Source organism: Methylomonas lenta (assembly GCF_001644015.1).
GTDB classification, from domain to species: Bacteria; Pseudomonadota; Gammaproteobacteria; order Methylococcales; family Methylomonadaceae; genus Methylomonas; species Methylomonas lenta.
In genome coordinates, this window is sequence record NZ_LUUI01000098.1 from 57,672 (window position 1) to 104,661 (window position 46,990).

Sequence of the window (46,990 nt, forward strand, 5' to 3'; positions counted from 1 at the left end):
CAGGGCAAAGAAATCCCCGCAGAAGATTTGTAGCCGGTCGATCTCGCTAACCACAAAATCACCTTGGCGTCGCACGCTTGGCTGTAAGCCGTTATCAGAAAAAAATGATTCGACTGCAAGTGGGCTTAATTCAACGCCGACTACTTGAAAGCCCATTGCTAACAACCACAACATATCATTACTTTTTCCGCACAAGGGCACAAACACCCGACAACCCGATCTGAGCGGCAGTTTTGGCCAGTAACGTTGTAGGTAGGGATTGGTTTCCGGAGAGTGAAAGCCGATCTGGTTTTGCTGCCAGCGCTGATGCCAAAATTCATGATGCATGGCTTGTTCCGCAAATGAAATTGTAATTCGCAGCTATTTCTGGCTGGATTTCCTGAATAATTAGTCGCAATTTAAAAATTACGCTGGATAAATTCAGCGTTTTACTATGATGAATGACGGTTGTAGCCAGTATAGCCTGACCACAACCGTAGCATTAGGTTTTAATCTTCAGACGCCGTTGGGGCTGGATTAGCTGCAGGGCTTTCTGTTGTTCTAGTCGATTGTGCCTCGCTGCCTTCAGCACGTTGCTTGCGTTCTGCAAACTCTGAGTTGTAACTGCGTGGTTGATCGTCATTGGTTACGTTAGTCGGAGAGGGTGTCGCACGCTCTTGGTTTTCGCCCTCTACGTTGTTATTTTCCGGTCTTTTATCCCCGGTATTGCGCGGGCTGCGGCGGCGATTACGATTACGACGCGCAGGACGTTCGCTGGTTGATGCAGGATTGTTTTGAGCGTTGTCGGCAGTAGTTGTTGCGTCGACAGTATCCTGTTTGTTTTCGTCAATACTGCTGATATCAGTTGTTTGTGTTGGGTTTTCGCCACGTCTATTGTTATTGTTTCGACGTGGGTTACGGCCGCCTGTGGGGCGATCTCGACGATTATTATTACGAGCAGATCTGGTTTTAGTTTCGCCGGTTTTAGTGGTGGATTCTGCTGTATCTTGAGTTTTAGATTGTCCGACTAAACGGTGCCAGAAGCGTTGAATGAGACTGGTAGAGGTCTTTTTGTTTTGTACCGGGGCAGGAGCATCCGGTAAAAACTCCTTGACTGCTGCTCTTTCGGCTTTGGCTGTAGCTTGCTTGGCAAACTCGGGTACCGTAATGTCATCTTCTTTGATTTGTAGATGGCTAGGTTTATCTTCCATGCCTTCAAGAGATTTGATGCGCTCAATGTCGTAGGCTGGTGTTTCCAGATGCTTGCTGGGTAATACCACAATGCTGACTTGCAATCTGGCTTCCAGTTCTTGCAGGGTGGCGCGTTTTTCGTTGAGCAAAAAAGTGGCGCAATCAATGGGTAAATGCGCGATAACGCGTTCAGTACCTTTTTTCATTGCGTCTTCTTCGATCAAACGCAAAACTGCCAGGGTGACCGATTCGACATTACGTATAGTGCCCTGACCTTTGCAACGAGGGCAGGTAAGCTGGGTAGAGTCGCCGAGCGATGGGCGCAAGCGCTGTCTTGACATTTCCATCAAGCCGAAACGCGAAATGCGGCCGGTTTGAATACGGGCGCGATCTATTTTTAAGGCGTCGCGTAAACGATTTTCTACTTCGCGCTGATTTTTATTCGACATCATGTCGATAAAGTCGATGACAAACAAGCCACCTAAGTCGCGCAGACGTAATTGACGGGCAATTTCATCGGATGCTTCCAGGTTGGTGTTGAACGCGGTGTCCTCAATGTCACTACCTTTGGTGGCGCGGGCCGAGTTGATATCAATCGATGTTAAGGCTTCGGTATGATCGATGACGATAGAGCCGCCGGAGGGTAATGACACTTCGCGCTTGTAAGCCATCTCTATCTGGGTTTCAATCTGATAGCGACTGAAGAGCGGCACGCTATCCTCATACAGCTTGGCTTTTTGCAGGTTGTGCGGCATAACTTGTTTCAGGAAGTTATGCGCTAATTTAAAAGCAGCTTCCTGGTCGATCAAAATTTCGTCGATATCGCCCCGTAAATGATCGCGTAGGGCGCGGATGATGACGTTGCTTTCCTGAAAAACCAGGAACGGTGCAGATTGTTCGCGGCTGGAGCGATCAATGGCTTCCCATAACTGCATCAGGTAGTTTAAATCCCACTGTAATTCTTCAGCGCTTTTGTCTGAGCCGGCCGTGCGAATGATCAAGCCCATGCTTTCAGGAATTTCCAGCGCAGCCATGGTTTCGCGCAGTTCGCTACGATTGTCGCCTTCAATGCGCCTGGAAATGCCGCCAGCTTTGGGGTTGTTCGGCATCAGTACCAAGTAGGTGCCAGCCAAACTGACATAAGTTGTTAAGGCTGCGCCTTTGTTTCCGCGTTCTTCTTTTTCAATTTGGACAACAATTTCTTGGCCTTCGCGGATATTAGCTTTGGTTGATTTGTTGTCGCTGCCATCACCTGAACGGTATTCCGGCGCAATTTCCTTAAAGGGTAGAAAGCCGTGTTTTTCGGAGCCATAATTAACGAAAGCAGCTTCCAGACTGGGTTCTACCCGGGTGATGATGCCTTTGTAAATATTGGATTTTTTTTGTTCTTTTGAAGGAACTTCGATGTCAAAATCATATAGTTTTTGACCATCTACCAATGCCACTCGCAGCTCTTCAGGCTGTGTGGCGTTGATAAGCATTCTTTTCATTCAATTATCCTTGTTGTGATTTGTATCCTACCGAAGAGTGTTAAACAGATTTTTGTCGCGGACAAAGGGGGTAATCCCGCTTTGACATTTTTGTCAATGTGCGGCCGGGCTGGCTAAAAACGACAATGCGTTCTGTTAGGGACAGCGGAATATCGGACTTGCCGAGGGCGGCGCTTGGAATGTGGCGAACTGTTTTTTGTGCTCTTTCAACTGGATGCAGCCGCTCATCATGGGTTGAGCGATAAAACCCGAAAATTCTTTAATATTGGAAATGACAGTAGTCAGTCACAGCCAATGAGTATTTTTTATTAAGTTTATCCACAGATAAACTGTCTTAATATAGCAATGTTTAGCTATGCCAGCAATTTTAAACATGGCTGGTTGATAAATTGTTATTATTTGCAGCATGAATGTCGCATCCGAAACCATCAAGCCACAAGTACAATATCTGGAAATCAGCGAGGCCAATGCCGAGCAGCGCCTGGATAATTTTCTTATTAGTTTTTTAAAAGGTGTCCCAAAAACTCGCATTTATCGAATGGTCAGGAAGGGCGAGGTGAGAGTCAATAAAGGCCGTGCCGTTGTCAGTTATAAACTGGTTTTGGGTGATATCGTCCGAATTCCGCCAGTTAGGGTGGCTGAAAGGAACGATGAAATTATTGTGCAGCCAACATTGAAATATAGTCTGGAGAACCAGATTCTATTTGAAGACGATGGGTTTATCGTTCTGAATAAACCTGCCGGCTTTGCTGTACACGGAGGCACAGGTATTAACTCCGGGGTGATCGAGGCGCTCAGGCAAATCCGGCCGCAACAAAAATTTCTGGAATTGGTGCATAGATTAGACAAAGACACTTCCGGTTGTTTGCTGATTGCGAAGAAACGCTCGGTTTTAAAAGTATTGCACGAATTATTTCGTGGTGATGGCATACAGAAGACTTATTTGGCTTTACTGGCTGGGCAGTTTGAGCGGAAAAAGCAGATAGTTGATGTGCCGTTACTGAAAAACGTTAATCAGGGCGGTGAGCGTATGGTGACAGTCAGTCAGGCCGGAAAATCGGCAGAGACTTTATTCACCCGGATTAGCAAATTCGAGGCGGCAACCCTGGTGCATGCCGCACCTAAAACCGGTCGTACCCATCAAATTAGAGTGCACGCAGCCTGGTTGGGTCATCCTATCGTGAGTGATGACCGCTACGGTAACGATGATGTTAACAAAGCTTTCAAAAAACGTGGCTATAAGCGACTATTTTTGCATGCAGAGCAATTGCAATTTGCGCACCCGGTAACAGGCAAGAATCTACATTTCATGGCACCACTGCCGGATGATTTACAAGCTTTATTGAATAATGAAAAACCGCTTTGATTTAATTATTTTTGATTGGGATGGCACGCTGGTCGACTCTATCGATTGGATAGTGCAATGTATCCAACACGCGGCGGTACAGCATGGTTGTCCGGCGCCGGAGCAGCAGGCGGCTAAGAATGTGATTGGATTGAGTCTCGAAAATGCGATTGCAGCGTTGTTTCCGCTTGTCGATACCGATACTCGTCTTAAAATTGCTGAGCATTACGGCCAGCAATTTTACTTGAGACAAATCAGTCAAGACGACTTGTTTCCTGGTGTGTATGACATGCTGCAGCAATTTAAGCAGGCTGGTTTTCGATTGGCTGTAGCGACAGGTAAAAAATCTACCGGTTTAACGCGGGCAATCGAAGCCACCGGTTTGACTGGTTTGTTTTGTACAACGCGTTGTTCCGATCAAACAGCATCAAAGCCCAATCCTTTGATGATCGATGAAATCGTTGCTGAGTTGGGTGTCAGTAAACAGCGCACCTTAATGGTGGGGGATTCAGTGCATGATTTGCAAATGGCGCTAAATGCCCAAGTTGCCTCGGTTGCTGTAACTTGCGGTACGCATTCAGAAATGACATTGAAACAATATCAGCCTTTACGTTGTCTATCTTATCCGACTGAGTTACTAGGCATTATTTAAATGCTCTTGAATGCAGTTAAGTGCATACTTTGTAATGATATCAATTAGTTAATGCTCTTCCTGATTCGAAGAGCGAATAAAACCTCTTTAAGCGACTTGAATTTTTAAATATGGAACATCAAAAACCGAATACTGAAGAACAAACAGCCGGCTGGGAAAGAGCTGTGCTGGAAAAGCTGGCTTTTGCTGCTATTGATGAGCAGAAAAAAGCCAGGCGTTGGGGGGTGTTTTTTAAATCTATCACATTTGCTTATTTAGCGATTGTACTTACGATGGTGATCTATCCGAATTTCGAGGCGGAAATCGGCGTTCAATCACAGCACACAGCAGTCATCGATGTGCTGGGCATGATAGCCGAAGGTGAGCCAGCCAATGCTGATAGCATCATAGAAGGCTTGCGAGATGCCCTAAAAGATAAAAATACCAAAGGTGTTATTTTAAATATCAATTCGCCGGGTGGTAGTGCAGTGCAATCGGCTTATGTGTTTGAAGAAATACGCCGGCAAAAAGTTAAACATCCGGATATGCCGATCTATTCTGTGGTTGGTGATATGTGTGCGTCCGGCGGCTATTATATTGCTTCTGCCAGCGACAAAATTTATGTCAGTCAGGCCAGTGTTATCGGCTCCATTGGTGTAATTATGAATGGTTTTGGATTTACCAATGTCATGGAAAAACTGGGCGTAGAGCGGCGTTTGCTAACTGCCGGCGCACATAAAGCGATGCTGGACCCTTTCTCGCCGGAAAATCAGCAAGAAAGCAAACATATGCAAACCTTGCTGGATCAGGTTCATCAACAATTTATTACAGCAGTCAAGCTAGGGCGGGGCGATCGTTTAAAAGAAACCCCGGAAATGTTTTCTGGTCTGGTCTGGACGGGTGAGCAAGGGGTTAATCTTGGTTTGGCAGATGGCTTTGGTAGTGTCGACTCCGTTGCGCGGGATATTATCGGTACAGATGAGACAGTAAACTTTACTCAGAATGAACGATTGATCGATCGATTGGCCGGTAAATTTGGTGCTTCTTTTGCGCATGCCATTAGCACGGCGATTAAATCGATAGATTTGCAATAACGGACTTGCCAAACAAGCTAATTTTAAGGATAATGCCCGTTCTTTAGCGAACAGCTAAAAAATTATGGTTACTGTGTCGGTCCTCTCGCAACGATACGCTGTAAACCCCGCCAGGCCCGGAAGGGAGCAACGGTAGCAGCAGATTCGTGTGCCGGGATGTGGCTGGCATGGTAACCGCCCAATCTTTTCCCTCTCGAAGCTCATGGCTTATCAGGTTCTTGCCAGAAAATGGCGTCCCAGCAACTTCACACAACTTGTCGGTCAGGAACACGTCAGTCAGTCACTGATTCATGCCTTGCAGCATGATAGATTGCATCATGCCTATCTATTCACCGGTACCCGTGGCGTAGGTAAAACCACTGTAGCCCGCATCTTAGCCAAAGCCATCAATTGCGAGAATCTGCAGGATAGCAATCCTTGTGGCGTCTGCCCGGTTTGTCTGGATTTTGAGCAAGGCCGCTTCATGGATTTGATCGAGGTCGATGCGGCTTCGCGCACCAAAGTCGAAGATACCCGGGAATTGTTGGATAACGCCCAATACGCTCCCAGTCAAGGACGTTATAAAGTCTATCTGATTGACGAAGTGCACATGCTATCCGGGCACAGCTTTAATGCGCTGTTAAAAACCCTGGAAGAACCGCCGCCGCACGTCAAATTTCTACTGGCTACCACTGATCCGCACAAAATACCGGTTACCGTGTTGTCACGTTGCCTACAGTTTAATTTAAAGCGATTATTGCCGGATCAGATAGACAAGCAAATGTGCTTTATCCTGGGGCAAGAAAACATCAATTTTGAGCCAGCCGCAATCAAGTTATTGGCTAGGGCGGCCGATGGCAGTATGCGTGATGGCTTAAGTCTTTTGGATCAGGCGATTGTTTATGGCAGTGGCAGCGTCACTCTGAGCGATGTTGCCGCTATGCTGGGCACTGTCGCTCAGCAACCCATAGACGACATTCTACAAGCGCTGGCCGCACAAGATGCCAATCGCGTGTTGGCTAAAATTGCCGAAGTAGCTGAATTGACGCCGGATTTTGCCGATATTTTGCAGCAAATGTTACGGGTTTTGCATCGGGTAGCTTTATTGCAGCAACTACCCGACTTTGTTGATCATGAGTTTGATCAAGCTTTATTGGCCGATTTAGCCCAAAGCTTGGTGCCGGAAGATGTGCAATTGTTTTATCAAATTGGTTTAATTGGACAGCGCGATCTGGATTTGGCGCCTGATCCACGTAGCGGATTTGAAATGGTGGTACTCAGAATGCTGACATTTCGTCCGCAAACTGCCGAGCCATTAGCCAGTCGAGAACCACAGCCAGCTATTGCTGTTAAAGCCAAGCCAAATCCAGTTGCGGCGTTACCGGCTAAAATACAGTCGCAACCCGTTACAACGGCGCCTGCTGCTGTTATAGAGCATGAAGAAACTATCCCAGAAGCGGCAGTCATAGAACAGGGCGGTAAACCAGATAACTGGAATGCTATCATCGCTGCACTGAAAATTGGTGGGCGTACCCGTGAGTTAGCCAACAACTGTGTGCTGGATACTATAGACGATAAGGTTTGCCATTTATTGATCGACCCCAGCTTTCAGCGTGTGGGTAATATAGCGGAAGAAAGATTACGTGATGCGCTACAAAAATATTACGGTAAGCCTTTAAAGCTACAAATTACGCCACAAACATCAAATGAGATGACGCCGGCGCTGGAAATACAAAAAGCCCGCGAAGATAAACAGCAGGCCGCAGTGGACGCCATTAACACTGATCCTAACATTGAAGCTTTAAAAGAAAATTTTGACGCCAGGATAATGCCTGGCAGTATAGAACCGATTAACTAAATGGGAGATACCATGAAAAATCCACTCGCTGAAATTATGCAGCAAGCCCAGAAAATGCAAGACAATTTCAAAAAAGCTCAGGAAGAACTGGGCGCTATCGAAGTGCAAGGTGAGTCAGGTGGCGGACTGGTAACGATTTTAATGACCGGTAAACGTGAAGTCCGTAAAGTCAATATCGATCCGTCTTTGTTGGGTGATGACAAGGATATGCTGGAAGACTTGGTGGCGGCGGCCATCAATGATGCTGTGCACAAAGTCAATAAAATGAAGAAAGAAAAAATGGCTGACGTGACCGCCGGTATGCCGTTGCCACCTGGATTCCAAATGCCGTTTTAACCATGCAAAACGCAGGTTTGCTGAAAGAACTGATTCAAAGTCTGTGTTGCTTGCCAGGCGTGGGGCCAAAATCTGCCCAACGGATGGCGTTTCATTTATTGCAACGCAATCGCGAGGGTGGCAGGCAATTAAGTCGGATACTTTTGCAAGCTCTGGATAACATCGGCTATTGCCGCGACTGTCGCACACTGACTGAAACCGAGCTTTGTGAAGTGTGTGCCAATCAGTTGCGTGAATCGGATGTCTTGTGTGTGGTGGAAAGTGCAGCGGATGTCTGGATAATCGATCAGGCGACCAGTTTCAAAGGTAAATACTTTGTATTGCATGGACGCTTATCGCCACTGGATGGTATCGGCCCGGATCAGTTAGGTATCGATGTCCTGGAGCAGCGTTTGGCGAGTGGTTCGATCAAGGAAATTATCCTGGCCACCAATTCCACCATTGAAGGACAGGCCACTGCGCATTTTATCGGCGAAATTGCCGGCAAATTCAATATCCGCGCTACCCGCATCGCTCATGGCGTGCCGATGGGCGGTGAACTGGAATTTATCGATAGCGGTACCCTGGTTCACGCCTTTAACGGACGTCACGAGTTTTAATCAAATCCCAACTGATTAGTTTTGTTCAAGTTGTCAGTATCTATTTTCCGGTTAGCCAGTAAAACTGATAAGGATGCAATACTATCCTATGGTCAAATTGGGTGGGTTTGCTGCCGGTATACAGATCGACAAATTGGCCGTATATATTGATACCGCGGCTTCCGATTGTTTCCAGATCAATATATTGCGGATTGCTGTCGAAATTGGCGATCACCAACACCCGTTCGGACGGACGCAAATGATCGAAACGCACGAAGCACAATATATGTTCGTTATCCACATCCAGAATTTCCCGGTTGTTGAAATCAGCAAATGCTGAAGTTTCTTTGCGGATAGCGATCATCTTTTTCATGGCATTAAACAGGGTAAATTCCACTGTTCCCTGTTTCTTGCGTAATTCAGCCCGTTCCCAATTGATTTTTGGTCGATGTATCCAGCGACTGTCATTGCTCTTGCTGTCATCGTCACGGTAACTGTAGTCATTAAGCACGCCGATAGCATCACCATTGTAGAGTAAGGGGATGCCGCCAAAAGACAAAATCAGACTGTGCAGCAACAAAATTCTGTCGATAGCAGCGTTGATCAAATCCTGATCGTGGGCTTCCAAGCCTGCTTCCAAACCAACCAGTGAAGCGAGTGAACCACATATGCGAGCATCACCGGTGATTTCATCGCGCATGAAAACTTCACCACGCGCTTGTGAATCTTCGAATTGGCCGCTGAAATAATTGATCAGAAACTGGCGATGCGCATGTGGTTCATAATCTGCCGCGCGTACGTCATTGTCGTCGAAACCGAAACCAATGTCGTCATGACAGCGCACATAATTCAGCCAGGTGGCGCGCTCCAGTTTGTCGGGTAGATTTTTTAGGCCCTGATATAACAGTTTGGCGTTTTTGGTGGCAATGCCGTCCCACAGTAGGGCCATCAGGGTGGCGTTGTAGGCAATTTCGCATTCCTTGGCAGCGATGGCGTCTTCACCAAAATATTTGATGACTTCTACGGGGGCGACAATGGCTTCGGCGATGAATAACACGCCGGGTGCAGTGACCTGACAGCAATCTTTCATCAATTGTAAAATCAAATGCGCGTAGCGTTCGTTTTGGCTGCTGGTGCCGATTTTCTTCCAAAGAAAAGCCACTGCATCCAGCCGCAACACATCCACGCCCTGATTGGCCCAAAACAGAATGATGTCCAGCATTTCTATGAAGACTGCTGGGTTGCTGTAATTCAAGTCCCATTGGTAATCATGGAAAACCGTCATCACCCATTTTTGCATCTTCTCATTCCAGGTGAAGTTGCCAGGAGCAATTTCCGGAAAGATTTGCGGCATGGTTTGTTCGAACATGTCCGGGATTTCCCGGTTGTCGAAAGTAAAGTAATACTCCTGATACTTTGGGTCGCCTTTAATGGCTTTTTGTGCCCAAGCATGCTCGTCGGAGGTGTGATTCAAAACGATGTCCAGCACCAGCAAGATATCGCGTTTTCGAAACTCTTTTGCCACCAACCTGAGGTCATCCAGAGTACCGATCCGGTCATCGACCTGGCGAAAATCGCTGATCGCATAACCGCCATCGCTTTTGCCGGCCGGGCACATCAGGATGGGCATGATATGCACCATGTTGATGCCCAGTTCCATAAAATACGGGGTTTTATTGACCAGGTCAGCCAGATTGTCGGCAAAACCGTTGGAATAGAGCGCCATGCCGACCCATTTTTGTGACAAAAACCAGTTATGATCTTGTTCGCGTTCGATATCGACTTTTTCTAGTTCGGCGGAGCGATTGATATAGCCTTTGGCCATGGTTTCCACCAGTCGCAGCATTTGGGGTTTGAAGTCTTCCCGATGCCCATACAAAGTGTGAAACAGCGAATGAATGGCGTAAAAATTTGCTCCCAAACGAGTATAAAAATGTCTTAAATCCTGGCGGATGATTTCCGGCTTTAGGTCATCCAGAATGGCATTTAAAAGAGAATGGGATTCTTGTTCGTACATAAAGAGTATCCTTAAGAATTAAATTTCAGGCAATGGCACATTAGTTCGCCATATCTGAAATCAGTTAACCCAGCGGTAATATGGATTGCTTGAATCGATCAAAACCATTCAGTTATGAAGGTTTGATAAAACAGCATGTCATGGACTGTTGCGCCACGATTGCCAACTATCGTACCGGCAAAAGCTTGTGCGCGTTGCAGCGTAGTGGCTAAAGGCCAGCTTTCGTGCAAGCCTAATAACAAAATAGCAGCGAATGCGTCGCCCGCGCCCACGGTATCAACTACCTGTACTTGAGTGGATGGTTTGACGGTAATTAAATCCCCGTCTCTGGTATAAGCAACAGCACCTTGATCACCCAGCGTCACGAATAACGCTTCCAGATTGAACTGTTCGGATACCGCTTGCATGGCGGATTCCAGGTTAGGTTTTCCAGGGCATAGCTGAGTTAACTCGGCCTCATTCAATTTGATCCAGTCTGCATCACACAATAAGGGTGAGATGGTTGCTGCTGTACACCAGGGTGGACGCAAATTGATATCAACAAAAATTTTACCCAGATGGTGTGATTTGATAGCTTTCAATGCCGCCGAAGATACTGGGTTACGCAAGGCGAGCGAACCGTGATAGAGAATGCCTTGTGTGCTTGCTGTATCGGAAACTGGCGACTGAATAAAATCATAGGCGCAATCGGCCACGATGTCGTAATGTGGTTCGCCGTCATGAATATTGACTGTAACGCTACCGGTTGCATGTTCGTGATCGATTTGCAGTCTATCCCGGCTCATGCCCCAGCCTTGCATTAAGGCGGCAATTTCGTGACCGGATGGGTCTAGACCTATTCGACTAATGAAGTCCGGCGCAGCGCCAAACGCTTGCAAGTGCCAGGCGACGTTGAACGGTGCGCCGCCCAGTACCCGGGTACCGTCGGGAAAATGATCAAATAATACTTCGCCGAAAACATGGATAGCAGATTTATTGTGCATGGTTTATCTCCAGCCATGATTGAATTTCAGGAAAATAATGCGCCACACCTTCCAGGATGCCGGCACTGTAATTGCCGTTCATGCCAAGAAAACCGCCTTTAGCCAAATAAAAAGCCGCTTCAGTTTGCTGTTCCCGTACCAAGGTTTTGGCCTGTTCTATCACTTGATGATCGGCATTGGCGACTAAAACAGAAGGAATTTGGCTGGCGATGACTGGTAAATCATTGCCACTATCGCCGGCGAACAGTGTGTTGTTCAGATCAAATCCCAAGTGATTCATCATAAACTCCACTGCATGTAATTTGGTCGCACAAGCGGGCAACACATCAAGCAGGCCGATCTCAGCGGCTTCGTCTATGCTATAGATCAGGCTGGCTGGCAGCTTGCGTTCATTCAATCGCCGGGTCATTTCCGCCTGCACTGCTGCGACATCGGTTTGCATCGGCAGGTAATAGCTTAGCTTGAAGCGGTTTTGCTTGGCTTCTTCTTGTAATTGCAGTGCGGGTATATCGTTAAATAGCGTCCGCAAGTCGGTGGCCGTCAAGCCATTCCAGCCGGCAGCAATATCGCGTTCCCACTCCAGCCAGTGCTGCCATGAATTGTCGCGCACTTGATATATCGTGGTGCCGACATCGCCAACCACCCAATCGGGTAGCGGTAATTTATATTCGCGGATAGCGTCTTCCACCAATTGCCGGTGCCGGCCACTGACGTAAGCCAGCACCACTTCAGGTCTGGCTACCAGTTGCGAAAAGGCTTCAAGCGCGCCTTCGGATAGTGGTTGGCTGCCATTAGGCAATAAGGTGCGATCAAGGTCGGTGCAAATCAGCAGGCGATCCGGCAGCATGTTACCCTCCGTTAAAGATTGAAAAAATCGTAATGATCGATGGCTTCCAATATACCCCAGGCATGCGAGCGTTCGGCGAAATACACATGTTCATTATCCATCAGTGCCGACAATTCTTCCTGATGGCGATTGGCTACCACGACGCCTCGTGTATTGCCGCTTATCATATCGGCATCGCCACCCGAGCCACCGGTGGTGAGGATGTTCTCCAGCGGAATGTTCCACTGCCTGGCTACATAGCGCAAAGCCTGGCCTTTGGAGGCGCGGGCCGGCACAATATCCAGATATTGTCCGAAGGATAGCGTGGCATTCACCGATAATTCCTGCTGCCGTAGCAGGGTTAAAATCTCCTCCATCGGCGGAGCCAGATTGGCATCGTAATAGTAGGAAATCTTGAACCGGCTTTGCTCGCTCTTGGGTTGAGAGGTAAGGCCAGGCAGCTCTCCAAGTACACGCCGGAGTACTTTAGGTGTCCATAGGTGATCAATGTGGTAAGTCCAGGCAATGTCGGCAATCAATTGTGGCGCAAAATAGATTTCAGTTCCCAGGCTGGTAATCAGAATATCCGGCATCGGTATGCTATTTTGCTTAAATATGCTTAACGCCGAATCCAGACGTCGGCCAGTAGCAATGCCGAACAGTAGCTTTTTGTGTTTTGCGCGTACAAGTTTGACAAACGGCACTAAGCCTTCAGCATCGCCAAGCAATGTATTGTCCAGTGCGGTGAAAATTGCATGGGTTTTCAGCTTATTGGTTTTAGTCAACGATAGCTGTTTGATAATTGGCAATTCTTGTTGTAACAAGGGGCGGATTTTTTGCAAATAAGCTTGTGCGTGAGCATCCCAAGAATAATAACGCGCGACATTTTCTATGCCACTGGTCGATAGCTTTAGCCAAAGTGCCGGGTCTTCAAGGATGGTCAGCATAGCCTCAGCAAGAGCTGCTCTATTCAGTGGGTCAACCAACATGCCGTTTTTACAATTGCCGATGATATCGACCGGACCGCCATTTTCAGTCGCCACCAGCGGCAAACCGCTGGCAGCCGCTTCCAGTAAGGTTAAGCCAAATGGTTCAGTGAGCGCCGGATTGATAAATAAGCCGCGGGATGCGGCTGCCAGACGATAGATACCTGGTACATCTGCGGATGAATGATGCTTAGGCAGCGCAAATCGGCCGTACAGTTCGTAGCAATCAGCCACCAGTAATAGTTCGGTTAATACGCCTTGTGCGCCTTCGTTTAGTTCCCGGATATCCTCGCGGTTACCTGCGACTATCACCAGGTTTGCCAGTTCTTGTAAGCGAGGCGATTCGCCGTAAGCCTCCATCAGCGCCACGATATTCTTGCGTTCGTCGGGGCGTGACAAGGCTAATATCATCGGCTTATCAGGCTGTTGCAGAAATTGCCCCAGGCACTGCAAAAAGTCGCTGTCGCTGTCGGAAGGCGTGGGCGGATGGAATAGTACAAGATCGGTGCCCGGCGGTATCACCGCCATCTTTTCCGGTGTATAGCAATCGTAAAGTTCGTATTGGTCTTCGATTTCGTTGCGGGTGCTGGTAATCACCAGATCTGCATTCGTTAAGGTATCCTCTTCAGCATCAATACGCTGCAACATATGATAGCGCTGATTGATCAGATCTATCGGCAAGCCGGAGGCAATCAGGCGGCGCAGTTTATCGCGTCCCAAAGAATGGCCGGTATGTACCAGCGGTAAGCCGGTCAGATGCGCAACTCTCAATCCCACATAACCGGCGTCGGCATAATGCGTATGCAGCAGATCGGGTAAATCGGTTTGACTGTGCAGCCAGCTCAGCAAATTATCGGCAAAATTATCCAGATGATCCCAAAGTTCCTCTTTTGGAATGTAGGCTTCAGGACCGGCATCAATACGAATAATTTGGGCGTTTTTAGATAGCCTTTCTATCGGCTCGGCATAATCGGCCGTAATGTCGCTATCGATTATCCGGCGGGTGATCAGATCGACCCGTTTGACATGGGGTTGCATGGCCAGCGCCTTTGCCAGTTCAACCACGTATTTAGTTTGTCCACCGGTATCGGCATCACGCCCTAGCTCTAGGTTCTGGCCTCGAATCAAGCCGTGTATGCTAATCAATACGATGTGTAGAGGCTTATTTTGATTAAGTTCAGGCATATTTTCTCTCTATGGCCAATAGGGCTTGTAGATGTGGATACGCTGATCCCCGTTGAATCGGCGCCAAATTTGACCGAAATTGTATATCGAATAGGCCAAAGTTGTTTCGGATGATTTTTAGCCCAAAGGACTCATGAGAATAGCAAAACTGCTGGCTGAACATCAGGAAAAAATGACAGCATGCTTTTTTAGTTTAAAGGGCTTAAGACTAGGCAATATCTGTTTACCGCTGTCTATCTTGATAATGAATGCAAGTTCATTTTTACCTTACCTGATTTTTTGCGTCCTTGCATCCCCAGTTTTTAATGATTTGGAAAACCTTGTGCTCGAATTTTCGGCTATCAATGGTTTGTCGTGTCCATTGCAGGGGGAGCCTCAGTGCCTGAATAGAAGTTATCAAAAATTGGGGAAACACCTTCCGCCTTATAGCTGACAATATGCACATAAGCTATCAAGCCACTTCGACCGCGAGCATAGTCGCCATCATCTAGCGCGTAAATACGATCTGTATGGTTTTTGCCATCCCACATCATGATGGCTTTACCGGTACTCTTGTCGATCATCTGGCCCCACAGATAACCATCCGCTGACCAGAACTTAAGCCGGTAATCACCACTTGGATCAGGCGCAGGATTCATTAATCGTCCTTTAGCCAGAAAGATGGGGAAATGGATGCCACCCTCGCTTTTAACAATCATCAATTTGCGTGACAGAGCCTGTCCGTCTCTGTCGTTTCTAAACAGCAAGGCATAACCTTCAGGCAGAAAATACGAGGGGATAGGTTCCTGCATACGTGCCAATAAGCCAACGTCTTCGCCCCAGTTGTAAGTCCAATTCAATAAATCAGCTTCAATGTGAAACTTCGCATGCGGCGGTTCCTGCATATTAATACTGCCAATACGACCAGGGTTTAAAATATTGCCCCAGACAGACTCCATTTTATAAGCTGTGCTACCAGACTCTATGGGGAACGAGTACTTGCCGGGTATGGGGTCGTAGTGTAACCAACCGTCGTCATTTCCATCGTTAAAATCGTCGAAGGTGTCAGCATAAGGCGTGCCAATAAAGCCAAGGACGAGCAGGCTAGCGATGAGGAATTCAAAGTTTAGCTTAACCATCTTTTACACTCCCAATATTGATGTCTCTAAATACTATATCAATTGTGTTTTAGAGCAATTTCCGGTCTCAAAATCCTGCCAGTTTATAGTGCCGCTCTTGATATAAGTTGCTTTAATGCCCAGTCAGCATGTTCACGCACCAATTCGGCTTCGTGATGCAGTTTTTCCTGTAATGCGATTTTACTGGCTGCACTTGGGTTTCCATTGCCTAAGGCCACGGCGATATTGCGTAACCAGCGCTGATGGCCGATACGCCGAATCGCCGAGCCTTCGGTTTTGCTTAAAAACTCGCTTTCTGTCCATTTAAACAGTGTAATCAGTGTGCTGTTGTCTAATTTGTGCCGGGGTTGAAAATCGGCTTCTGCACTGAGTTTGGCAAACCGATTCCACGGGCAGATCAACTGACAATCGTCACAGCCATAAATTCGATTACCCAATAAAGGCCGTAATTCTTCCGGAATACTGCCATGCAGTTCAATGGTTAAATACGACACGCAGCGGCGGGCATCGACTTGATAGGGGGCGACTATGGCCTGGGTTGGGCAAATATCCAGGCAGGCTAGGCATTGGCCGCAGTGGTTAATGGTTGCGGTATCGACCGGCAGGGCAAGATCAGTATAGATTTCGCCTAAAAAAAACCAGGATCCGGCGCGGCGATTGATTAGATTGCTATGTTTGCCTATCCAGCCCAGACCGGCTTTTTCAGCAATCGCTTTTTCAAGTATCGGTGCGCTGTCAACGAAGGCACGGTAACCGTAGGGGCCTATTTCCGCTGCAATTTTATCGGCCAGTTTTTGTAAGCGGTTGCGCAGTAGTTTGTGATAATCGCGGCCCAAGGCATAACGGGAGACAAAGGCAGCCGTTGGGTCATCGAGTACTGTGTGGCTAGTGACGGGATTTTCCGGTAAATAATCCATGCGGGCGCTGATGATGCTGCGGGTGCCAGGTTGTAACAGGGCAGGGCGGCTGCGTTTTAAACCGTGTGCCGACATGTATTGCATTTCACCCTGTCTGTCTTGTGCCAGCCATAGTTGTAAGTGGTGTTCTGCATCGTTTAAATCGGTATCACTGATGCCAATTTGCTGAAAGCCCAGTGCCATACCCCAGGTTTTAATCTGATCGGCAAGTTGTTGAAAATCCGGTTGCTGGGTTGGGTACATGGCCAGGCTGCAATATAATGGTTTAAATTTAAATCATTTTACACAACAACAGCATGCAATCATCATCACAGTCGTTGTATCGAGTAGCCGAAATTCGTCAAGCAGAGCGAATAGCTATTGAGGATTTGCACATGCCCGGTTTGCAATTGATGCGTAGTGCCGGGCAAGCGGCATTTACTATCCTGCGGCAACGCTGGCCTGATGCGCATAGCCTGAGGGTGTTTTGTGGTGCCGGTAACAATGCCGGTGACGGTTATGTGGTGGCAAGATTGGCTTTGCAAGCCGGTTATGCGGTTGAGGTTTATTCGGCTGCGGCCGTGGAAAATTTAACCGGCGATGCATTGATTTCGTATCAGGATTTTATTGATGAAGGTGGCAAGATTGCTAGCTTCAATACAGAAATAAAACTGAACGCTGTCATTGTCGATGCCTTGCTAGGAACTGGTTTGAATCGGCAAGTGAGTGAGGAATATGCAGCGCTGATTGAGTTTATCAATCGGGCAAAATGTCCAGTGTTAGCCATTGACGTGCCCTCGGGTCTACATGCAGATACAGGCAATGTGATGGGGTGTGCGGTTAAAGCCGATGTCACCGTGAGCTTTATAGGTTTGAAATGCGGCTTGTTTACCGGCGAGGCCGCCGAGTATTGTGGCGACATCCTGTGTTCAAACCTACAGGTGCCGGAATCGGTCTTTTTAAAACTGGCTGTGGCGGCGAACTTGTTTAGTAAAGCTGCTTTGGCAGCGAGACCACGCAACGCACACAAAGGAAATTTTGGTCATGTGTTGTTAGTCGGTGGGAATCTGGGGTTCTCCGGAGCGATTCGTTTGGCCGGCGAAGCTGCCTTGCGCAGTGGTGCAGGTTTAGTCAGTATTGCCAGTCGAGTTGAGCATGTCGGTTTTTTGAATATGGGTCGTCCGGAGTTGATGTGTCACGGTGTAGAGAGCGTGGCGCAGTTAACTGCATTGCTGCATAAAGCCAGCGTGATCGTAATTGGGCCGGGATTAGGCCAGGATGCCTGGGGGCAAATGTTATGGTCGGCGGTGCTGGCGAGTGATAAAACCTGCGTAGTCGATGCCGATGCACTGAATCTGCTAGCCAAGCAGCCGGTTTTTCGTGAAAACTGGATTTTAACCCCGCATCCAGGCGAAGCTGCGCGACTATTGGGGGCTAGCAGCCGAGAGATTGCCGCTGATCGTTTTGCAGCCGTCAAAAACTTACAAATGCAGTACGGTGGTGTTTCATTATTAAAAGGCGCCGGTAGTCTTATCGCCGATCAGCAGGCTGTTTTTGTTAGTGCCACCGGCAATCCTGGTATGGCTAGCGGCGGTATGGGCGATGTGTTGGCAGGCATGATAGGCGGATTGGTCGCGCAAGGTTTGTCATTGATAGAAGCGACAAAACTTGCTGTCTACGTCCACGGAGAAGCGGCGGATTGTGCGGCGGCTGAAAATGGCGAACGTGGGCTATTGGCGAGTGATTTATTACCCAAAATTAGAGAGCTGTTGAATTAATGAAACTTGAATTAAATACCAGCGATGAAACCGAGTCGTTAGGGGCGGCGTTATGGCAGGCCTTGCCAAAAAAGTGTGTATTGTTTTTATACGGTGAGCTTGGAGCAGGTAAAACTACTTTGGTGCGTGGGTTGTTACGTGCTGCCGGCTATGCTGGTACAGTAAAAAGCCCAACTTATAGTTTGGTGGAAGAATATAGCTTGTCCGAACAGGCCGTATTTCATTTTGATTTGTATCGCTTAAAAGATCCGGAAGAGCTGGAATGGATAGGTATGCATGATTATTTGCATCAGGATGCTTTGTGCTGCATCGAATGGCCGGAAATGGGAACAGGCTATTTACCGCCGGCTGATATAGAGTTGCGACTGAGTCATCAAGCCGAAGGCAGGCAGCTTGAAATTAATCTGCTGAATGATGGCTTGAAAAATTCCTTGCTAATTAACTGGAAAAACAAAGACCTGCTGCTATAATCTCTAAAACATTTTAAATACTATCTTCGGTTGGCGGCTATGCAACAGATTACAAGATTATTTTGGCTATTGGGTTTGTCTGTGCAAGTGATGTTGGCTCACGCAGCACCCACTCAGGTTGAAGGACTAAAGTTTTCTAGCGACAACAGTGGACGTTTAGTCTTTAATCTAAACGCAGTGCCGCATTATCGATATTTCATGCTCAACAACCCCAGTCGCTTGGTGGTGGATTTTGACGATACCGCATTGGCGCATGGCATGGAGCAACCGCCGGCCAATCATGTTCTGGCGGTGGGTGTCAGGTCTGCCGTGCGTAAAAAAACCAATTTGCGGGTAGTGGTGGAATTAAACGCAGAAGCCGAAATAAAAGTGGCTGCTATCAATAAGGGCAAAGGTTTGCAGCTGCAATTTGATCTCAAGGCTACTTCATCGCCTAAAGCAGCCAAGGTCGCAAAAAAGTCTAATACTAAACAGGCTGACAATAAAACAGTAGTAAAAAGCCCGGTTCAAGCGAAAAAAGTCGCTCAAAAATCTACCAGCAAAGCCGCTAAGGCAAAAGGCCGCGACATAATTATTGCCATTGATGCAGGGCATGGAGGCAAAGATAAAGGTGCTCAAGGCGGCAATGGTACCTATGAAAAAGATGTGGTGCTCGCCATTGCCAAGCGTCTGCAAAGTGCTGTGAACAGACAAGTCGGCATGAAAGCCGTGATGGTTCGTGACGGTGATTATTTTGTTAAATTGAACAAACGAGTCAATATTGCTCGCGAAGCTAATGCCGACTTATTTGTATCCATTCATGCGGATGCGTTTGAAGATGCGAGTGCTCACGGCGCCTCTGTTTACACCTTGGCGAATAAAGGCGCATCCAGCCAGTTAGCACAGTATTTGGCTGATAGCGAAAATGCTGCAGATGGAGCTGCGGGTGTAGGTGATGAAACCTTAGCCTCTGTACTGATGGATTTGTCACAAAATGCCTCCAAAGAAGCTAGTCAGCATATCGGCAACAAAGTGTTGAAAAGTGTCGATACCGTAAGCCATTTACATCGTAAGAGTGTACAGAAAGCCGGTTTTGTGGTGCTGAAATCGCCCGTCCCCTCTATTTTGGTGGAAACGGCTTTTATTTCTAACCCGCAAGAAGAGCAACGCTTAAAAACCCGGTCTTATCAAGACCAAATGGCTAATGCAGTCTTCAACGGCATCGTTGCTCATTTTAAGCAATATGCGCCAGCCAATACCAAGTTTGCCCAATTGCAAAAATCCGGCAAGACGGCTACCAAAGTGGCTTCAAGCAGCAAAACCTCCAAGCAAAAGCTGGCTAAAGCGGATGTAGATACAGCTGACAAAGTGGTTTCAACCCGTGCTGCGCAAACCAAGCATGTCATTAGTAGCGGTGAAACCTTATCGGGTATTGCTCAACAATACGGTGTCTCTATGCGGGAAATCCGCAGCGTCAATGATATGGATGACGGCAACGTCAAAGCCGGTCAAGTTCTGCAAATTCCGCGTAGTAGCTAACAATCATTTCCCGAAAGGGGCAAATCAATTCGCCCCTGCGCAGGGTGATCCGCTAAAATACGCGCTTTTTTCTGAGCGCAGCCCATGCGAATTCGAGCCTTACCGACTCAACTGGTTAATCAAATCGCCGCTGGCGAAGTGGTTGAACGCCCAGCTTCCGTGGTTAAGGAGTTGGTGGAAAACTGTTTCGATGCCGGCGCTACGCAAATCACCATCGATATTGAACAAGGCGGAGTGCGGCAAATCAAGATTCGCGACAATGGCTGCGGCATAGTCAAAGACGATCTGGCGCTGGCTTTGTCGCGCCATGCCACCAGCAAAATTGCCTCGCTGGATGATCTGGAACATGTGATCAGCATGGGGTTTCGCGGCGAAGCCTTGCCCAGTATCAGTTCGGTGGCGCGTTTGACCTTGATTTCCCGTACGGCCGATGCCGAATGCGCCTGGCAAGTCAGCGCAGACGGTACCGAGCAAAACTTCGATCCACAGCCCGATCCGCACCCGCCTGGCACCACCGTTGATGTGCGGGACTTGTTTTACAACACCCCGGCTCGACGCAAGTTTTTAAAAGCCGAAAAAACCGAATTCGGCCATATCGAAAGTCTGATTCAAAAGCTGGCGCTGAGTCGGGTGGATGTGGGTTTTATATTGCAGCATAACCAGCGCGAGGTACTGAATCTAAGGCCGGCAGCGACGCTAGCAGAACAGGAAAAACGCATCGCCGCAATTTGCGGTCCGGCCTTTGTCGATAACGCGGTCAAGATCGATTATGCCGCCTCCGGTTTGCATCTGCATGGCTGGGTTGGTTTGCCGACTTTTTCCCGCAGCCAGCAGGATATGCAGTTTTTTTATGTCAACGGCCGTTTGATCAAAGACAGATTGGTGGCGCACGCCGTCAAGCAGGCGTATCAGGATGTGCTGTATCACGGCCGGCATCCGGTGTTTGTGCTGTATCTTGAGCTGGACCCGGCGCTGGTGGATGTGAATGCCCATCCGACCAAACTGGAAGTGCGGTTTAGGGAAGGGCGCATGGTGCATGATTTTCTGTTTCAAGCCTTGCACCGCAGCTTGGCGGAACAAAGGCCCGGACAGGCACCGACGCATCAGATAGACATACAAACCCAGCCGCCTATCGAGCCGCCAGCCACTGAAGTACGGCCGACAATCAGTCAGCAAATAGCCTTGCCCTTGAGTTTGGCGGATGATCAGCCCTTAACAGCTAGTCGATCTTCAACCGAAATGCCTCAAAGGCCAGCGCCATCTGGCTATACAAATGAGAAATCCGGGCGCGGTTTGCCTTATTCGGCCTACAGCAAACCCCCTATTAACGTGGCCGACCAGATTCAGGCCTACGGCAAACTTTATCCCTCCGCCGAGGCCAAGACTAGCGAACAAGCCATGCCGCCGTTGGGATTTGCCCTGGCGCATATTCACAGTATTTACATCCTGGCCGAAACCGCTAACGGTATCATTTTGGTCGATGCGCATGCCGCGCATGAACGCGTCACTTACGAACGTTTAAAGCAAAATTATCATAATCGCGCCATCGTCTCTCAGCCCTTGCTGCTGCCGATCAAGATTCCGGTCACTGCGGCCGAAGCCGATCTGGCCGAGCAGGAACATGAGTTTTTTCATAGTCTGGGATTTGAAATAAACCGTTCCGGCCCGGAAACCGTGGTGTTGCGTGCCACACCGGCCTTGTTAAGCAAAACCGATGTCGATCAATTGGTGCGCGACATACTGGCGGATATGTTAACCCACGGCGTCAGTCGTAAAGCCGAGGAAGCCAGTAATGCTATTTTGGCCACTATGGCTTGCCATAGCTCGGTACGGGCCAAACGTAAACTCAGCATAGAAGAAATGAATGCTTTGTTACGTGACATGGAGCAAACCGAGCGTATCGGTCAGTGCAATCACGGACGACCTACCTGGGTGGCGCTGAGTCATCAGGATTTGGATCGATTTTTCATGCGTGGCCAATAATGACCATCTCCAAACCCCAAGCCATCTTATTAATGGGGCCGACGGCCTCAGGCAAAACCGCATTATCGGTGGCGATGGCGCAAGCTCTGAATGCCGAAATTATCAGCGTCGATTCGGCGCTAGTCTATAAAGGCATGGACATCGGTACCGCCAAACCCACTCTGACCGAGCGCGGCGGCATTCCACATCATTTAATCGATATCCTCGATCCAAGCGAGTCATTTTCCACTGGTCAGTTCCGTGCTCAGGCGCTGGCGCTGATGCAAGATATTACCCAACGCGGCAAAATGCCGTTACTGGTCGGCGGCACCATGCTGTATTTCAGCGCCTTGACCCAAGGCTTGGCCAAATTACCCGAGGCCAATCCTGACATCAGGCAACGGCTGGATAGGGAATTGCTCGAATTGGGTAAGGAAGCCTTGCACGCACGCTTGGCGCAAATCGATCCTGTTGCAGCGGCGAGGATTCATGTCAACGACCCGCAGCGCATCCAGCGGGCGCTGGAAGTGTATGAAATCAGCGGTCGTTCGCTATCGAGTTTTTTTCAGACCGATCAGCAAGCCGATCAGCCGTATGACTTTATTAAGTTAATCGTTGCGCCACAGCAGCGTCAGACCTTACACGCCAAAATTGCCGAACGCTTTAAACAGATGCTGGCGCAAGGTTTTCTGGATGAAGTCAAAGCCTTGCAAGCACGCGGCGATCTGGATGAAAGCATGCCGTCGATACGTTGCGTCGGTTACAGGCAGGCCTGGTCGTATTTAAACGGCGAATATGATTACGAGAGCATGCAGGAAAAAGCCATCATCGCTACCCGGCAACTGGCCAAGCGCCAATTTACCTGGCTACGCAAGGAAGAAAACGCAAAGCATCTGATTAGCGAAGCGGCGGATTTATTGGAAACTGCCTTGGATTATTGCCGACAACATGGATAAACAGCAGCAACGCCAAATCGCCTACGCGGCGCGAAATGCGCAAACGAACAAGGATGCGATAAGTGCCGACATTTTCCTACACGTGATGTCCCAAGCCGGCTATCAACAGGCCAAAACCGTACTTTGGTATGTACATTGCCGCTCGGAAGTGCGCAGTTTGCCGGCCTTGCAACAACAATTAAACACGGATAAACGCATCGTAGTGCCGTATTGCACGCTCGATGCAGCCGGCGAAAAATGCTTAGGCTTATGGCGTTTGCTGTCATGGGATGAATTACAGCCGGGCATGTGGAATATTTTTGAGCCGCCGCCCGAACGCTGGCAGGAAGCGGACAGACAAATCAATCCGCAAGAATTGGATCTGGTCATCGTGCCGGGCGTTGCCTTTGATACACAAGGCGGCCGTTTGGGCAATGGTGCCGGTTATTACGATCGCTTGCTGCAACAAGTCCGGCCGGATACGCTGCTGGTTGGGGTTTGTTATGAATCTCAGTTATTACCCGACATCAGCATGCAAAGCCACGATGTGACTATGGATGTAGTGATTACAGAGTGGGCAGTTTATCCGGGGCAGCGTCAGGCGCAGCGATGAATCCGGAGCAATTGAAACAGCAGGTTCAGTACAGCCCTGCATTCGTGCTGGATTTGGAGCAAGTCGAGTCCAATCTGCAACCCTTGCAGCAGATTAAACAAGCCAGCGGCTGCAAAGTATTGTATTCGATGAAGGCCTTGCCGCTAGGCGGCTTGCTTTACCAGCTTAAACAGCTGCTGGATGGTATTTCCGTCAGTTCCTTATTCGAAGCCAAGCTGGCCAGAGAAGTGGTCGGTGAACAGGCCAGTCAGCATTTGACCTCGCCGGGTTTACGCTCTGATGAATTTGCCGAGCTTGGCGGCATGTGTACTCACGTCAGTTTTAATTCGTTATCGCAGTATCAAAACTTGCATGGCTTGGCGGCGGGCTATTCCAAAGGCCTGCGCATTAACCCCAAATTGTCGTTCGCTGCCGATTTGCGTTACGACCCTTGTCGGCTTCATTCCAAGCTGGGTGTGGATATTAATCTGCTGCAACAGCATTGGCCGGCTGGTATCGAAGGCCTGCATTTTCATACCGTGTTCGGACAGACGGATTTTCAGCCTTTACAAGCCACCCTGGCTAAGTTGCAGCCAATATTACAAAGGCAGCCCAGATTAAAATGGCTGAATTTGGGCGGCGGGTATTTGTATCACAGCATAGACGATCACAAGCCCATCATCGAATTGATCCGGCATTTAAAAACCCAATACACCGATGATGTTTATCTGGAGCCGGGCAAGGCTTTGGTCGGCAATGCCGGCTACTTGCTGACTACGGTGCTGGATAGTTTTGAAAGCGACGGCAAAACCGTACTGGTGCTGGATACCTCGGTTAATCATCATCCGGAAGTGTTCGAATATCAGCGCAAACCATTGTTATTGGAAGAAGATCTACAAAGCGAGAATACCGCCATTTTAGCGGGCTCAAGCTGCCTGGCCGGGGATATATTCGGCGAATACCATTTCAACAAAATCCCCGCTGTGGGCGACAAATTGATATTTGCCGATGTCGGAGCCTACAGCCTGATCAAAGCCCATCGTTTTAACGGTTACGCCTTGCCAGCCGTATATTTGTGGCGAAATGAGCTGGCGGAATTGCTTAAAGCCGATGACTATGCCGATTATCGGCGGCAATGGTTGGTTTAAAAACGTGTTTGCTCGGAGCTGAGTATTTGCATTTATTTGTGTTTTCTAAATTGCAAGACACGATATTGTTGTCATCTTGACATTGAGTAATTAGAGGCTATAGTGAGGCGAACAATTATATAGGCAAATTTGCCCGAATTTATGGCTAATATCAGGTTATCAAGGCACATTTGCCCGGTTTGGGTGCTATCAGGGCAAAAGTGCCTGAAAAGGCCGGTAATATCAACTTATCAGGCAGATTTGCTTGATAATCAATAGTTAGGTTGCACTATGACTTTTCTCGAGTTTCTGGCGAGCATCATTGATTCGTTGGCTTGGCCTGCGGCGATTGTCTTTCTGGTTGTCGTGCTCAGAAAGCCGCTGGCCGAGCTGGTCCCTCTATTGAGGAAGCTGAAATACAAAGAACTTGAGCTTGAGTTTGCGGAGGGTTTGAAGGAACTTAGCCCACCAGCTGAGCCATCGAAAATTGAGGGGCCGAAAGGCTTTGGAAATGACCTTGAAAGGCTAGCGGAGGTTTCGCCTCGCGCCGCCATCATTGAAGCATGGCTCCAGATAGAAGCTGAAGCATCGAGAGTGGCCGCATCATTCTGGACTGGTGCCGAAACAGAGATTTTTCGAAACTACGCCAAACTCGGCGACTACTTAGAGAAGACAAATGTTCTTAACTCACGCCAAGCACAGAATTTTCGCAAGCTGCGTGAGCTGAGAAACAAGGCGGCCCATCATGAAAAGCTTGAGATCGACCAGAATGCGGCCGCTGTATATGTCCATGCTGCTGTTGAACTGGTTGAGCATTTGAAAGCGCAGTGAAGGTGCAACCTAACAAATCGTTGCACCGGACATTTGACCCGCTGCCCATTTTTGCTTCCGCAAAAACAGGCATCGCCTCAAAGAAACAGGACTGCAAAGGGGTCAGGTCTCGAATTGAGAATTCCTGTCTTTTGAACTAAAGTTAACACTATGGCCCGACATCTCAGACTCGAGTTTCCAAATGCTCTCTACCACATCACTTCGCGCGGTGACCGGCGCGAGGATATCTACGAAGATGAGGAGGACAAGCGCATTTTTCTGAGCCTGCTGGGCAAGGTTGTTGCCGATTTCAATTGGCTTTGTCACGGCTATTGCCTGATGACAAACCATTATCATCTGATCGTTGAAACCCTTGAGGGTAATCTCTCTATAGGGATGCGGCAATTGAACGGCGTCTACACCCAAACCAGCAATCGTCGTCACGGACGGACGGGGCATTTATTTCAAGGTCGTTATAAGGGTATTCTGGTGGATAAGGATAGCTATCTTCTGGAATTGGCTCGTTATGTTGTCCTCAACCCTGTTAGAGCGGGCATGGTCCATAAAGTCGAAGATTGGCCATGGAGCAGTTACCTTGCGATGATCGGTCAAGCAGAAAAGACTGATTGGCTGACGACGGACTGGATCTTATCCCAATTTGGCGAGAATCGATCCGAGTCAAGAAAGCGTTATCGGATGTTCGTTCAGGACGGTATGAGGCAGACTATTGAAATCTGGGCCCATTTAAAGAACCAGATTTACCTGGGCGATGAGGAATTTGTAGCCAAGGTTCAACATGGCGTTGAAATCGACAAACAAGCTTGGGATATTCCAAAAAAACAAAAGCGGGGGATAGCAAAATCTTTATCGGAAATCGAGCAGCAAGCAATTGACAGGAATACGGCCATAAAAACAGCTTATGCCACTGGCGCCTATAGTCAGCGAGAAATCGGGGAGCATTTTAATTTGCATCCCAGTACGGTGAGTGTCATTGTGAGGCAAGACAATGATTCTTAATTCGAGACCTGACCCCGATCTCCCGTGACCCCGATCTCCCTGACGCGACAGTCATCTCTTCGAATTCATCGCCGGAAAGCGGTCGGTAAAATTCCGATTCCTGGAAGCGACCAGTCGTTAAAGAGTGCAGTCGACCTACTGCGGCCATAGAACCTAGACTTACCAATGGTTGCAGACTCGCGTAAAGCTTTCCATCATTTTGTCGCAAAGAGCCTATCGACTTACTGTCAGAGCCACGGGCGCAAATAATAAAGCCGCCTTCACTTTCTTGAGCGTAATAAAATGATATGCGATATGAATACACTCCGTGTCGTTTTGGATACCAACGTTCTGGCGCCGCATCCCGAAGCAGGAATGGTGCTTCATTTGCCCTGCTACTGACCCTAAAAAACGGCCAATTTACAGCGCTGGCGTCGGTGCCGCTGATGCTGGAATACGAAGCTGTGCTGAAACTGGGCCACGACCGATGCCTTCCTGGACGCACTGTCGTTATTTATTGAACCAGTACACCTGCATTACCTTTGGCGACCACAATTACGTGACCCAAAAGATGAAATGGTGCTGGAAACCGCATTAAATGGTCGGGCCGAAGTGCTGGTCACCTTGAATATTGCTGATTTTGTTCCCGCCAGCCATTTTCGACTGCCGGTGTTGACCCCAGGTGCTTTTTTGCGCCAATTGCAAGTGGAGAAAACCTGATGACTAACTATGCGCTGCGCGTCCCCGAATCCCTTTATACTTACGCCCGCAAAGTGGCGGAGGAAGAGCATGTATCAATGAACCAGTTTTTCGTCATGGCCATTGCCGAAAAAGTTTCCGCATTGAAGACCGAGACCTATTTTCGTGAGCGGCAATCGCGCGGCGAACTCAATGCTTTTGACACCTGGCTCAACGCCAGTCCTGATGCAGAACCTATGGCAGGAGACGAATTAGTTTGACATCGGAGATAACCGGTTTATGCCTGCGGTTCAATTCAATATCGTCTGTACTTGTGGGATAAAAGTGAACCGCATGGTGGATATTGCTGGCCAAAACGGAGGGTTTGATTGCTATAGACTTTGTGATTTGTTGTTCTTATAGGCTATGGTGTTGCCAATACTCAAAACAAGGTTGACGACAAGTATCAGCAAAAATAAGCGGATAGCCAAAATCAGCAGTTGTTTAGAAAAAGACATGGCTTTGCCTGAAGATGCGTTTGGACGATTGCATTTTAGTTGTGGTTTTCAATCAGTGCGGGCGTGAGATTTTAAAGTTGTCTTTGGCTGATGGTGTTGGGATAGTGCGGTTGAGTATTTTTTCGTCCTAATAAAATCTTTATCTTAGTTTTTGCTATTCAAGTAGCGCAACAGGGTGCTACGGATGTGTTGCCTTTCTGCTTCGGTATTGATGGGCTGAGAATTTTGATCCGATATGTAGAACATGTCTTCAGCGCGACTACCTATGGTGGTTACTTTGGCGTCGTGTAGATGTATTCCTAGCTCTGTAAACGCTCGGCCTATGGTGGATAACAAACCTGCATGGTCGGTTGTGATGAGTTCTATCGTGGTGTGTTTGTTAGAGGTGTCTTCGATAAACGTAACGCTGGTTTCAATCGGGAAATGTTTCGCTTGTCTGGATTGCTTGTGAATATTTTTTGAGGCTCTGACTTTTTTCTCTTTTAAGCTTTGGCGCAAAGCATCGCAGATATGTACTTCGCGGTATAAATCCGCAATGGGCTCGCCAGATTGCTCAAGTACCTGGAAGCTGTTTAAAACATATTGGTCTTCACTGGTAATAATACGGGCGTCGAGTATCGTTAAGCCTAGATGGTCGAGAGTGGCTGTGCAAATCGAGAAAATCTGCGCTTCGTCGCGGGTGAAGATAAAGATTTCTACACTGCCGCGCTGGGTTTGTGGTCGCAATAGCACCATAGGCAGATCGTCTTCGTTAGAGGCTGCGATGGCGATGGTATGCCAGGCAATTTCGTCTGCTGAATAGCGCAGGAAGTAGTCATCGCTTAAATGCTGCCAGGATTGCGTCATGGTCTTTTTCGCAATGCCTAGTTTTAGCAGTTCTCGGCGAGCTTCTTTTTTGTTGTCATTGATGCGCTCGGAGCGGTCGACCGGGTGTTGCAGTCCGCGATGTAGGGCGCGATGCGTGGCGATATACAAATCTTTTAATAGCGAGTCTTTCCAGGAATTCCATAAGCTGGGGTTGGTGGCTCTAATATCGGCAACCGTCAGCAGATACAAATAATTCAGGTATTGAATGCTGCCGACGTGCGATGCAAAGTCGTGAATGATGTCAGGGTCACTGATATCTCTACGCTGTGCTGTCATGGACATCAATAAGTGATTACGCACAAGCCATGCAATCAGCTTGCTGTCTTGTCGGGACAAGTCATGTTGTTTGCAAAAATTCAGCGCGATTTTTTCGCCCAGACTGGAATGGTCGCCGCCGCGGCCTTTTGCAATGTCATGAAATAGCGCGGCGATATAAAGTACATCCGGTTTGGGTGTCAGTAAAAAAATGTTGTTGCAAAAGGGGAGTTCCTGACTGTGTCTGTTTAATGCAAAGCGGCGTAAATTTCGGATCACAAACAGGGTGTGTTCGTCTACGGTGTAGATATGAAATAAATCGTACTGCATGCGGGCAACGATGTTGGCAAAATCCGGTAGATAAGCTGCCAGCACACCATAGCGGTTCATGCGTTTTAATTGATGCGTTATGCCGCGCGGTTGTCTGAGGATGTTGATGAATAGGCTGTTAGCGGCTTTATTTTGCCGAAAATCCTCATCAATCAGTGGCAGGCTTTTGCGAATCAAACGTATGGTGCTGGCGCGAATACCTTTCAGCGACGGTGATTGCTGTAATAGTAAAAACAGTTCCAGTAAAGCCAGTGGGTTTTCCTGAAATACTTCGTCATGACTGACTTCCAGGTAACCGGCAATTGAAGAAAAACTGGCAGTAATAGGGGTTGGAGTAAGGTGTTGCTGGTTTTGAATTAACCTTTCGTTTAGCAGTTGCAGCAGCATTTCATTCAGGCGCTCGATGTTAACCACAGTTTTAAAGAAAAACTGCATGAATTGTTCAACGTCGGGATTACCTTCATGGTCAAGAAAGCCAAACAGGCTGGCTAGCTCGCGTTGGTAGTCAAATAGCAGACGGTCTTCACAGCGGTTTGTGGTTGAGTGTAAGGCAAATCGCAAGCGCCATAAGATGTCGCGGGCCGAGACCAAATCATCGTATTCAGATTTAGGCAAAAAGCCGTATTTGATTAATTCGCGCAGTGATTGCGCATTATAGTGATGCTTAAATACCCAGCTGATAACTTGAATGTCTCTGAGGCCGCCAGGGCCTTCCTTGATATTAGGTTCCAGGTTATAAGCCGTATCATAGTACTTGCTGTAACGTTGCTCCTGTTCACTCATTTTAGCCAGAAAATATCGTTCTGAAGACCACAGCTTAGATGCGGAGATTTCCTGTTGTAATTCTGAGTAGAGTTGAGTGCTGCCGTTAATCAGGCGCATTTCTAACAAGCTGGTGAAAATGGTTTGATCCTGACTGGCAAGCGCGACACATTCGCTGACGAAGCAGGTGCTGATCCCGGGTTTTAAACCGATATCCCAAAGAAAATTGCTGAAACCGGAGAGCCTGTCTTGAATGTTGTCGGAAAAATCCTGATTTAACAGCATCAGAATGTCAATATCCGAATAGGGGAATAATTCGCTTCTGCCATAGCCCCCGGTAGCGATCAGCGCTTGTTTGTTGGCGTGGTCGCCCAGGAAGTGTTTCCAACTGGCAGTGAGTAAATTGTCGATGAATTGAGCTTTTTCGTTTAACAGTCCGGCCGGAGAATGGTTGGGGTTAAAGCGAAGTTTTAATGATTCATTTACCTTAATGATGGCCTGCTTAACTACAGCGACAGGATTAGTGTCTAAAAAGACGTGGGCTAAATCGGCTTCGCTGAATAAAAGCTCGGTCACCGTTCTTCCTGCCGCAAAGTCAAAATTTCATAACCGGTTTCAGTCACCAAAATGGTGTGTTCCCATTGCGCTGAAAGGCTGCGGTCTTTAGTGACTGCGGTCCAGCCGTCGGCAAGCACTTTCATGTGACGCTTGCCGATGTTGATCATGGGTTCAATGGTGAAAATCATACCCGTCTCAATGATAGAGCCCTCGCCGAATTTGCCAAAATGCATGACGTGTGGGTCTTCGTGGAATTTTTTGCCTATGCCGTGACCGCAAAATTCGCGAACCACAGAGTAGCGGTTGCTTTCTGCGTGTTTTTGAATGACTTGGCCGATGTCACCAAAATGCGCGCCAGGCTTGACTTGTTCTATCCCTAAAAATAGACATTCACGCGTGATGTCAACCAGTCTTTTGGCGTGCGGACTGACGTCGCCGACACAAAACATTTTACTGGTGTCGCCATGATATTCATCTTTAATGACAGTGATGTCGATGTTGACAATGTCGCCGTTCTTTAATTTTTTGTCACAAGGAATGCCATGACATATTTGGTGATTAATAGACGTGCAGATGGATTTTGGAAAGCCACGGTAATTCAGTGGGGCTGGAATGGCTTGTTGCTCATCGACAATATAATCGTGGCAAATCTTATCCAATTCTTCGGTGGTGATGCCAGGTACTACATGCGGAGCAATCATATCCAGCACGTCGGCGGCTAGTTTGCCGGCAATGCGCATTTTGTTTATTTCTTCAGCAGTTTTAATGACTATGCTCATTACGGAGTTAGGTTTTTGATTATCAGAAGTATAAGGGCGGTTTGTATGTCGCCCGGTTTGTTGCAGTCTATCAGACTTGCTATTGTTGTGAAAACGCAATCATGGTATAAAGGCAAGTTCACTATGTTAAATACTCACGTCTGTCGACACGATTGGTGGGGTGCTGGTCAATGTGTATATCACAAAAGACTGGTCATCGGTCGGGACAGTACGGAGGCGTAACCCAACGCCGAACAATTCGGCAAAATCTTAGGAGAAATAAATGGCAGCAGTGTCAATGCGTCAAATGTTAGAAGCGGGTGTTCATTTTGGACACCAAACTCGTTACTGGAACCCAAAAATGGCTTCTTATTTATTTGGAGCCCGTAACAAAATCCATATCATCGATTTGGAGCAAACGCTTCCGTTATTCAATGACGCTATGAATTATATGGGCCAAATGACTGCCAACAAAGGAAATATTCTTTTTGTCGGCACTAAAAAAGCTGCACGCAAAACTGTCGCGGAAGAAGCAAAGCGTTGTGGTATGCCCTATGTCAATCATCGCTGGTTAGGCGGTATGTTGACCAATTTTAAAACCATCAAAAAATCCATCAATCGCCTGAAAGAATTGGAAGCAATGAAAGCTGACGGTTCGTTATACCAACGTTTCAGCAAAAAAGAAGCTTTGGGCATGGAGCGGGAACTGGAAAAATTGGAACGCAGTCTTGGTGGTATCAAAGACATGCGTGGCACACCGGATGCGATTTTTGTGCTGGATGTTGGCTATGAAAAAAATGCCATCATGGAAGCCAAAAAACTGGGTATCCCTGTTATCGGTGTTGTGGATTCAAATAATTCACCTATCAATATAGATTATGTCATTCCTGGTAATGATGATTCGATTCGTGCAGTGACTTTATATTGCCAAAGCGCTTCAGCTTCTATTTTAGAAGCCAAAGCTTTGCGTATGGATGCCGGCACAAAATCAGATGATTTTGTCGAGGAAGTTGTAGCGGAAGCGTAACTTACACGTACCTCGGCGTAAGCCGTGTGCGAGAGTCTGATGAAACAGGCTCGGTTTTAAGTCTTTTAAACGCCTCCTTTGTGAGGCGTTTTTTTAGTTAATAAACTTGAGGAAATAAATAATGAGTATTAGTGCCGCTATGGTGAAAGAACTGCGTGAAAGAACCGGTTCTGGCATGATGGAATGTAAAAAAGCCCTGGTTGAAGCTAATGGCGATATGGAATTAGCTATCGAGAACATGCGTAAATCAGGTCTGGCTAAAGCCGATAAAAAATCCGGACGTATTGCTGCGGAAGGTGTGATTGGCGTGAAAGTTTCTGCTGACAACAAAACAGTTGTCATGGTGGATGTAAACTCTGAAACTGATTTCGTAGCTAAAGGCGATGATTTCGTAGGTTTTGTAAATGATGTCACTCAATCATTGCTGAATGCCAATGTAGAAAACGAAGAACAATTGTCAGCCATGACATTGGCCAATGGTCAAACCGTTGATGAAACCCGACGTGCTCTGATTGCCAAATTAGGTGAAAATATCACCGTTAGACGTTTTGAAAGATTCACCACTACAACAGGCGGTCAAGCTTGTTATTTGCATGGCAGCAAAATCGGCGTTATTGTAGAGCTAGCAAAAGAAGATGCTGAATTGGGTAAAGATATTGCCATGCACATCGCGGCCTCTAAGCCCGAATTTGTCTCTGACGATCAAGTTTCTGCCGATGTGATTGCTAAAGAAAAAGAAATATTTTCTGCACAAGCTTTAGAAAGCGGCAAGCCGGCTGAAATCGTTGAGAAAATGATAGGCGGTCGTATTAGCAAGTTTTTAGCTGAAATCACTTTGCTTGGGCAACCGTTCATCAAAGACGACAGTATGACAGTCGGTAAATTATTATCGGCTAAAGGCAATTCAGTTCTGCGCTTTGCTCGTTTTGAAGTTGGAGAAGGTATTGAGAAGAAAGAAGAAAACTTTGCAGAAGAAGTAATGGCGCAAGTAAGAGGCTAAACCTCTGCTGACAAACCCGGTTTTTACCGGGTTTTTTCTGTGCTGAAATGCTTGCTTTAACCTATCAACCTTGGATACTTCGATTATGAGTGACATAATTTGTCAGAGAATTTTACTTAAATTGAGCGGCGAAGCCCTGATGAGCGAAGCAGGGGGCAGTATTGATCCCGAAATCGTTCAGCGTCTCGCGCAAGAAGTTAAAGACCTGTGTGATGCGGGTATACAAGTTGGTTTGGTCATCGGTGGCGGCAATATTTTGCGTGGCGCAGAAAAAGCTTCCGAAGGTTTGAATCGAGTAACCAGTGATCAAATGGGCATGTTGGCAACCGTGATTAATGCTCTGGCGATGCAGGATGCTTTGGAATATCTCGGTCAACCCGTGCGAGTCATGACGGCGCTGAAAATCAACCAAGTGTGTGAAGATTACATCCGACGTCGTGCTGTTAGACACCTGGAAAAAGGTCGCGTCGCCATTTTTGCTGCCGGTACCGGCAATCCATTTTTTACTACCGATACCGCGGCCAGCCTTCGTGCTATCGAAATTGATGCTGAATTGATGATTAAAGCCACCAAGGTCAAGGGCGTTTATTCAGCGGACCCCAATAAAGTCGCCGATGCAGTGTTTTATCCGCGTTTAACCTATGACGAAGCTATAGATCAGCGTTTAAACGTCATGGATACAACAGCATTGGTGTTATGTCGTGACAACAATCTGCCTATGCGGGTTATGAATATTTTTGAACCGGGAGCGGTGATGCGTCTGATGCGCGGAGAAGATATCGGCTCTCTAATCGTGAGGAAGTAAAATGATCAGTGATATCCAACAAGATGCTGCAGCGCGCATGGAAAAAAGCATAGAGGCGCTGCAAAAAGCCTTTACCAAAATCAGAACCGGGCGGGCTCATCCAAGCCTACTGGATCAAATTAGTGTCAGCTATTACGGTACGGCTTCACAGTTGTCACAAGTGGCCAATGTCTCAGTTGAAGACTCCAGAACCCTAAAAGTAGTGCCTTGGGAAAAGGGTATGATACAAGCCATCGAAAAGGCCATCATGTCATCCGGTTTGGGATTAAATCCTGCAACGCAAGGTACAGTGATTCGTATTCCCTTACCTGCATTGACTGAGGAACGCCGTCGTGATTTGGTCAAAATCGTCAAAAATGAGGCCGAACAGGGTAGGGTATCGATCAGAAACAATCGCCGCGATGCCAATACGGCTATCAAAGAGGCGTTGAAAGAAAAGTTGATCTCTGAAGATGATGCGCGCCAAGCGGAAGAAAAAATTCAAAAACTCACCGACCAATACATCAAAGAAATAGAAAAGCATCTTGAAGAAAAAGAAGCTGATTTGTTATCCATGTAGTCAACCTGGGATCCCTAATGTCTGATGAGCTTGCTAGCAAATTGATAGGAAACGGTGAAAATCCGCGGCATATTGCCATTATCATGGATGGCAATGGTCGTTGGGCGCAGAAGCGAATGATGCCAAGAATTATGGGGCACCATGCCGGTGTTAAGGCTGTCAGAAAAATTGTGGAATTTTGTGCCAAGCAGAACATCGAAGTTCTGTCCTTATTTGCCTTTAGTAGCGAAAACTGGCGCAGGCCCAAGGATGAAGTTAATTTGCTGATGGAATTATTCATGAGCACGCTGCAATCGCAAGTGGATAAATTGCATAAAAACAATATTCGTTTGCGTATCATTGGAGACAAAGCAGCGTTCCCTGAAAAATTGCAGGCAAAAATTCGGGCAGCAGAACAGCAGACCGCTAACAATACTGGCCTGACCTTGGTAATTGCGGCAAACTATGGTGGACGCTGGGATATTGCTCAAGCCGTACAAAAAATCGTTGCCGGGATCAGAGCAGGTGAAATTGAGGAACAAGCGATTTCCGAGCAATTGATCAGTCAGTATGTTGTAACCGCTGATTTAGCAGAGCCGGACTTGTTTATCCGAACCGGCGGTGAAGAGCGCGTCAGTAATTTTTTACTCTGGCAGTTGGCTTACACAGAGTTTTTCTTTACCGACATGTTATGGCCGGACTTTGATCAAAAAATGATGCAAAAAGCCATTGATAGCTTTAAAAGCCGGCAAAGGCGTTTTGGTCATACCAGTGAACAAATTGTAGACAAACGTATTCTTTAGTTACTTTCCATAACTCATAATAAATAAAAGATAAATTATGTTAGTAAAACGCATTCTAACCGCATTGGTACTGGCCACTGTCATCATTGGGGCTGTTTTTCAATTGACCTCGTTGTATTTTTCAGTACTGATTGCCATCGTTACCTTAGGTGCAGCCTGGGAATGGTTGTCATTAACAAATGTCGACAAACTCAGCAGTAAAATAATATTTATGCTGGTTTTGATTTTTCCTATGTTGGGTGTCACTTATTGGACGGTGTTTCTGGAAGTTCTGAGTGAAGCCATGGAGTGGCCGGAAATCAAAGACTATTCTGATGCCTTGGAATGGTTGGTGATTGCACCCGTATTATTCTGGTTGCTGGCTATGATTTTAATTAGACAAGCTTCACCGCAATTACTCCAAGCCCAAATTAAACCTCGTTTACAAGCCTTTATAGGCTGGTTAGTGCTGCTATCAGCCTGGATGTTCCTAAGTAAATTGCGTGCCTATTATGGTCCGGAAATGACGTGTTACTTTCTTATTTTGATTTGGGTGGCTGATATCAGCGCCTATTTCGTCGGCAAAAAATGGGGCAAGGATCAATTGGCACCTGAAGTGAGTCCAGGTAAAACAGTTCAAGGCATGTATGGCGCCTTGGGTTCAGCGATGTTATGTGCGATTGGTTTGCGATTGTATTTCGGTTTGGCCCCATTAGAATCGGAAGGTGCCGAATTGGCTATTTTAATGGCGATCGATATCTTGATCTTGTCAGTATTGACGGTACTGATTTCGATTTATGGCGATTTGTTTTTTAGCTTGGTAAAAAGAAGAAAAGGTGTCAAAGATAGCGGTAACTTGCTGCCTGGGCATGGTGGCATACTCGATAGAGTCGATAGCATCATTGCAGCCGCACCTTTTTTCTATGCAGGTATTGTCCTGATTGGACGGAGTGTGTATTCATGAAAGGTATTTGTATTCTCGGTGCCACAGGATCGATTGGCGTTAGTACGCTGGATGTGGTTGCCCGTCATCCTGATCAATATCGAGTGATTGCGCTCACCGCTAACGGTAATATCGACGCTCTATACGAGCAATGTCTGACACATCATCCCGAATATGCGGTGGTGGTGATGGAAAGCAAGGCTGAAGAATTTAAACAGCGTATTGCTGCATCGCCGGTATCAGATATCAAAGTTTTGTCGGGTTCTGATGCTTTAACCCAAGTGTCAACACTTGATAATGTCGATGCGGTGATGGCTGCGATAGTCGGTGCTGCAGGTTTGTTACCCACTTTGGCTGCTGCCAAGGCAGGTAAAACCATATTGCTGGCGAATAAAGAAGCGCTGGTCATGTCGGGTCAAATTTTTATGCAAGCCGTGACTGATTCCGGCGCTGTATTGTTACCGATCGACAGCGAGCACAACGCTATTTTTCAGTGTATGCCTGCTGGTTATACACCGGGTCATGTAGCGAAACAGGCTAGGCGGATTTTATTGACAGCGTCTGGCGGGCCTTTTCGCAAAACGCCTATTGAAACGCTGCCTAGTGTTACCCCTGATCAGGCCGTAGCCCATCCAAAATGGGATATGGGGCGGAAAATTTCTGTTGATTCAGCTACCATGATGAACAAAGGTCTGGAGCTAATTGAAGCTTGTCTGTTGTTTAACATGGCGCCGGATGACATTCAGGTGGTGATTCATCCACAGAGTATCATTCATTCCATGGTGGATTATGTCGATGGCTCAGTATTGGCGCAGATGGGTAATCCCGACATGCGCACACCCATTGCTCATGCCATGGCCTGGCCTGAACGCTTTGATTCCGGAGTGGCGCCATTAAATATTTTCGAAGTAGGGCATATGGATTTTGAACAACCCGACTTACAGCGTTTTCCGTGCTTGAGATTAGCTTACGAGGCAATCAAAGCCGGTGGCATTATGCCGACAGTGTTGAATGCAGCCAACGAAATTGCCGTAGAGGCATTTTTAAACGAACAAGTCAAATTCACAGATATTGCGGTGATTATTGAATGCAGCATGGCGCAGTTTAAACCGGATAACGCCGATAGTCTGGAACTGGTTTTAAAAGCCGATCATCAAGCGCGTGACGTTGCAAAAGCCGTCATTGTAGCCTTAGCTGCCTAATGGAAACCCTGCATACCCTATTTTACTTTACAGTGGCTATCGCCGTATTGGTAGCGTTTCACGAGTTAGGTCATTTTTGGGTGGCGCGTAAAACCGGGGTTAAGGTCATTCGCTTTTCGATTGGCTTTGGTAAAAGTTTGTGGTCCTATCAAAAATCACCCGAACATACTGAGTTTGTAATCGCTGCCATACCTTTGGGTGGTTATGTGAAAATGGTTGATGAACGGGAGGGTGAAGTTAAACCGGAAGACTTGCCTTATGCCTTCAATCGTCAGCCTTTATGGAAAAGAACGGCTATTGTGGCGGCTGGCCCGGTGTTTAATTTGCTGCTGGCGATTGTCTTCTTTTGGATAGTGATGGTGGTCGGCGAAGTAGGCATGAGACCGGTTTTAGGTGAAGTTGCAGCCGATAGTTTGGCGGCGGCAGCCGGTTTACATGCGGGTGACGAAATCACCGCTGTAAATCAAAAACCAACCCTGACCTGGGTCATGGCACTGGATGAGTTGTTTTCATCAGCGATCGATGGCGAGCGTGACATCGTAGTCAATATCAAAACCCCTGACGATCAGCAACAATTTCGCGTTATTCATCTTAGCGACGCAGATGTAAAAAGTCCGGAAATATTAAATGAACGATTAGGTTTAAAACCCTGGATGCCGGTGATAAAGCCAATTATTGGCAAACTAACGGAAGATGGTGCAGCCAGGCAGGCGGGTTTGGAAACCGGTGATTTGATTCTTAGTGCTGATGGCCAGCCGATCACAGATTGGCAAGAATGGGTCGATTATGTCCAAGCCAGACCGGATGTATTGATCAAATTAATGGTCGAACGCCATGATGTGCAAACCCGGTTATTACTAACGCCTCGCAAAGTAGAACAGAGCGATGGCACATTCCTTGGAAAAATTGGCGCTGGGGTAGATATTCCTGAAGAATTGATAAGCAGTATGCAGGTTGAATACCGATTATCACCCATCGAGGCTATTCCGGCTGCATTTGAAAAAACCGGTTTTTATGCCTTCAGCACGTTAAAAATGATAGGCAAAATGTTTATCGGTTCCGCTTCGGTAGAAAATTTAAGTGGCCCGATTAGCATTGCTCAATACGCAGGGCAATCCGCAGAAATGGGTTTTACGGCTTTTTTGAAATTCTTAGGCTTAATCAGTGTTAGTCTCGGTGTTTTGAATTTGTTGCCGGTACCGGTACTGGATGGGGGTCACCTATTGTTCTACGCCGTGGAAGCTATTAAGGGCAGCCCGCTTTCAGATCGAGTACAAATGTACTTTCAACAACTCGGCATGCTATTACTGATGTCTCTAATGGCATTGGCAGTCTTCCTTGATTTAGGGCGTTTATTTAATTAATCCTGAACCAATACTGCATTGCAAAGTCCACTCCGTTTCTTTTAAATCAAAATATTGGTATTTACCATGAGAAAAATCACGCAACGTTTAATGGTTTTGGCTGCCTTGTTTTTGGCGAGCAGTAGCTATGCCGATGAAGCAGCTGTAAAGAAAGCCTTAAGTGAATTTATGCCTGACATAAACATCGAATCGATCAAATCTGCCGAAATCAAAGGCTTGTATGAAGTGGTGGCTGGCGGCAATATTTTTTATGTTTCAGAAGATGGTCGCTACCTATTACAAGGCCAAATGTACGATGCGGTAGAAAAGAAAAACATTACTGAAAACAAACTCGCTGATGTTCGCAAACTGGCACTGGAAAAAGTCGGTGAGAACAAGATGATTGTTTTTAAACCTAAAACCAGTAAATATATGGTGTCCATATTTACCGATATCGATTGTGGCTACTGTCGTAAATTACACTCTGAAATTGATCAGTATTTAGCTCAGGGTATTACCGTACGTTATCTGTTTTTCCCCAGAGCCGGTAAAGGATCGGATTCTTATACCAAAGCCATTTCGGTTTGGTGTGCTGCAGACCAACAAAAAGCTTTAACAGCCGCTAAAAAGGGCGAGTCACTGGAAGCTAAAACGTGCGATAACCCTATCGATGAGCATATGCAACTGGGTGAGGCATTTGGTATGAGCGGAACGCCCATGATTGTGACTGAAAAAGGCAATGTTCTGCCAGGCTATGTGCCAGCAGCCCAGTTGGCGAAAGTTCTCGGGAGCGAATAAAGTTAGCTAAGGAATGCGCGCGAATTAACTCGAACATTTAATTCCCTCACCTCAGCCCTCTCTCTCCGGGAAAGGGCTGAGGTATTGAAGTTATTTCGTAGGCGTTCCTAAGCTGGTCTGGTTATGCTTAGTCAGTTATCCAATCGGTTTCTCTATTGTTGTTTAGGCGATGTGGTGCTGGATTGATGGCTAAAATAATCAATAATTGATCTCCGAGGCGCTTTATTGACTGCGCCTTGGCCTTCAATCCAGTATTGATACAATTGTTCGCTTCGTCCAGTTGTGCGCTGAATATCTAGCCAACTGTTCAGAGTGGCATGCAACAGCAGGTTCTGATTATGAACGGCATAACTGACCGGAAATCGATGGATACGATTTTTGTCAAAACTGACTGCATATTCAGGATAGAGCATAGTAAGTGTCATGCCCTCTTCAACACTGGATATCAATCCATCAAATTCAGTCTCATCAGCGTCAAAAAACTCTTTTATTGAGGTGATTTTGCTGATTTTTATATCTGGAAAATTACGCTGAACAAAACTCATCCGTGGATAATGTTCCAGAGTGGCCAATTTCAAGGATTTGTCCTGAAATGTGCTAAAGTCTAAAAATTCCTTTTGACGATAATCTTTCACTATTAATGCGGTTGTTAGCGTCATAGTCGGTTGTGTATAAAGAACCTTACTGATATATCGCTCGTTGATTTGAACACCGGAAATAACAATATCAATCTGCAAATTATCCAGTGCTGCATATAGATTACTTTGATTATCGAAAGGGATTAACTCCAATTTTACACCTAATGCAGTCGCTAAATGATTCATCATTTCTACATCGAAGCCAACCAGTTTATGGTTAACGTTGTAATACGAAAACGGTACACGATCCGGATTAAAGCCAATGCGTAAATAACCACGCTTGATAATTTGTTCTGGTGTGGCAGGATGCTCACCTAAATGATCAGTTTTAGGTAAAGTATATTGAATCTGACTAGGTGAATCCCAATCCACCTGCATTTGCCTAAGCGATGTGCTTAAATCTTGTTGTGATGGCAGCATTTTGGTAAATATAGAATGATCGATCAGAATAAAACTCGCAATCATACCTATAGTTAATCCTAGAAATCGCAGAATTCTACGCAGATTAAACCGAGTTACATTCACCAGAAGAGCTGTCGTGGTTAAGGTAATGCTGAGGAAAAAAACCGCTGCAGTTAAAGAAGAGAAACGTCTGGTAATTACATCTCCCGCTAGATACAGTTGATACATATCCGCGGGCATATGTAAGGTGTTCAGTAAAAATGGAATACTGATGTGCGTGCTGGCAAACAAGCTAAATATGCCGTTAAAAGCCAGGGCTATATTCTGCGTATAATCTAAGTCTGCCTCGTTAAACCAAGCGGAAAACAAAATAAACGATAGTGATAATATATTTCCGAGGTGCGGAAAGTTATAAGCTACAGGAATAATGATTTCGTTGTAATTATTTGTTTCTTCTGATTGCAATTGATACTTTATAAAAATATCATTGCAGGTTTCAATAATAGTGGGTAATAAAATAAATAGATTGCCTGTCGCAAAAGCTGTCACTAAAATGTCGCGGCAATCTTGAACAATATCTCGATACTTGAAAGGTGTAATGGCGCTGACAAACAGAGGCATCACCCATAGTGATAAAATTAAAGCTGCGACGATAAATAGCAGAAAATAAATTTGTAGTTTTTCAAAGTCATCTGGATATAAAGTGCCAGCTGCAGCTGCAGAGAGTGTAAATATTCCAAGAGGTAATAAGGTAATTGTGGTTTTGGTTATTTTGCTTAATGCATCAATTAAAGTTTTTGCGGGTGCTAAAAAATACTCTTTATTTTCAATGTTGATCAGTGCCAGACCTAAGAACCCACTAAATATTACAACGGCAGGAATAGTGCCTTCAGAAAAAGACTTAAACGGATTGGAAGGAATGTATAAATCAAAATAATTAATTTCAGCTGGTAATGTAATTTGAGTGGCATTAAAAAATTGACTGCTTTGCCACTCTGGGAAAGAAAGTGATAGAGCAAATACGACCAATAAACCCAAAGTCCAAAATATTACCAGCATAAGGCCAAACTTTTTGGCGATTTCTTTAGCTTGGTTAACCGATAAAGAGCCTAACCCAACCACTAATGAAAGGAATATATATGGGATAACCGGGATTTGCAGTAGCTTTATAAAAGCGGTGCCGACTATATTTAACCAAGCGACACTTTCACCAAAGACTATCCCGGTAATTATGCCGAATAATAAAGCCAACAATACTTTGCTGGAAAACGAAAGTTTATTTAGCATAAATGTAGTTATTTAGTGGTCTTTTAATATAAAGCCAGTATTAATAATGTATTTTGTAAGCCAGTGATGGTGCAGTTATTTTGGTTCCTGTTCAATTGGACTGCTGGCGCGAATTTGTTTGGAAAAATCCGCCGACTTATCGGCAGCCTGAGCGCGTTGGTTGATATGCGCTTGTTGTTGTAATTCTGCAAAAGATTTCTGCTGCTCAATCCGCTTGGATTCATACAAATATTCCGGCAGATAACCACTAACTAGGATTTTCCAGGAAAAAGGCAGGTGTTCATTGTTAACCATGGTTCTAAACCATATCGCGATCGTGCAATTATCCAGTAAGGTGTTATAAAAAGTTGGCTTATCGTGTAGTTCATTGATTTGTTTAACGTATTCAAGAAACAAACGTTGAGCGTTAACTTGGGAGCCTAGTCCTTTATACAAATATCCGTCTTCCGGCGGATTATGCCGATAATTGGTACGCAGACGAATTACGTCACGTTCATCGGCGACAATATAAATCAACTCGTATTGACGAAAAAAGCCTTTAATGGTCGAATATTCTTCATTGTTTTGTTTACGAGTCTCTATTGAAACCGCCAGCGAACCCTGATCGGCAAAATCAAAACTTAAAATCGTATGCGCGATGGCCGGACCCATCCAATAAAATGCAAAAAGGTCTACGCCATTGAGTTTGTCGATATCAAACGTCTTATCATAATAGGCCGGCGTGTAGTCAAACTCACTACGGTAATCAAAATTACGGATGTTGTGCATGGTAACTTTGTTGCCATCTATGGTGGCAAAAGGTAGTTTGCTAACATCGGCTTGCCAGTCTCTATCATTGGAAGGTGAAATGTTCAGCCACCACAGTAAAACCAGCATAAATACAGCCATATGCCCAAATAGCCAGCGGTAACGCCAACGCGATCTTAATAAACCGATTAAAGCTACAAAGCTAAACAGACCAAACGCAGAAGCAAGGCAGATTTGCAGCAATCCTGTTTCGGAATCGCCAAAATAAAGTGCTAACGTCCCCCATACTGAGGTTGTAATAAGCAGTAATGCCAAAGGAATGCTGATCAACAATTTTTTCATGATTTATAGTTAGCCTAATGCTGCGGTTATGGTTTTTTAAGGTTTTGTGTGAAATGCAACGAGCAAAAGCATAGGTATTTATCCTTGCGCTTAGGAGCATCTATTAATCCAAAGCGAAATTGTACGTAATCTTTTAATGGATATCTTGCTGAATTGTCATTGGCTAACAATTGCATTTTACAGCAAGCATGTTGTATTGGGCTTGATGCGTGATGCTTGACCGCAAGTAAAGAATACGGTGTACTTGCGGAGTGATTGTAAATCCGCCAAGCAATGCCAGCTTTGAGTCGACATAGTCTGATTCGTACGTCGTTTCACCCATTAACCGTATATTCAATGTGTATCGTCAAATACTTTCTTATGCCAGTTTGCCAGACTAAAACCATTTCGGATAAATACGCTTTGCAGAGCCAATCATGGCGACAACTACTTAAGAGCGTAATTGGTTTTCTCATGCTACTGCTTGTTGCCGTACCCGCTGCGGCTATTCCCTCGATGGGTTTGAACGGCTTAAAAAAATCATCTTCAGATAACATAAATCTGGCGCAAGCTGATTTTGATCCTGGCACGCTTAAAAATGAAGTTGAGAAGAAACTGGTTACTGCTAAACAGAAACTGGCAGCAATGTCGACGGTTGATGAACCAGTACAGGATATGGCTGATATGGTCGGTAAGGATATGAATATCCCGCGCCGAGTGTTGCTGAAGCAGTTGATTTATTTATATGAAGGGCAGTTAGAGCGTTTAACCTATTTAAAGTTTAGCCAGTCCAACCGTATTACCTATGAAAAAGAAGCCTCAAATTGGGTAGGCTTTGAAGACCAGTTATCCCCATCATTTTTATTAGCTGACAATCTGCGAGACTCAGTAGCCAGGCTCAACAAAAATATCAATGAAATTGAATCCCTTGATAGTGTTGACAGCCAAGTCGAAGCTTATCTACTAAGTATGATCCAGGCTACAAATATTAAGTTTAGACAGGCAGATGAGGCGCTGCAACACGCCAAAGACGGTTCAGAGCAGCAAGCTGGTTTAAGACGTAAGCGTGATCAACTCGAATTGGAAAATCAACTTAATTTGGCCAGAGCTTTAGTTTTTCAGATTGAAATAAGAATCAAGCATGAATCTGCACTGGAAACCCGCGCCAGACTGCTGCTTGCTAATAAACAACTCGCGTATGTATCCGGCAAAGTCGAATTGACTAAAGAAGAAGCGGATCAGGTCTATGTCCGTATCGAAAAAGAAAAACAGCGTATCCATGCTGAAATCCAGCAGGCTATCAAAGAACTCGAAGTCAGCAAACGGCAAAATACTGCAGGTTTAGATTCTGAATCTACAACATTGCAACAGAGTCATTTCATTAGTTTGAAAAATATAGATATTAAATTGCAGGTATTAAATAGGATTTTGAGTTACCTGGATCTACAGCAGGAAATATGGGCGCAACGTTGGGCATATGCCAAGATATCTGATCGTAAAAAAGCTAGTGAGGCCTATGCTCTGATCAGAAAACATCAGGGGATATTGCAGACTATTTACCAATACATCCTTCTTCATCGCCGACAAACCATAGCGTTATTGACGGATCAAGCCAATAACAATATTGCTGAACAGGTGACAGCGCCACAAGACTTAGCCAAACCATCAGCAGCACCTGATTTTGACCAAGTAATTTCTTATTCGCGCCTGCTAGGTGTAGTTGAGTCAACAGAAAACCTATTAGCACGCTTTAAAGCCGATCTGGACGTAAAATTTGCAGTGAAGTCGTTACAAGACACGTTTGAAGACGCACTGTTTTCAACCAGCGAGTTTTTTGCAGCTGTTTGGTCCTTCGAATTGTTTGCGATTCAAGACACAATTGAGGTTGATGGACAGCACCTTGTCAGCCAAAACAGCGTCACTGTTAGTAAGGTTGTCACCGCATTAGCGATTCTGATCATTGGTTACTGGATGGCTTTAAAGCTTTCTCGTTATGCTGAAGCTGTTGCCGTGAAACGCTTTAATCTGGATGCCAGTTTGGCACGGATTGCCACACGCTGGATTTTCTTTTTGGAAGTTTTATTGTTAGTCATCATTAGCATGTTGGTGGTGAGGATACCCTTAACAGTATTTGCTTTTATGGGTGGTGCGGTAGCTATCGGTGCCGGTTTTGGCATGCAGAATCTGCTTAAAAATTTGATCAGTGGTTTGATGTTGCTAATCGAGCGCCCATTTAGGCCGGGAGATTTAGTAGAAGTGGGCGGCGTGCGGGGACGGATTACCGATATTGGTGTACGTAGTTCGAATATCCTGGATGCCAACGGCATTGAAACCATTATTCCCAATAGTACCTTCATTGAACAGAATGTCACCAACTGGACACTTAGCGATCAAGTCATACGTACCGTGATAAAAGTAGGTGTTGCCTATGGCTCATCTACTAAAGAAACCAGTCGAATTTTGCTTGAAGAGGCCAATAGACATGGACTGGTTTTGGAAAACCCGGCTCCTCAAGTGTTATTCGAAGATTTTGGCGATGATAGCTTATTGTTTGGTTTGTATGTTTGGGTGCAACTCAAGGTTGATGTGTCCTGGAAAGCCATCGCCAGTGATTTGCGTTTTATGATCAATAGAAGCTTAAGTGAACACGGCATCGTGATTGCTTTTCCTCAACGTGACATCCATTTGGATACTAGTCGACCGCTGGAAGTGCGCGTGGTTTCCGAAGCGGTTGCGGCCAGTACTCTAGTCAGCAACCAACCCATTGGCGATGAATCTGCCAAGCAACAGCCGCCACACTTACCCGGATAGCAATCCAAGGAAAATTCAATTAGCCCCCTTTGATAGAGGCTGTCGTAAAAGGTAAAACTATTCCTTCTCCCGCGAGGAGAGGCGGCTTTTGCAACAGCCTCTGATACAGGGGGGGATTACGAGTGGCCTGCGAGGTTTTTACTGATAAACATCGCAGTAAAAACCCAATAAACTGTTCTGTGTGAAATTTTGCGGCTGCGCGCTGGTTGCGGGGAAATAGGGGGGATTTACCAAAACATTATTTTATATTTTACCGTCCAAACCCATTTGGAAGTATTTATGGGTGATTTTGTCCTGATTTTCCAATAACCAATCGATATCCGGCGTATTGGTCATGGCTTTATGTATGGCCATCGCCATCGCTTTTCGGTGGATATCAAACAAAATCTGGTGATCTAGGTTGTCATCTTTAATGACACTGGGATTTAGCCACACTGAACAAATAATGCCCAAGTCGTTGGCTTTTTCCTTAGGAATATCCCCTGCGCGTACCGCATCCAGAACCCCATTGGCAATCGCTGCCTGAACCGTGCCCATCAATATATTGGTATAGCGACTGTTTTTAACCGTCACTTTGCTGACCATCAAAGTCACCGGTCTAACCTGAATGTCGGTATTTAAAATCGCAAACACCCGGCTATGGCCTTGTACCTGATCGCCGGTTAAGGTCGCCAATGCCGTACCCACTGGGCCATCCAGTTCGCCGATGATAACTTCCGGTTCCGCCGCAGTGCCTGCAGGGCCGCCAGCTACCAAAGCTTCGCCGGTACGCATGATGATTCTTCCACTCATTGTTTATCTCCTTTGATAAAGGTTCTATTCCCGCTATGGCAGGCCTATATGAATTTAGAACTTACTATGGATTTAAAGGCATTACAACCATGGATAGCCGAAAGGCGGAAAATATTGATATTCTCTCTTGTTCCCACGCGCCGCGTCA

40 protein-coding genes and 1 other RNA gene (1 of these 41 running past the window's edge) are annotated in these 46,990 nt (G+C 46.4%); 28 read left to right on the forward strand and 13 right to left on the reverse strand.

Annotated elements, in window-relative coordinates; genetic code table 11:
• Together A1359_RS09895 and A1359_RS09900 are read right to left on the reverse strand one after the other, a co-directional pair.
• On the reverse strand, positions 1-327 hold the 5' portion of the coding sequence (locus A1359_RS09895) for a thiopurine S-methyltransferase (RefSeq protein WP_066981761.1). The gene continues 330 nt to the left of window position 1, outside the view; 327 of the gene's 657 nt are visible here — the first part of the coding sequence; it begins with the start codon at positions 325-327; the stop codon falls past the left edge of the window.
• Positions 328-488: 161 nt separating this feature from the next.
• Positions 489-2,660, reverse strand: a complete 2,172-nt coding sequence (locus A1359_RS09900; protein WP_066981764.1) for an Rne/Rng family ribonuclease — start codon at positions 2,658-2,660, stop codon at positions 489-491.
• Positions 2,661-3,066: 406 nt separating this feature from the next.
• On the opposite strand from A1359_RS09900, the gene rluC reads away from it, so the two are divergent.
• From rluC to recR, 7 genes are all read left to right on the forward strand, one after another.
• Positions 3,067-4,026, forward strand: coding sequence for a 23S rRNA pseudouridine(955/2504/2580) synthase RluC (gene rluC / locus A1359_RS09905; RefSeq protein WP_066981766.1), 960 nt, complete (start codon positions 3,067-3,069; stop codon positions 4,024-4,026).
• Entirely contained in the window at positions 4,010-4,657 is a 648-nt protein-coding gene (locus A1359_RS09910; protein ID WP_066981769.1) for an HAD family hydrolase, read from the forward strand. The genes rluC and A1359_RS09910 overlap by 17 nt, the downstream gene beginning before the upstream one ends.
• A gap of 110 nt (positions 4,658-4,767) precedes the next feature.
• Entirely contained in the window at positions 4,768-5,730 is a 963-nt protein-coding gene (gene sppA / locus A1359_RS09915; RefSeq protein ID WP_066981772.1) for a signal peptide peptidase SppA, read from the forward strand.
• Positions 5,731-5,804: 74 nt separating this feature from the next.
• Positions 5,805-5,901: signal recognition particle sRNA small type (gene ffs / locus A1359_RS09920), an RNA gene on the forward strand.
• A gap of 31 nt (positions 5,902-5,932) precedes the next feature.
• Positions 5,933-7,567, forward strand: coding sequence for a DNA polymerase III subunit gamma/tau (dnaX, locus tag A1359_RS09925; RefSeq protein WP_066981775.1), 1,635 nt, complete (start codon positions 5,933-5,935; stop codon positions 7,565-7,567).
• Between the two features lie 12 nt (positions 7,568-7,579).
• Positions 7,580-7,903, forward strand: coding sequence for a YbaB/EbfC family nucleoid-associated protein (locus A1359_RS09930; protein WP_066981881.1), 324 nt, complete (start codon positions 7,580-7,582; stop codon positions 7,901-7,903).
• 2 nt (positions 7,904-7,905) lie between these two features.
• Complete coding sequence (recR, locus tag A1359_RS09935; protein WP_066981778.1) at positions 7,906-8,502, forward strand: recombination mediator RecR; 597 nt, start codon at positions 7,906-7,908, stop codon at positions 8,500-8,502.
• Between the two features lie 40 nt (positions 8,503-8,542).
• Here the strand turns inward: recR and A1359_RS09940 are convergent, their stop codons facing one another.
• The 6 genes from A1359_RS09940 to queG form a co-directional block, all read right to left on the reverse strand.
• Positions 8,543-10,498, reverse strand: coding sequence for an alpha-amylase family glycosyl hydrolase (locus A1359_RS09940; RefSeq protein ID WP_066981781.1), 1,956 nt, complete (start codon positions 10,496-10,498; stop codon positions 8,543-8,545).
• 98 nt (positions 10,499-10,596) lie between these two features.
• Positions 10,597-11,481 carry a carbohydrate kinase family protein gene (locus tag A1359_RS09945; RefSeq protein ID WP_066981784.1) on the reverse strand — a complete coding sequence of 295 codons (885 nt, stop codon included), beginning with the start codon at positions 11,479-11,481 and terminating at the stop codon, positions 10,597-10,599.
• Positions 11,471-12,328, reverse strand: a complete 858-nt coding sequence (locus A1359_RS09950; RefSeq protein ID WP_066981787.1) for an HAD-IIB family hydrolase — start codon at positions 12,326-12,328, stop codon at positions 11,471-11,473. Before A1359_RS09950 ends, A1359_RS09945 begins: the two co-directional genes overlap by 11 nt.
• Before the next feature lie 11 nt (positions 12,329-12,339).
• A complete protein-coding gene (locus A1359_RS09955; protein ID WP_066981789.1) occupies positions 12,340-14,478 on the reverse strand; it encodes an HAD-IIB family hydrolase in 2,139 nt (712 codons plus the stop codon).
• A 341-nt stretch (positions 14,479-14,819) separates the two neighbouring features.
• Positions 14,820-15,596 carry a hypothetical protein gene (locus A1359_RS09960; protein ID WP_066981792.1) on the reverse strand — a complete coding sequence of 259 codons (777 nt, stop codon included), beginning with the start codon at positions 15,594-15,596 and terminating at the stop codon, positions 14,820-14,822.
• Positions 15,597-15,679: 83 nt separating this feature from the next.
• Complete coding sequence (queG, locus tag A1359_RS09965) at positions 15,680-16,756, reverse strand: tRNA epoxyqueuosine(34) reductase QueG (protein ID WP_066981795.1); 1,077 nt, start codon at positions 16,754-16,756, stop codon at positions 15,680-15,682.
• Positions 16,757-16,809: 53 nt separating this feature from the next.
• Between queG and A1359_RS09970 the strand changes: the two genes are divergently transcribed.
• The 11 genes from A1359_RS09970 (at position 16,810) to A1359_RS10020 (ending at position 27,639) form a co-directional block, all read left to right on the forward strand.
• Entirely contained in the window at positions 16,810-18,270 is a 1,461-nt protein-coding gene (locus tag A1359_RS09970; protein WP_066981798.1) for a bifunctional ADP-dependent NAD(P)H-hydrate dehydratase/NAD(P)H-hydrate epimerase, read from the forward strand.
• A complete protein-coding gene (gene tsaE, locus A1359_RS09975; RefSeq protein WP_066981800.1) occupies positions 18,270-18,740 on the forward strand; it encodes a tRNA (adenosine(37)-N6)-threonylcarbamoyltransferase complex ATPase subunit type 1 TsaE in 471 nt (156 codons plus the stop codon). The genes A1359_RS09970 and tsaE overlap by 1 nt, the downstream gene beginning before the upstream one ends.
• 39 nt (positions 18,741-18,779) lie before the next feature.
• Positions 18,780-20,258: an N-acetylmuramoyl-L-alanine amidase gene (locus A1359_RS09980; RefSeq protein WP_066981803.1), complete on the forward strand. Its 1,479-nt coding sequence runs from the start codon at positions 18,780-18,782 to the stop codon at positions 20,256-20,258.
• A gap of 84 nt (positions 20,259-20,342) precedes the next feature.
• Positions 20,343-22,241 carry a DNA mismatch repair endonuclease MutL gene (gene mutL, locus A1359_RS09985; RefSeq protein WP_066981806.1) on the forward strand — a complete coding sequence of 633 codons (1,899 nt, stop codon included), beginning with the start codon at positions 20,343-20,345 and terminating at the stop codon, positions 22,239-22,241.
• Entirely contained in the window at positions 22,241-23,176 is a 936-nt protein-coding gene (gene miaA, locus A1359_RS09990; protein WP_066981810.1) for a tRNA (adenosine(37)-N6)-dimethylallyltransferase MiaA, read from the forward strand. The genes mutL and miaA overlap by 1 nt, the downstream gene beginning before the upstream one ends.
• Positions 23,169-23,768 carry a 5-formyltetrahydrofolate cyclo-ligase gene (locus tag A1359_RS09995; protein WP_066981813.1) on the forward strand — a complete coding sequence of 200 codons (600 nt, stop codon included), beginning with the start codon at positions 23,169-23,171 and terminating at the stop codon, positions 23,766-23,768. Before miaA ends, A1359_RS09995 begins: the two co-directional genes overlap by 8 nt.
• On the forward strand, positions 23,765-24,895 hold the full coding sequence (locus tag A1359_RS10000; protein ID WP_066981815.1) for a type III PLP-dependent enzyme domain-containing protein: 1,131 nt from the start codon (positions 23,765-23,767) through the stop codon (positions 24,893-24,895). Before A1359_RS09995 ends, A1359_RS10000 begins: the two co-directional genes overlap by 4 nt.
• Positions 24,896-25,165: 270 nt before the next feature.
• Positions 25,166-25,705, forward strand: coding sequence for a hypothetical protein (locus tag A1359_RS10005; protein WP_066981818.1), 540 nt, complete (start codon positions 25,166-25,168; stop codon positions 25,703-25,705).
• A 150-nt stretch (positions 25,706-25,855) separates the two neighbouring features.
• Positions 25,856-26,701, forward strand: coding sequence for a transposase (locus tag A1359_RS10010; protein ID WP_066981820.1), 846 nt, complete (start codon positions 25,856-25,858; stop codon positions 26,699-26,701).
• 483 nt (positions 26,702-27,184) lie between these two features.
• Positions 27,185-27,400 (forward strand): PIN domain-containing protein, encoded by a 216-nt coding sequence (locus A1359_RS23155; protein WP_408606539.1) that lies wholly within the window; start codon positions 27,185-27,187, stop codon positions 27,398-27,400.
• The gene (locus A1359_RS10020; protein ID WP_066981823.1) at positions 27,400-27,639 is read left to right on the forward strand and encodes a hypothetical protein; all 240 of its coding nucleotides are present in this window, start codon (positions 27,400-27,402) and stop codon (positions 27,637-27,639) included. The genes A1359_RS23155 and A1359_RS10020 overlap by 1 nt, the downstream gene beginning before the upstream one ends.
• A 381-nt stretch (positions 27,640-28,020) precedes the next feature.
• Here A1359_RS10020 and glnD read toward each other — a convergent pair whose 3' ends face one another.
• Complete coding sequence (glnD, locus tag A1359_RS10025; protein ID WP_066981826.1) at positions 28,021-30,666, reverse strand: [protein-PII] uridylyltransferase; 2,646 nt, start codon at positions 30,664-30,666, stop codon at positions 28,021-28,023.
• Complete coding sequence (gene map / locus A1359_RS10030; protein WP_269747900.1) at positions 30,663-31,526, reverse strand: type I methionyl aminopeptidase; 864 nt, start codon at positions 31,524-31,526, stop codon at positions 30,663-30,665. Before map ends, glnD begins: the two co-directional genes overlap by 4 nt.
• 163 nt (positions 31,527-31,689) lie before the next feature.
• Here map and rpsB point away from each other — a divergent pair, with 163 nt between their 5' ends.
• The 9 genes from rpsB to A1359_RS10075 all read left to right on the forward strand — a co-directional run bounded on the left by rpsB (position 31,690) and on the right by A1359_RS10075 (position 39,844).
• The gene (gene rpsB / locus A1359_RS10035) at positions 31,690-32,433 is read left to right on the forward strand and encodes a 30S ribosomal protein S2 (RefSeq protein ID WP_066981832.1); all 744 of its coding nucleotides are present in this window, start codon (positions 31,690-31,692) and stop codon (positions 32,431-32,433) included.
• A gap of 121 nt (positions 32,434-32,554) precedes the next feature.
• Positions 32,555-33,433, forward strand: coding sequence for a translation elongation factor Ts (gene tsf, locus A1359_RS10040; protein ID WP_066981835.1), 879 nt, complete (start codon positions 32,555-32,557; stop codon positions 33,431-33,433).
• 85 nt (positions 33,434-33,518) lie between these two features.
• Positions 33,519-34,238 carry a UMP kinase gene (gene pyrH / locus A1359_RS10045; protein ID WP_066981839.1) on the forward strand — a complete coding sequence of 240 codons (720 nt, stop codon included), beginning with the start codon at positions 33,519-33,521 and terminating at the stop codon, positions 34,236-34,238.
• Between the two features lies 1 nt (position 34,239).
• Complete coding sequence (frr, locus tag A1359_RS10050; protein ID WP_066981842.1) at positions 34,240-34,797, forward strand: ribosome recycling factor; 558 nt, start codon at positions 34,240-34,242, stop codon at positions 34,795-34,797.
• 17 nt (positions 34,798-34,814) lie between these two features.
• A complete protein-coding gene (locus tag A1359_RS10055; RefSeq protein ID WP_066981845.1) occupies positions 34,815-35,579 on the forward strand; it encodes an isoprenyl transferase in 765 nt (254 codons plus the stop codon).
• Between the two features lie 37 nt (positions 35,580-35,616).
• Positions 35,617-36,522, forward strand: a complete 906-nt coding sequence (locus tag A1359_RS10060; RefSeq protein WP_066981847.1) for a phosphatidate cytidylyltransferase — start codon at positions 35,617-35,619, stop codon at positions 36,520-36,522.
• Positions 36,519-37,703, forward strand: a complete 1,185-nt coding sequence (gene ispC / locus A1359_RS10065; protein WP_066981850.1) for a 1-deoxy-D-xylulose-5-phosphate reductoisomerase — start codon at positions 36,519-36,521, stop codon at positions 37,701-37,703. Before A1359_RS10060 ends, ispC begins: the two co-directional genes overlap by 4 nt.
• Positions 37,703-39,067 carry an RIP metalloprotease RseP gene (rseP, locus tag A1359_RS10070; protein WP_066981853.1) on the forward strand — a complete coding sequence of 455 codons (1,365 nt, stop codon included), beginning with the start codon at positions 37,703-37,705 and terminating at the stop codon, positions 39,065-39,067. Before ispC ends, rseP begins: the two co-directional genes overlap by 1 nt.
• A 66-nt stretch (positions 39,068-39,133) precedes the next feature.
• Positions 39,134-39,844 (forward strand): DsbC family protein, encoded by a 711-nt coding sequence (locus tag A1359_RS10075; protein WP_066981856.1) that lies wholly within the window; start codon positions 39,134-39,136, stop codon positions 39,842-39,844.
• Positions 39,845-39,996: 152 nt separating this feature from the next.
• Here the strand turns inward: A1359_RS10075 and A1359_RS10080 are convergent, their stop codons facing one another.
• Positions 39,997-42,171, reverse strand: coding sequence for a cation:dicarboxylate symporter family transporter (locus A1359_RS10080; protein ID WP_066981859.1), 2,175 nt, complete (start codon positions 42,169-42,171; stop codon positions 39,997-39,999).
• 75 nt (positions 42,172-42,246) lie between these two features.
• On the reverse strand, positions 42,247-43,260 hold the full coding sequence (locus A1359_RS10085; RefSeq protein WP_066981862.1) for an Lnb N-terminal periplasmic domain-containing protein: 1,014 nt from the start codon (positions 43,258-43,260) through the stop codon (positions 42,247-42,249).
• A gap of 453 nt (positions 43,261-43,713) precedes the next feature.
• Here A1359_RS10085 and A1359_RS10090 point away from each other — a divergent pair, with 453 nt between their 5' ends.
• Positions 43,714-46,050: a mechanosensitive ion channel family protein gene (locus A1359_RS10090; protein WP_066981865.1), complete on the forward strand. Its 2,337-nt coding sequence runs from the start codon at positions 43,714-43,716 to the stop codon at positions 46,048-46,050.
• A 243-nt stretch (positions 46,051-46,293) separates the two neighbouring features.
• On the opposite strand, the gene fae is transcribed toward A1359_RS10090, so the two are convergent.
• Positions 46,294-46,842 (reverse strand): formaldehyde-activating enzyme, encoded by a 549-nt coding sequence (fae, locus tag A1359_RS10095; protein ID WP_066981868.1) that lies wholly within the window; start codon positions 46,840-46,842, stop codon positions 46,294-46,296.
• Positions 46,843-46,990 lie beyond the last annotated feature (148 nt).

Excerpts from the sequence above, each read along its gene's own strand:
- A1359_RS09900 (WP_066981764.1), bottom strand. The coding sequence starts at position 2,660 with ATGAAAAGAATGCTTATCAACGCCACACAGCCTGAAGAGCTGCGAGTG.
- rluC (WP_066981766.1), top strand. The coding sequence starts at position 3,067 with ATGAATGTCGCATCCGAAACCATCAAGCCACAAGTACAATATCTGGAA.
- A1359_RS09910 (WP_066981769.1), top strand. The coding sequence starts at position 4,010 with ATGAAAAACCGCTTTGATTTAATTATTTTTGATTGGGATGGCACGCTG.
- sppA (WP_066981772.1), top strand. The coding sequence starts at position 4,768 with ATGGAACATCAAAAACCGAATACTGAAGAACAAACAGCCGGCTGGGAA.
- dnaX (WP_066981775.1), top strand. The coding sequence starts at position 5,933 with ATGGCTTATCAGGTTCTTGCCAGAAAATGGCGTCCCAGCAACTTCACA.
- A1359_RS09930 (WP_066981881.1), top strand. The coding sequence starts at position 7,580 with ATGAAAAATCCACTCGCTGAAATTATGCAGCAAGCCCAGAAAATGCAA.
- recR (WP_066981778.1), top strand. The coding sequence starts at position 7,906 with ATGCAAAACGCAGGTTTGCTGAAAGAACTGATTCAAAGTCTGTGTTGC.
- A1359_RS09940 (WP_066981781.1), bottom strand. The coding sequence starts at position 10,498 with ATGTACGAACAAGAATCCCATTCTCTTTTAAATGCCATTCTGGATGAC.
- A1359_RS09945 (WP_066981784.1), bottom strand. The coding sequence starts at position 11,481 with ATGCACAATAAATCTGCTATCCATGTTTTCGGCGAAGTATTATTTGAT.
- A1359_RS09950 (WP_066981787.1), bottom strand. The coding sequence starts at position 12,328 with ATGCTGCCGGATCGCCTGCTGATTTGCACCGACCTTGATCGCACCTTA.
- A1359_RS09955 (WP_066981789.1), bottom strand. The coding sequence starts at position 14,478 with ATGCCTGAACTTAATCAAAATAAGCCTCTACACATCGTATTGATTAGC.
- A1359_RS09960 (WP_066981792.1), bottom strand. The coding sequence starts at position 15,596 with ATGGTTAAGCTAAACTTTGAATTCCTCATCGCTAGCCTGCTCGTCCTT.
- queG (WP_066981795.1), bottom strand. The coding sequence starts at position 16,756 with ATGTACCCAACCCAGCAACCGGATTTTCAACAACTTGCCGATCAGATT.
- A1359_RS09970 (WP_066981798.1), top strand. The coding sequence starts at position 16,810 with ATGCAATCATCATCACAGTCGTTGTATCGAGTAGCCGAAATTCGTCAA.
- tsaE (WP_066981800.1), top strand. The coding sequence starts at position 18,270 with ATGAAACTTGAATTAAATACCAGCGATGAAACCGAGTCGTTAGGGGCG.
- A1359_RS09980 (WP_066981803.1), top strand. The coding sequence starts at position 18,780 with ATGCAACAGATTACAAGATTATTTTGGCTATTGGGTTTGTCTGTGCAA.
- mutL (WP_066981806.1), top strand. The coding sequence starts at position 20,343 with ATGCGAATTCGAGCCTTACCGACTCAACTGGTTAATCAAATCGCCGCT.
- miaA (WP_066981810.1), top strand. The coding sequence starts at position 22,241 with ATGACCATCTCCAAACCCCAAGCCATCTTATTAATGGGGCCGACGGCC.
- A1359_RS09995 (WP_066981813.1), top strand. The coding sequence starts at position 23,169 with ATGGATAAACAGCAGCAACGCCAAATCGCCTACGCGGCGCGAAATGCG.
- A1359_RS10000 (WP_066981815.1), top strand. The coding sequence starts at position 23,765 with ATGAATCCGGAGCAATTGAAACAGCAGGTTCAGTACAGCCCTGCATTC.
- A1359_RS10005 (WP_066981818.1), top strand. The coding sequence starts at position 25,166 with ATGACTTTTCTCGAGTTTCTGGCGAGCATCATTGATTCGTTGGCTTGG.
- A1359_RS10010 (WP_066981820.1), top strand. The coding sequence starts at position 25,856 with ATGGCCCGACATCTCAGACTCGAGTTTCCAAATGCTCTCTACCACATC.
- A1359_RS10020 (WP_066981823.1), top strand. The coding sequence starts at position 27,400 with ATGACTAACTATGCGCTGCGCGTCCCCGAATCCCTTTATACTTACGCC.
- rpsB (WP_066981832.1), top strand. The coding sequence starts at position 31,690 with ATGGCAGCAGTGTCAATGCGTCAAATGTTAGAAGCGGGTGTTCATTTT.
- tsf (WP_066981835.1), top strand. The coding sequence starts at position 32,555 with ATGAGTATTAGTGCCGCTATGGTGAAAGAACTGCGTGAAAGAACCGGT.
- pyrH (WP_066981839.1), top strand. The coding sequence starts at position 33,519 with ATGAGTGACATAATTTGTCAGAGAATTTTACTTAAATTGAGCGGCGAA.
- frr (WP_066981842.1), top strand. The coding sequence starts at position 34,240 with ATGATCAGTGATATCCAACAAGATGCTGCAGCGCGCATGGAAAAAAGC.
- A1359_RS10055 (WP_066981845.1), top strand. The coding sequence starts at position 34,815 with ATGTCTGATGAGCTTGCTAGCAAATTGATAGGAAACGGTGAAAATCCG.
- A1359_RS10060 (WP_066981847.1), top strand. The coding sequence starts at position 35,617 with ATGTTAGTAAAACGCATTCTAACCGCATTGGTACTGGCCACTGTCATC.
- ispC (WP_066981850.1), top strand. The coding sequence starts at position 36,519 with ATGAAAGGTATTTGTATTCTCGGTGCCACAGGATCGATTGGCGTTAGT.
- rseP (WP_066981853.1), top strand. The coding sequence starts at position 37,703 with ATGGAAACCCTGCATACCCTATTTTACTTTACAGTGGCTATCGCCGTA.
- A1359_RS10075 (WP_066981856.1), top strand. The coding sequence starts at position 39,134 with ATGAGAAAAATCACGCAACGTTTAATGGTTTTGGCTGCCTTGTTTTTG.
- A1359_RS10080 (WP_066981859.1), bottom strand. The coding sequence starts at position 42,171 with ATGCTAAATAAACTTTCGTTTTCCAGCAAAGTATTGTTGGCTTTATTA.
- A1359_RS10085 (WP_066981862.1), bottom strand. The coding sequence starts at position 43,260 with ATGAAAAAATTGTTGATCAGCATTCCTTTGGCATTACTGCTTATTACA.
- A1359_RS10090 (WP_066981865.1), top strand. The coding sequence starts at position 43,714 with ATGCTACTGCTTGTTGCCGTACCCGCTGCGGCTATTCCCTCGATGGGT.
- fae (WP_066981868.1), bottom strand. The coding sequence starts at position 46,842 with ATGAGTGGAAGAATCATCATGCGTACCGGCGAAGCTTTGGTAGCTGGC.